Raw genomic sequence first — 54,624 nt, 5'->3', positions numbered from 1 at the left:
TACTCACCCGTCCGCCGCTCGTCATCTTCTAGCAAGCTAGAAATGTTACCGCTCGACTTGCATGTGTTAGGCCTGCCGCCAGCGTTCAATCTGAGCCATGATCAAACTCTTCAATTAAAAGTTTTTTGAAACCGAAGTTTCGTGCTCATTGAATTCTGATTTTGATTCTTTCGAATCGAATTGACTGTGCTGAATAAACTATGTTTATTCCGTTGGTCACTCAGTTCAATTGAGACTCTAAATTTTTGTGCGTCATTCAGTAAAACTGAAATTCGCTGTTAGAACTCAATCTGTACGAGTGCCCACACAGATGATTGCTTCATATTTTTAAAGAACAAAATAACTAACCTTGGTTAGTTACCGCAGCCTTGCTGCGAAGTGGAGCGCCATATTAACCGCTTCACTTTTAAAGTCAACTAGAAAATTTAATTTTTCTTAATTAAGCTTTCCGTTTGGCTTTCCCTTCACTTGGCTCGTTGCTTTTCAGCGTTTTGCCCCGTGTCGGTGGATGCGCATTATAGGGAAATCGAAACTCAGCGCAACCCCTTTTTTGAAGAAAAGTGAGAAAAACAGCGCATTCGGACATTAATTGTACGAAACAGGTGTTTTTTGACATAAAACGCCGCTAAACCGGCCTGATGTCAGGTCCATAAAACGCAAAAAGACCAGTCAGAGCGTTCCGACTGGCCTTTATCAATCTGGTTTTAGGTCGTTTATAGACTTAGAACTTGTATTCGATACCTGCACCCAGGTAGTCTTCTTCTACACCATTGTCTTCATCAACACTTGAATAGAAGGCATAAAGCTTTGCAGCTTTGCTCAGCTTGTGATCGATACCCACAGAAATACCATCAACCTTATCGCCTTTATCAAAGTCGATAACCTGATATTGCAGTTTCAGGGTATTTGCGCCAAAACCGTATGCCGCGTTTACCATGTAACCGTCAGCCTCATCAGAGCCATCCACTTTCTCTTGCATCTGGTACATTGCGCCCAGTTTAAAGTCTGCTACTTTACCCTGTACTGAGAAACGTACTGCATCATAGCCTTTTACTTCGCTGTCAGTCGCAACCGCAGCATAGAAGTTAGTGCTCTTCAATTTTGCATCGCCATAAGTAAGCGCTGCTGAATAACCATTTTCGCCATCTGTGCTGTCTTCAGCGATAAAAGTACCTAGTACTTTAAACCCGTTGAAGCTGGCTGACTTATAAGAGATAGAATCACCAAGACGGTTTTCACCTTTAAACAGGTTCTTGATATCCGCTTCCAGGTCATTGAACAAATCCAGTTTACCTTGTGACTGTTTGAAAGCCGTATCGTTACGGCCAATCACGACCTCACCAAAACCGCCTTTCAGACCTACATACTGGTTACGTGCCGTAATGTTGTCATCATCGCCTTTAGAGTCAGCATCAGATACATCAACCTGGAACTCTAATTTGTAGATAACTTCAAGACCAGAATCTAGCTTCTCTGATCCTTTTAAACCAAAGCGTGATGCGTTGCTTTTCACCTCAGTGAAAGAGCCTTCACCTTCGTCTGAACTCTGTACAGACAAATTCGCTTTACCATATACATCAACATCAGCGTAAGCGCTTGCAGATAAAGCACCGAAAAGAGAAACAAATAATGCTGATTTAGATAATTTCATGTGTATTTCCTCAAGTATCACAACACGTAATTTTTTAGACAGGCGCAGTCTGCCAGCGATAAGTGACAGAAATATTACACACAAAATAAAACTGACATTAAATTGTCAGCTGACCATCATAAATAATTCAATAATCTGTAACCTAATCAGGTAAAGACGCCAACAGGCTGGCAATCGTTTCTATCTGCTCCAGTTGATCATTGTCCTTGTGATAAGCAACATAAATCTCCCGCGCATTCTGCTCTACAGATTCAATATGGAATAGCTGTTTCTTCTCTATTGATTCAACCGCCAGCGCACGTGGGATAAATGCTGAGCCTCCACACTGCATGATAAGGTCCAGCGCAATACGACCGGTACTGGTTCTGAAATAAGGCGGTGTGCTGCCGGTAAACTGTTTTGCATGCCACAATGAAAAGGCCGTTCCCCAGTCTACATAAACATATTGCTTGTCAAAAAAGTCTTCGCTTGTCGTTTGCGCCATTGTACTGACCGGGATGATGGCCAGGTGCTTAATTTGTTTCACCACCAGCTCATCTACCTTGGGCGGATCAAACAACACGGCAATATCGAGCGTGCGCTCCAGCAACAGGCGCGTACTTTCTTGCTGGGCTTTGACTTCGGCCACCAGCGATACCCCAGGCATGGCGGCCACGATATGGTTAATCCCAAACTGTAAAAACGCGTCCCAAATGTTCGGGGTGCCCGCCAGGGACAGCTGTTTATGCATGTTATTAGCCAGTGCCACATCGACTTTGGCACGCTGCATCCCGGTTAAGATCATATTGGCATGGGGTAACAAACGTTCGCCCGGCGCAGTCAGCTGAATATTGTTGCGCTGACGGATAAACAAATTCACGCCAAGGCTTTGTTCTAACTGGCGTATTCGGAAGCTCACAGCGGATTGAGTAATGTATAAATTCTCGGCTGCACGACCAAAGTGACGGGTCTTTACTACTTCGACAAATGTTTTTAATAGATCTAGGTCCACATAGCCCCCTTACGATAAAAAAAACTCGTTTAATTATTTCCGCACTATGGTCCATACTCCTGCCAAACAATGCTGAGGATTTCACCATGAGTCAAAATTTAGCGACCCTGAAAGAAGCTTTTGCTACAACAAAACATTTCTATGATGATATTAACTTTCCCCGGGGGTTTTCACGAAGCGGACACTTTACCCTGCAAGAGTCTGATATTTTGGAAAACCATGGTGCGTTACTTAAGAGCTTATACACTAAAGCCTGTGATCCGCAAAATGAATTTCAGCAACACTTTGTGGAGGTAATGGGGGGATTAGGAAGCCCGGAAAATGCCATGGAAAAGACCTGGGCCAAATACCTTAAACTGACAACCTGCAAAACCAAGTTTCATACTTTGTTTGGCCGCTCTAAGGTCAATGCAAATAAGGAAGAAGTCGAAGCGGTGGCCACAGAGGCAGACGACGATCTGTAAAACATCACAAGGAGCACAGGCAGTGCCTGTGCTTCCACCTTTATCATGCCGCAGCAAGACGGCGCTGCGCTTTACCCGCCCGGTAAGAGTCAAAGCTAAACAGCGCTAACGCTGACCAGATGAACGCGAACGTTAACACCCGCTCTGCACTAAACTCTTCACCATAAAACACCACCGCCAACATAAACATCAGACTGGGGCCAATGTACTGAAAGAATCCCAAAGTAGAATAAGGGATGCGTTTTGCAGCCGCAGTAAAGCACAATAACGGCAAGGTCGTCACCACACCGGCGCTGATCAACAGCAGGTTGGTGAGCCAATCATTCAGCATCATATTGCTGGTGTCGCTGGGTGTTAGCCACCACCAGTAACCTAATGCAATGGGCAGCAGAATAACGGCTTCAATCAGCAAACCGGGTAAGGATTCCACCGCCATGGTCTTGCGCAGCAATCCATAAATTGCAAATGACCCGGCTAAAGAAAAGGCGATCACTGGAAACGAACCAAAGCTCACCAATTGCAGCACCACCCCGACAAGGGCCAGCGCAACAGCAAACTGCTGGCGAGGACGCAAACGCTCGTGTAAAAACAACATACCTAACAGGACATTGAGTAAGGGATTAATATAGTAACCCAGGCTGGCATCCAGCATATGGCCGTTGTTCACTGACCAGATAAACAAACCCCAGTTAAATCCCAGCAATAAAGCCGTAACCGTCAGCATCAGCATCAATTTAGGCTGGCGCAGTACCGCAATGACTTTATGCCAGTTCAGCTTAACCGCGATGATCAAGGCGATAAAGAGCACAGACCAGACAACCCGATGGATAAGAATTTCAAGCGCATCGACCTGATCCAGTGATTTAAAATAGATGGGGGCCAGTCCCCACATCAAAAACGCTAAAACGGCAAAGGTATACCCCTGCTTCGTTTCACTACTCGTTCCCATTCATTTCTCCCAAGCACAACATAAATTGGCCTTCTGATTGTTCCCACAGATGCCAAGCGCGCAGTATACCGCAAACTGTACCGCCAGTATGATTTTCCTGTGATCAAAAACAAAAGACATCTGACGTAAAACCCACTAAAATGCGCTCGATGGAAAATCTTGCAACTCACTCAATCGACACACCGCACGGCGTACTGAAAGAAGTTTTTGGCTACAGTGACTTCCGTGACGGGCAACTCGACGTCATTCAGGCGTGCCTGGACGGGCGCGACAGCTTAGTGTTGCTGCCGACAGGCGGTGGCAAATCTTTGTGTTATCAGGTACCCGCTTTGCTCTTACCCGGCACCTGTATTGTGGTGTCTCCCCTTATCTCTTTGATGCAGGATCAGGTTGCCCAGCTCAAGGCATTAGGGGTCAGCGCGGAGTTCATCAATAACAGCATTGACCGGGCGCAGCAGCAAGCCATTTATCAGCGTCTGCATCAGGGCGAGATCAAGCTATTGTATGTCGCACCAGAGAAAGTCTTGCAGAGTGAGTTTATAGAACGCCTGAGCCATCTGAAGCTGGGGTTATTTGCCATCGACGAAGCCCACTGCGTATCGCACTGGGGACACGACTTCCGACCCCACTACTGCCGCCTGCATGAGTTAAAACAGCGCTTTGCTACGGTGCCTATGATGGCGCTGACGGCAACGGCCGATTTAGCCACCCGCAGTGACATAGTCACCCAGCTTGGTTTGCACACCCCGTTTATCCATACCGGGAGTTTTGACAGACCCAATATTCGTTACACCATAGAAGAAAAGTTCAAACCCCTGTCACAATTAATGCGCTACCTGCGCACACAAAAGGGGCAAAGTGGCATTGTCTATTGCTCCAGCCGTAAGCGCGTTGATGATATCTCGGAAAAGCTGGTTGAGGCCGGCTTTAACGCTGCAGCATATCATGCCGGCATGACCAACGAGCAACGCCAGTTCGTGCAAAATGCCTTTGCCCGCGATGACATTCAAATTGTTGTAGCGACCGTGGCGTTTGGTATGGGGATTAATAAATCGAACGTGCGTTATGTACTGCATTACGACATCCCCAAAAGTATTGAGGCGTATTACCAGGAAACCGGGCGCGCCGGACGTGACGGCCTGGCTGCGGAAGCCATTATGTATTTCGACCCCGCCGACATTGGCCGCGTAAAACGCTTTTTTGAGGACATTGAGGACGAACATCGCCGCAGAGTTGAAGAGCAGCGCTTTAACTCAATGGCCAGCTTTGCCTCGGCACAAACCTGCCGCCGCCAGATCCTGCTCAACTATTTCAGCGAATATCAGCGCGAACCTTGCGGTAACTGCGATATTTGCCTGAACCCACCAAAGCGCTTCGACGGCACTTTGGTCGCTCAGCAAGCATTATCCTGTATTTATCGGGCAGAGCAGCGATTTGGATTGGGCTACATTGTCGATGTCCTGCGCGGTGCCAACACCGCCCGGATCCGGGACAATCAGCATCACACACTGAGCACCTATGGCATAGGCAAAGAACACAGCAACGAATACTGGCTGAGTATCTTGCGACAACTGATCCATCACGGACTGGTCGCACAGGATATCACTCAGGGCGCGGCACTGCGCCTGACCGAAGGTGCCCGCTCGGTACTGCGCGGTGAGTATGCGCTGCAACTGGCACAGCCGCGACTGGAAGCCAAGCACGTTTATCAGGATAAACTGGCACAATTCAATTACGATAAAAAGCTGTTTGCCAAGCTGCGTAGCCTGCGCAAAGAGCTGGCCGATCAGGACGATGTACCGCCCTATGTGGTATTCAGTGATAAAACCCTGGCGGAAATGGCGCAGCTGCTCCCGACCAACGACAGCGAGTTCTTGAAAGTATCCGGGGTTGGCTTTACCAAGCTCAGTAAATATGGTGCGCCCTTTATGCAGCTGATCCGCAATTACCTCGACACCGATTAACCCGATATACCAAGTGGAGTCACTGTGACAACGCACATCGATCACCTGGCAGATCAGGACACGATCCTGATCACCCCCTCAGCACTGCCTGACGCGGATGAATTTGAACTGTGGGGGCAAATTTTCTTGCACCTGGATGGCCTCTCTTTACTGGAGTTTCACCAAGGCGCCGACCGCCATCAGTGGCGATTTACCTGTGCAGGACACCCCTATAACCTCAACTTTGAACACTACAGCGAGAGTATCTGGATCGCGCCGGAAGGCCTTGCTGCAACTGAACATTTGCCGAACCTGGCAACATTATTACGGTTAAATTTACAACAATAATATAGACTTAGTTGAGCAGCTGTGGCTAACATAGGCCATAATAAAAAGTACGTTAACTAACGACGGGCTGTTCTATGGGTTGGGTTGTTCGCGCTTCAATACTGACAATATTCACATCACTCGCTGCCACCTCTGGGTCCGCTGTCGCCAGCACGCCAGTGAGTGCGTCTGAGCAGTGCGGCAACAATCGCGCCAGTGCACCAGAAGACAACAACCTTCATCGTCAGCTCGACAGCGAAGATGCTCTGCCGGAATTACAAAATGCATCCGTGGTCAGTATTGAGCTTAAGCAACTCAATGTCTTTGATACCTCTTTACCGGAGGAAGACAATGCGGTGTTTCGCTTTGCTAACCGGGCCCATATCACAACCAAACCCGAAGTGATCCGCAATTTGCTGCTGTTTACCCAAGGCGGGGAATATGACCCAAAACTGCTGCGAGAGTCTGAGCGACTGCTGCGCCAGCAATCCTATATCTACGATGCTAGGATCTTTGCCGAGCAAACCTGTGATGGAGAAGTCGCTGTCACCGTTGTGACCCGCGATCTCTGGACTTTACTGCCGGATATTAGCTTTAGTCGCAGCGGGGGCGATAACTCCAGCCGCCTTGGTTTTCGCGAGTCTAACCTGCTGGGCTACGGAAAGCGCCTGTCGCTTACCCATATTTCTGACCCCGACCGCAGTGGTTACCTGTTTGTCTATGACGACCCACAAATACTATCAAGCCGTTATCAGGGACGTCTGGAATACGCGGATAACGATGACGGGAAAGTCCACTACGTTGGCGTTGAATACCCGTTTTTTTCGATAGCTACGCCCTTTAGCTATGGCGTCAGTAACTTAAGTAATCGCCGGGTTGAGTCGTTTTACAATTTGGGAGAGGAAATCTCGGAATACGAGCAACTGAGTGAAATCTCCAACCTCTACATTGGCCGCTCTTTTGCACTCAATAACGACTGGACACGCCGACTAATGCTGGGCTATCGAGATGAAAAGCAAGAATTTGCCCGACTGCGAGACACCACCTTGCCCATCGCTGAAGATCGCACACTGCGCTACCCCTACATTCAGGCACAGTGGTTTGAAGATGCATATATTAAAGTACGTAATTTCGATTCCATCTATCGTACAGAAGATTTGAACCTGGGTTGGAATATTAACGCCCTGCTGGGCTACTCCGACGAAGAGCTCAGCGATGACGACAGCCGCTGGGTTATGTCATTTAATGCCAATAAGGCACATTTCACCTCTCAAAACAGTTTGCTGCGTTTTGCCTTCAGCCTGCACGGATACTGGAATAAGCGCCAGAGCGAAGCGGAAAACCTGTTGCTCAGCTCGCGGGTACAATATTACCTCAATACCAGCTTGCGTCAGTCCTGGTATGCTCAGCTTGAAGTGCAATACGGCAAACATCTGAGTGCCGACCAACAGATCACCCTAGGCGGTGAAACCGGCCTAAGAGGCTATCCGAGCAATTACCTGCAGGGCAACCGGCGGATTTTACTTAACCTTGAGAAACGCTATTACTGGGAGTACGATTTATTGCAGCTGTTTAAAGTCGGTGGTGCGGCCTACTTTGATATTGGCCGGGTTGATGGTCGTCCCTTAGCGCCTCCTTTACCCGGTGCCCTTGACGATCCTCATTCACTCACTCCCGAGCAGCAATATGCGCTAACCAACCAGATCCAGGGCCAGTTTTTAAAAAACATCGGTCTGGGGTTACGGCTTGCACCGAGCAGGGCAAACTCCGGATTGGTTTTGCACCTGGATGTTGCTACCCCACTTGATGGCCCCGACAACATCGACTCAGTGCAATGGTTATTCACGGTTAAAAACCGCTTTTAACCCATCAAATTTCCCTGATATCATGCCGTTTTAATTGCATCCCAACGGATAGGCCACATGCCAGATACGCTTACGACCTTTTTACTCGCTGAGTACAAACTGATCGTTACCCTGCTTTTTATTTTCCTGTTTCCTTTGCTGCTTAAACTGGCAATTAAAGTGCTGCATAAGATCACTCGTGGGAAAATCGATCTGCACCGTCAGCAGCGCGCTGAGCTGCTGTTAAAAGGTCTGGTCGGCGCGGTGTTACTGTGCCTGCTGTTGGTATTCTGGGGCATTGAATTGCGCGGTTTACTGGTGCTTGGGTCTTCACTGTTTGCCATGCTGGGCGTGGCCATGTTTGCTGCCTGGTCTTTACTCAGTAACCTGACTGCCTTTTTGATCATGTTTGTACAAAATGACTATCGTCTTGGCAACTGGGTGAGGATCATTGACGGCGCTAACTTCATTGAAGGCTGTATTGTGGAAATGGGGCTGATGAATGTGGTGTTACGGCATGTCGACGGACACAAAGTGGTTTATCCCAACAACCTGTTCGTCACCCGCCCGGTATGGGTGCTCACCGAAGCCCCGGCCAAGCCAAAGCAAATTGCTGAGCGACGAGTGCTTGGCCCTAAAAAATAAACATCCGCGCTGGTTGTCATATTAGGGTGATATGACGCATGATATATAAAAGCTGTTCGCTCTAACGAATTGCATTTTTTGAGGGATTAAATCTGCCACCAGCCGGGGTAACTGTGCTGTCTTCAGAACGAAGCGCAGACGCACTTTTGCCCATATATCGCAAGGCTTTCTCTCCTCAAAGTCCTGCATTTATTATGCGGTAAGTATCACTTTCAAACAGAACAAGGAAGACGCAATGAATACACCGAAATTGTGTGCACTGATTATCGCGAGCGTATTGCTAGTGTCAGGCTGTAAAAGCTTAGTCCAGAAGGGCAACAAGTTATACGAAGCTGGGATGTACGATCAGTCTGCTGAGTTCTATGAACAGGCACTGGCCGAAGACCCGCAGGACGTTGAAGCACGCCAAAGACTCACCTTAGCGCGAAACAAAATCATCGACCGTGGACTGATTGATGTGCGTATGTTGCGTTTGTCTGGTAATCATACCGGTGCCGCCCTCAAACTGGAGGCGTTATTACGTAATCAGGTGAGCTGGCATATTGAACCCGTCGGACCGATGGCCGAAACTCAAAACGAAGAATTGCACTACGCCACCAGCTGGTTGCAACAAGAAGCTTTGTCGCTGTCGCGCTCCGCTTTTCCTGATCCATTTCGTTACTTTGAAATGCGCTATGCCTTTTTGATTGCCAATGCCAGACTAGGCAACACCTTCGCCCAGTATCAGGACCAGTTACAGGAAAATGCCGAGCGCCAGTGCCACAAGCTCAAAGCGTCGCAGGGCCAGGATCGGCTCTTTTTACAACGCTTTTACCGCAAATACTGTCAGGCCTGGAATATCACCAATTCAGCAGGCGCTCAGGTGAGTGACAGAGCACTTTATTCCGGGATCCGCATAGCACCCAAACTGACCGTACAATTGCACGATACCAGCACCCAAAAACAACGCCTGCAAACCGTTTTGTCGCAGCTAAATGAAGCCTTTCGGGACAGCCTGTGGTATCACCCGCAAGGGGAGAAGGAGTTTGCGCTCAACGTTCATGCGACTTTTAAACATACCCGCGATGCAAAACTGGTAAACCGCCAGAAGCACTACACACTGGAACAGGCGCAGCCTAACCCGGCCGAGCCGGGTTCGTTGATGGAAGTCGAGGTGACAAAAACCTACCAATATCCAGTTACAGAGTTTACGGAATACTTCAGCCTGGACATCATGTACCAGGGTCGCCTGGGTCCACAGCAGATAGAGCACAAGGTCGACGATAGTCAGGTGCATTATACGCAAAGCCATTATGCAGACTTTCCGCAATTGGACCTGGCGCCACAAAAAGCACACTTCTTGGACGTCAACACGCGCCTGGACAAACAGCTGTCTGAGCTGCGAGCGCAGTTTAAAGCCGATCTTGATAGCGTCTGGCAACAAACCTACTGTGAAGACAAACTCGGGGCGGCCAGTGGCGAGCATGTATTACGCTGCGCCAAGCTTGCACCACATCACGAGTACGTTAATAACTGGTTCAATCAGCACTTTGGCTTAAGTTATCAGGCCATGTCGAGCCTTTACTCGCTTTAGCCTTTATCAACAGCACTACCAGGCGCAAGCTGTTGTGGCACCACACATGGCTCGCCGCTGATAAAAAACACGGACGGCGAGTTTTTACCGCACAGCTTCCAGGCCAGTAACTTGGCAATCAGGCGCAATACCATCGCCTTGTGTGAGCGTGCGCCCTTGAGTTCATCTGGCACCCGTGCAAGTGCATCACGACAATAGACACTGCCGGTGGTCGGGCCGACCTGCTCATCCAGTGACTCCAGCACAAAGCTGTGTACTATCCCCACCATAGGCCAAAAGGCACTAAAACAATTAGCCACCGGGGTGTTACAGCATTGGGTGTAAAAGCGATAAACACCTCGTTGGGTTAGTTGCAAACAGGCCAGCTGGGCCTGTCCCTGAGAAATAGTGATATGCGCCGGAGGCACCTGATAAATATCAGTACCACCAAACGCATTCAGGTAGTCCGCGCGTTCCAGGTGCTGTAAATAAGCCCGGCAATCCTTGCAATAACAAGTCAGACGGTTTCCTTGCCAATGCGGGTGCGCAGCAATACGCCCGCGCACCTGACCACACCGGCACCCCAGCTTCATCCCTTCAACCATATCTGACTCCTGTTGTTATTTGATATACCTTGTCATTTGCACTGCGCACAGGCTCCTGCACCACCAGACATAATGTGCTGAGCTGGCAGATTGGGAACACAATACTTGGCGAGATCCCTACTTCATGCTAACTTCTCGCACAGTTTAGACTAACAGGAAGCATCTTATGCCTAAAGCCAGTGAAATAAAAAAACACGCCGCGATTGATTACAATGGTCGCGTCATGATCGTCCGAGACATTGAGCGCTCAGTACCGCAAGGCCGTGCTGGCGGCAGTTTATACCGTATGCGTATGTACGACGTCGTGAATGGCGGTAAAGTTGATGAAACCTTTAAAGCCGAAGAAATGCTGCAACTGGCAGACTTAACGCGTCGCCCTGCAATGCTGTCTTACATCGATGGCGAAGAGTATGTATTCATGGATGAGGAAGACTATACTCCTTATCATATTCACAAAGATTCTATTGCTGAGCAGGTGCTGTTCATCAATGAAGAAACCAAAGGTCTGCTGATTGTAGTTGTAGAGGGTACACCGGTTTCACTAGATTTGCCTTCAAGCGTTGAGCTGGTGATCGAAGAAACGGCCCCTTCTATCAAAGGCGCTTCAGCGAGTGCTCGTACTAAGCCGGCAACCTTAACAACCGGTTTAGTAGTACAGGTACCTGAACACATTTCCAGCGGTGATAAAATTAAAATCAACACTGCGGAATCTAAGTTTATGAGCCGTGCAGACAGTTAAGTCACAGACAGTTAAGTCACAGACAGTTAAGTCACAGACAATTAAGTCATAGACAGGTAAGTGCTTGGTGCCCAAGGTATAAACTGATGGGCACCTAATTTGGGTAAACAGAGTCAACCAATTTATGAGATAGCATAGCCGTTTTGCACAAAAATCGGTAATATAAGCCACAATAACACATTAATCGGACACGTTTGTGGTCATACTGGGGTGTTTCACCACCAAGTTGATAGATGGAATTGAACACGGATGAAAACAAGTAAGCTGAGTATCAGGCTGTTATGGTATATCACCCCTCTGGTGATACTGCCATTGTTATTGCTCGGCGGCTTTACACTGACCAATGTCACCAGCTCGACCCAGAAGCAGGCAAAACTCATTGTCAGTCGCTTTGTTGAACAACAACAGCAAAAAATGTTCAACTACATGGAAATCTATCAGTCCACCACTAAATTGCTGTCGACCTCTCCGGTCCTCAGTGACTATTTGAGCTTACCCGATCAAGAAAGCCTTGAAAAAACCCAGCGCTTAGGGGCACTCATGGATGTATTTGCCAGCTACAGCGAAGCCTATCCGGATATCCTGAGTATTAACCTGGTAAATGAACATGGTCAGAGCCATGCATTCTATGCCAGCAACCTCAATCGGGCGCCTCAGTCTTATCCCTTTTTTGCCCAGGTCAGGCAAAGCAACCTGCGCCAGCAGCAGTTTATGCAGGCGTCACAAGACGGCGGCACGCAACTTTATTTTGTCCAGCAGATCTATGGCGTGGATTTCAACCTCAACCGGCCTCAGCGCGAGGGCTACATTATTGTTCAGGTTGCCCCCTCGCTTATCAGTAGCAGTATTCTTGAAGCGCCCTATGACAACACCTTAAATCTGCTGGTGTCGGCATCAGGTGAAGTCCTATTCAGCTCCGACAGCCATTTTAACCAAAGCTTCCTGAGCGTTGAGGAAATGGCACTGGTCAATGCACTGGCGGATAGAGGTAAGCTGGACTCTCTGGTCTTGCCGTCCATTGATAATCTCAGGCGTATGACCTATAGTGCACAGCTCAGTGGCGGTTATTATTATATCTCAACCATTCCGAAGACCATTTTATATCAGTCGGGCAAAGCCATCAGTTTAACCACCGCATTGATCGTGATTTTATCTGTGATCACGCTCCCAATCCTGATTTTCATTGTGGTCAGAAACTTACTATTAACCCCAATCGAGCTACTGGGCGAAGCCAGCCACCGGGTTGGCGATGGTGATTTGTCGGTTGCATTACCAGCACACGATGATGACGAAGTGGGTATCTTGTTTGATGATTTTAATCACATGATCAAACAGATCCGGGATTTCCAAGGGGAGCTGGAAGACTACAAATTACACCTCGAAGAGAAAGTCGAAAACCGTACCCGGGCGCTGGAAGAAATGAATCGCCAGCTGGAAGTGGCCATTGCCGAAGCCGAACAAGCCAGCCAGCTTAAGAGCCGCTTCCTGGCCAATATGAGCCACGAGATCCGCACACCGCTGACCGCCATTATGGGATTTACTGAGCAGATGCTGCATTCTCCCACTGCCACCAATTCAGCCCTGCACTTAGATACTATTTTACGTAACTCCAGACACCTGCTGGAATTGATCAATAACATTCTGGATCTATCTAAAATTGAGGCCGAAAAGCTGGCTGTTGAACAAGACCCCATTGAACTGCTTCATTTACTCAAAGACGTGGAGTCGATCATTGCCCCTATGGCAGAGCAAAAGCAGCTCGGCTTCACCGTGCACTATGCCTTGCCACTGCCTCAGCAACTCTATAGCGATGAAACCCGGCTTAAACAGATCCTCCTTAACATCGCTACCAACGCGGTTAAATTTACTGAAACAGGCAGCATTGAGGTAGGCGCCCGTTATCGCGCAGACACTGCCAGGTTCGAATTTGAAGTCAAAGACAGTGGTATTGGCATGTCACAAGGCGAAATGTCGCGGGTGTTTAAACCCTTCGAGCAGGCAGACTCAACCACCACCCGACGTTTCGGCGGCACTGGCTTAGGTCTTTGTATCTCCAAAAACCTCGCCCAGTTACTGGGAGGTGATGTCAGTGTAGAGAGCGCTCAGGGAGTTGGCAGCCGCTTCACCATTAGCGTCGCAGCGAATCACCCGGCAGCAGAATTTGCCTGGATTGAAGACGAAGCCCAGCTGGCACACGATCATGTGGTATCCACACAACAACTGGACCAAACTCAGCTTGAAGCCGATATTCTGCTTGCTGAAGACAATCCCGACAACCAGGAACTACTGACCTTATTACTCGGTGCCTGGGGACTGCAGCCAGATATTGCCAAAAATGGCGCGCAAGCCGTGGAGATGGCACTGGTTAACGACTACGACCTGATCCTGATGGATATGCAAATGCCGGTCATGGGCGGCCTGGAAGCGACTGAAATGCTTCGTCACGCCGCTTTCGACGGCCCTATCATTGCCCTGACTGCCAATGTGATGAAGCATGACATAGATACCTACCTGGCGGCAGGTTGTGACGCCACACTCGCTAAACCCATTGATCGTGAAAAGCTTGGCGCCGTATTGCTGAAGTATTTACAACTGGAAGAAGACAAGAGCTCGCAATGGAACTCACTGCTGCAAAGTGAAAAGTATTTGCAGATCAGCCGCAACTACGTAGAAAAACTCCCCGATCAGCTCACCCAGCTGGAACAATTCTTTACCGATCAGGAATGGGAGTCACTCAGAGCGCTGGCGCATAGCCTCAAGGGCAGTGCCGGATGTTTTGGCTTTAGCAACATTCACAGCGCGGCCGGCGACTTAGAAACCTGTTTGCGCGAAGATAACCCAAGCAAATGGGAATATGCCATGTTAAGCCTGACACAGGCCATCAGATACACCCTTGAGCAGGAACATGCCAACCTTGAATAACCGGGCTTGGGCAACAGAAATACGCTCAGCGCTTTGCGTCACCGCTCAGTTCAGGATCAAACAACACTTTGCCCATTAACAGGGCATCTTCTTTCCCCTGTGCTGTGGGGTAATAATTCTTACGTACGCCCATCTCTGTGAAGCCCGCCTTACGGTATAAACCTATGGCCGCCTCATTGCTTACCCGCACCTCTAGAAAAATATTTTCGGCCTTGTCTTGCTCACACCTTGCCATAAAGTGCCCCAGCAACTGCCAGGCCAGGCCCTGCCCCTGACACGCAGGCGCAATGCAAATGTCCATCAGGGTAAAGTCCGGGCCTGCCCGCTCACCGACATAAAAGCCAACCAATTGCTCGTCCTGATACAGCGCGGCATTAAAGTAACGTCCGCTTAAACAGGATTGCATGGTCTTGCTGGTCCAGGGATGCGTATGACAGGCCTGCTCAATTTCCATCAGCTGTTGCAATGGCAAGCTTGCCAGATGGTCCGCATGAATAGAGACCGTCATGATTGTCCACGCCAGATCTGTTGCCACAAGGCACGCTTTTGCGTCGCGCTCAGTGATGCATCCGGTATAACCAGATGTGCCTGTTGCGCGCGCTGTGTCAAGCTCAGAGGCTCACCAGCAGCAACGCTGAGTTCGCTGACATTGGCAGCCAGGCAAAGATCCTGTTGTAACTGCGCGCTCAACGTTAGCGCCACCTCTGTGGGTTCAACTGGCTGAGGTGCAGACGCCGTGGGCTGCGGGTTAGGATCAAAAGCAGATTTGAGTTTAAGTGGCATTATACCAAGTAACTGAGCCTGAGCTGCGTGCATGCAAAAAAACCGGAAAAATTAAATGCTGGGGATTCTAGAATATGCGTGCAATGACTGCAATCTGAATTGTATTAAATACAGGAATAATCAGGAAATAAAAAAGGAAGTGGCAGGGGCGGCAGGACTCGAACCCGCAACCATCGGTTTTGGAGACCGCTGTTCTACCAATTGGAACTACGCCCCTGCAATGTCGACGCATTATAATGAGCAATTTGAAAAGGTAAAGAGAAAATATCAACTTTTGGATCGTTTGCTGCTTTTATCAGCAAAAAGGGCGAATAGTTACCCTATTCGCCCTTTTCTTAACCTACATCAGGTTACCTGATGAGTATTTATTCCCACTCAATCGTCGCAGGCGGTTTACCTGAGATGTCGTACACCACGCGAGAAATACCGTCGATTTCGTTGATGATGCGGTTTGACACCTGACCCAGGAACTCATACGGCAGGTGAGACCAGCGTGCTGTCATAAAGTCGATGGTTTCTACACAGCGCAACGACACAACCCAGTCGTACTTACGTGCATCACCCATCACACCTACTGAGCGTACTGGCAGGAATACAGTGAAGGCCTGAGACACTTTGTGGTACAAGTCAGCCTTGTGCAGCTCTTCAATGAAGATGGCGTCGGCACGACGCAGCAGGTCACAGTACTCTTTCTTGATTTCGCCAAGAACTCGCACACCCAGACCAGGACCCGGGAATGGGTGGCGGTATAGCATGTCGTACGGCAGGCCCAGTTCCAGACCAATCTTACGTACTTCGTCTTTAAACAGCTCGCGCAGCGGCTCTACCAGGCCAAGCTCCATGTCTTCCGGCAAGCCACCTACGTTGTGGTGAGACTTGATCACGTGTGCTTTACCTGTGGCTGACGCCGCAGATTCGATCACGTCCGGGTAGATGGTGCCCTGTGCCAGCCATTTAGCGTTAACACGCTTGCCCGCTTCTTCGTCGAATACTTCAATGAAGGTATGGCCAATCGCTTTACGCTTATCTTCCGGGTCATCAATGCCTTTGAGGGCATTCAGGAAGCGGTCTTCCGCATCGACTTTAATGATGTTCAGGCCAAATTTATCGCCGAACATATCCATTACCTGCTGGCCTTCGTTAAGACGCAGCAGACCATTGTCCACGAATACACATGTCAGTTTGTCGCCGATGGCACGGTTGATCAGCATAGCAACGACAGATGAATCAACACCGCCAGACAGGCCCAGGATCACTTCATCGTCACCTACCTGCTCTTTAATACGTGCCACCGCATCTTCAATAATCTGGCTCGGTGTCCACAGTTTTTCACAGCCACAGATATCCGTCGCAAAGCGCTCCAGCAGGCGCAGACCTTGTTGCGTGTGCGTTACTTCCGGGTGGAACTGCACGCCGTAGAAACGTTTCTCTTCCCAAGACATTGCTGCATGCGGACAGGTTTCTGTTTTTGCAGAAGTGATAAACTGCTCAGGGATCTCGATGACCTTGTCGCCGTGGCTCATCCACACATCCAGTTTGCCGATGCCGTCTTCGATGTGATCTTCAATCGCTTCAAACAGGGCACAGTTACCCACTTTTTCAACTTTCGCGTAACCAAACTCTTTCTTATCCGAGCTGTGTACTTTACCACCCAGCTGCGACGCCATGGTTTGCATGCCGTAACAAATACCCAGCACAGGCACACCGGCATTGAACACATATTCAGGCGCGCGCGGACTGCCTTCTAAAGTCGTAGACTCCGGGCCACCTGACAGAATGATACCCTGCGGATTAAATTCGCGGATCTGCTCCTCGGTTACATCCCAGGCCCATAGCTCACAGTAAACGCCGATCTCACGGATCCGGCGGGCGATCAATTGAGTGTATTGAGAACCAAAATCTAAGATCAAAATACGGGAATCATGGATGTCTTTGCTCATTGATAATCTCGTTTGTTAGGAAGCGATAAAACTAGTAAAGCAGAACAACTGAACTTTACCTAAATGACCGGGCAAGTTTGCCTGCCAGGCGCATATTGTTTGTCTCCACCTTGTCTGAAGGCAGACACTAGAATTAAGAAGGGCCGGCAACCGCCAGCCCATTTTTACCCGCCGGGATTAGCCCATGCGGTAGTTAGGAGCTTCTTTGGTGATCTGTACGTCATGGACGTGCGACTCACCCATACCCGCAGAGGTCACGCGGACAAACTGAGGTTTAGTGTTCAGCTCCAAAATGGTGCCGCATCCAGTCAGGCCCATGGCACTGCGGATCCCGCCCACTTGTTGGTGAATGATGGTGGCGATTGGGCCTTTGTAAGCCACGCGGCCTTCAATGCCTTCCGGAACCAGTTTTTCAGCAGCGTTGCTCTTTTGGAAGTAACGATCTGACGAACCTTCTTTTTGGTTCATCGCGCCCAGTGAGCCCATACCACGGTATGACTTGTAGTAACGACCCTGATACAGCTCAACTTCACCCGGTGCTTCTTCAGTACCTGCCAGCATAGAGCCCACCATAACGCAAGATGCACCAGCAACCAGCGCTTTAACGATGTCACCAGAGAAACGAATACCGCCGTCAGCGATGACCGGAATGTCGCGACCTTTCAGGCCATCTACTGCATCTGAAATTGCGGTAATTTGAGGCACACCACAACCGGTTACGATACGTGTGGTACAGATAGAGCCAGGGCCAATACCCACTTTAACCGCATCAACACCAGCGTCTGCCAGTGCAACAGCACCTTCAGCCGTCGCCACGTTACCCGCAACAATTTGCAAGTCCGGGTACGCTTCACGGGTGGCTTTAACTCTGTCAATCACGCCCTGAGAGTGACCGTGTGAAGTATCGATAAGTAATACGTCAACACCCGCAGCAACCAGCGCAGCGATACGCTCGTCGGTACCGGCACCCACACCAACCGCAGCACCTACGCGCAGACGACCTTGCTCATCTTTACACGCGTTTGGTTTTTCCTGTGCTTTTTGGTAATCCTTAACGGTGATCATGCCTTTAAGTTTGAAAGCGTCGTCGACCACAAGGATTTTTTCAATGCGGTGCTCGTGCATCAGACCCAGGATCTCTTCGCGTGATGCGCCTTCTTTTACCGTCACCAGATCCGACTTTTGCGTCATCACAGAAGACACTGGCTTTTCCAGTTTGGTTTCAAAACGCATATCACGGCTGGTGATAATACCTTCAAGCAGGTTATTCTCACCCACGACCGGGAAGCCTGAGAAGCCGTTTTCTTCAGCCAGCGCCAAAGTATCGGCAATGGTTTTGTCTGCGGTTACGGTAACCGGGAAAGACACAATCCCCGCTTCGTACGCTTTTACTTTGCGTACATTGCGCGCTTGTTCTTCAATGGTCATGTTCTTATGGATGAATCCAAGGCCGCCTTCCTGTGCAAGTGCAATTGCAAGGCGTGCTTCAGTGACTGTATCCATAGAGGCAGAAACTAATGGCAAATTAAGTTCAATACCACGAGTCAGGCGGGTTTTTAAGTTCGCAGTGTGTGGTAGAACAGTCGAATGAGCGGGTACTAAAAGTACGTCGTCAAAGGTAAGGGCTTCTTTTGCAATTCTTAACATGTGTGCGGCATCTCTCAAGTGAAACTGAGTATAAGGAATTGCGAGCGCATTTTATCAGCGTTCCATATGCGAGTAAATAAAATTTAGCAAAAATATGCTAGAGTATGCGTGAATTTTTTATGGAGCTGAGTATGTCGTTGCCACAACAAGAAAAAGTTTATTCGGTCTCGCGCCTCAATCGTGAGATCCGCAGTTTGCTGGAACAGGGGTTCGCTTCTTTGCAGCTGACCGGCGAGATCTCCAACTTTGTCGCCCCGGCTTCCGGGCACTGGTATTTTTCTCTTAAAGATGACAAAGCCCAGGTAAAAGCCGCCATGTGGCGTGGCAACAACCGCTACTGCCGCTACCGGCCACAAAATGGTGAGCAGGTGCTGGTTCAGGCCCGGGTATCGGTATATGAACCGCGCGGCGACTACCAGCTTATTGTCGAACAGATGGCACCGGCAGGTGAAGGCCTGTTAAAACAACAGTTCGAAGCACTCAAGCTGCGCCTGGCGGGCGAAGGCTTGTTCAGCAGCCAGCATAAACACCCCCTGCCTGCGCGCATCAACCGGGTGGGCGTTGTCACCTCCCCGACCGGCGCGGCGATCAGAGATATTCTGTCGGTCCTGAAACGCCGGGCACCGCAACTGGAGGTGGTGATCTACCCAACTCAGGTGCAAGGTCAGGAAGCCCACCACCAGATTGCGGCGCAAATTGCTCTGGCAAACAGTCGCAATGAAGTAGATGTGCTGATTGTTGGCCGTGGTGGTGGTTCACTGGAAGATCTGTGGTGCTTTAACGAAGAAGCCGTGGCCAGAGCCCTGTTTGTCAGTCAGCTACCGGTGATCAGCGCCGTCGGCCACGAGATAGATACCACCATCAGTGACTATGTCGCCGACCTGCGCGCACCAACACCTTCTGCCGCAGCAGAGCTGGTCAGCCCCGATGGCGCGGAAATTCTGGCTCAGTTACGCCAGCAAAAACAGCGTCTGGCGGGGGCCATGCAGCGTTATGTATCCCAACAAGGGCAACAACTGCACAATGTACACCAACGCCTGTTACTGCAACATCCACAAACTCAGCTGATGCAGCAGGCACAAAAAGTGGATGAGCTCAGCAGCCGCTTACACCGGGCAATGAACCACCAGCAACATCGGGCACAAAGCCGTGTTGCACTGGCGCAGCAACGCCTGGCACAGTTTCATCCAGAGCAGAAACTACGGTATGCCAGAGCGCATCTTGACAGCCTGAGAGATAAGCTCATTCGCGCGATGCAGACCTCGCAACAACAGCACCAGCAACAACTGGCGTTACTGGCGGCCAGGCTCGACAGTGTCAGTCCGTTGGCCGTTTTGGCACGTGGCTATAGCATTACCAAATCAGCGCAGAAAGTCGTTAAATCAACGCAGGACGTGGCAGTGGGCGATGTGTTAACCACTGAATTGCACGATGGCCGCCTGCAAACGCAAGTGCTGGAGGTCGCGCCACATGCACCGGACAACGAACGTACGACGGACTGTGATTAGTATTCAGTACTCAATTCCCGAATGCTTTTAGTGCTCAGGTGCACTTGCATTCCCTGCGCGGTTTGCTGCGCTGCACTGACCTTGAAGTGCTGGATCCAGGGGGTGTTAAAAAGGCGGTCGTTAAGGCGCTGCCACTGCATCGCATCGACGCCCTGACTACGCGGTACAAAACTCAGCTGACAGACGTGACGCTTGCAGCCATAACTGGCGTAAGCAAAGTAATGACTGAGATCACTGGTATAGAGAAAATCTCCGAGCTGTAATTCCAGCTCATCGGCCCACAGCGGGTCGCGCGATTCGGTTTGAAAGATATCTGCCAGCTGGCGATTTATGTTGCCGGATGCAGTTGAACGCGGCGGCTCTGTTGACGGCTCGGCCCTTGCTGCGGCCTGTGTCTGTGCCAGCTCCCCCTGCAGTTGTTGCACCTGCTGGCGCAACGCAGTGAGCTCTGCAAGCGTGTCTGTTGTTGTCGGTACAGTGGCCTCAACGGCGTCATTCGCCGGGTTAGCGGGAGGCAGCGGCTTGTCGGGATGCGTCTCCATGACTGACGCTGGTGAGTTGACAGGCTGTGCTGCAACCAGCCACCAGGTCAGCGGTGCAGCAACGGCTGCACCCAATAGCATGTAACCTATCTTTTGGCCCAGGTTATCCATCTGCACCGCCTGTGATGTGTTCGATGCTACAGCATGGCGCTGGTATGAGATTCGTTGCGGGCAATCAGATCCTCATCGAGGAAGTTCTGATCCATCGATTCGGCCGGGCAGGCACATGGCGGTTTACCCACCACTTTTGCCGGTACCCCTACCACAGTGGTGTGTGGTTCAACGGCTTTGAGTACCACGGAGCCTGCGCCGATCCGCGCGCCCTCGCCCACTTCAATATTACCCAGTACTTTTGCACCTGCGCCGATCAATACGCCTGCGCGTATTTTCGGGTGACGATCCCCTTGTTCATTACCCGTACCGCCTAAGGTCACCGATTGTAAAATAGAGACATTATTTTCGATTACTGCGGTTTCACCAATGACTATACCAGTCGCATGGTCAAACATAATGCCATGGCCGACTTTACAAGCAGGATGGATATCAACACCAAATACTTCGGATGTACGGCTCTGGATAAAACGTGCGAGCTCTTTTCTGTCTTGTCGCCATAAACAATGGGCGAGTCGGTGTGCTTGTATTGCATGAAAGCCCTTAAGGTTTGAAATAACGTTAAGATAGCTATCGGCAGCCGGGTCACGATCTTTAACCGCTTTTATATCATGGGCGACATGGGTGAGCATGCGGTCGCAATCTACAAACGCCTGATCGAACAATTCACGAATGGTGAACGCAGACACCACGGCGTCTGCCAGCTTGTTCGCCACGATAAAGCTCAATGCCGCACCGAGGCATTCATGATTTAAAATACTTGAGTAAACATGGCTGGCGAGCAGCGGCTCGCGGTCTACTAATTCGGTCGCTTCCTGACGAAGCTTTTGCCAGATCTCGTGTCTCATAAACTGCACTATTTCAATTATTCCAAAGCCTTTGTCTATCTTACCCTGCAACGCGGTAAATTAGCAGTGATAGTCAAATGCTTATTGCATCAATTTGTTATTAATTATAACCCGAAATAGCGAACAGAGGATGGGAAACCAGGCGGATACCAGACCCGCCTGACAAACTCAGAGCCCGGTAGAGGGCTCTGATGGGGCGTTACTTAAAGACCGCTTCTGCGTTCATCACCTCGATGTTAGCAGCCGGAACAGCCAGTTTGTAGTTGGCAATTTGCTTATCTTCATCGATAAGCGCTTGCGGTTTTTCTGCATTGTAATGCATCGGAGATTCAGTCTGATTGACCAGACGCGCTTTCATATCAGCCGCGTCGCCGGTCACAAAGACATAGTGAATGTTGTCACTTTGCAGATTTTCACGGATCACGCGATTGACGTCTTCCACGCTCAACGATGCCAGCTGGTCACGCACATAGGTCACAAACTCATCCGTGTTATAGAACTGGCTGTCCAGCGCATAACCCAGCTGACGGTCCTGACTGGCCACCATCTGCGGCACAAAGTTGCTCAGGAAATTGCGAGTCGCCTCGAAATCGCCTTCCGTCATGCCCTCTTTGATCAGCTTATCCAGCTCAAACTGTGCAACCCGCGTTGCAAAGTGAGCGTCGTTATTAGAACGCAGCGGACGTAACCATACCTGGAAAATTTGCTCAGAGCGGCCCAGGTTGGCATCCGGTTTGGTCTGGAACATACCGCGCGGGAAATACTCAATGTAAGCATAATCACCATAGTTCATACCACGCACCTGACGAATACGCTGGAACAGGTAAGCGTTTGAGTTACGGTGCTCACCAAAGTAAGAGCGCACCAGCCATAAGGCAGTCCAGTCTTTGCTGCTGCGAATGGTATCGATTGGGAAGCCAAACGAGACGGCCGTCGATTTCGCACTTTTCTCAATGATGGTGGCATGACGACCCGTCAGTGCCGGCGCATCCGGAATAGTCAGGCGCACTTCTTCGCCTTTTGGCAACTGACCCAGATCGCTCAGCATACGTGCTTTCAGTTGTTCATCCAGCGCCCCGGTGATCCCCACATTCAGCTTTGCCTGAGTAAACTGGCTGCGGTAGAAAGCTTTGACATCATCGAGCGTCAGCGCTTCGAGATCAGACAAATCGCCCAGGTTATAGCTTTCATACGGATGGCCCTGATACAGCTTGTGGTATAGCACCTCTTTGCCCAGCTCTTCATCGTTAGACGCCTTAAGGCCTGCCTTAATATTGTCGATCAGCTCTTTTTTCAGGCGTTTGAAGTCATCTTCACGAAAGCCCGGGTTAAGTAACTGCTCACTGACTAAGGCATACCACTGAGCGGCATTGTCCTTGTGCACCCGGCCACGCAGAGACAGCATTTCTTTATCAATCTGATAATCGAAGCTGCCGGCAATCGGATACAGGGCTTTTTGGATTTCTTTATAGGATTTGCTCTGCGAGCCACCATTGGCAATCATAGCCGCTGTCAGCGCTGCCACGCCTTTTTTGCCTTGTGGATCGGCCGCAGCCCCGGTGTAGAACAACAAGTTCACATCCACCAGAGGCGATGCATTGGTGTTATCCAGAACGGAGAAATGACGTTGTTTAGGCTCACTGAGCTCAGCAACCAGCTCATCCAGCGCCACTTCTTTGTCAAACCCTGCCACTTCAGGCAAGTCTGACATAGTCACCGTTGTGCGGCCACTGTCGACAAAATAGCGGTTGGCAACATCGCGAATGTCTTCTGCGGTCACAGAGTCGCTGGTCGCATATAAGGTGTTGATCACTTCAGGGTCGCGCTCAAAGTGCATGTACTGTGCGAGCATACTGGCGATCGCCTGTGACGAGTCTAAATCATTGGCAAAGCTGTACTTGAGATTAGACTTCAGCGCCGCCAGTTTGTCGCTGTCGACCAGCTCAGTGCGTGCTGTAGCATAAGTGCGGTTGATGGCGTCACGCACTACGGCCAGGTCACTTTCTTCATTGACCTTCACGAAAACATGCAATAGACCAGGATCTTTGGTCTCGGCATTGTAGGTAAACATCTGACTGGCAATTTGCTTGTCGACCACCAGATCCTGATATAGCTCGGAGTTTTCAGAGAAATACAGTTGCGAGATCAGATCCAAGGCCGCACGGTCTTTCTTCTCAGGCTCCCATGCAGCGCCTTTATAAGAGACCAGTAACCAGTGACCCGGCAGGCCGTCATAGTGTTCATGCACATATCTGGCTTGCTGTTGTTTGGGTTCAACCGGAATATCAGCAACATAGTTGCCGCGCTGCCAGCCGCCCCAGTGTTTTTTCACCATCTCCATGGTTTTTTGCGGATCCACATCACCCACAATCACGATAGAGACGTACTCAGGCTTATAGAAGCGCTCAAAAAAGATCTGACCATATTCCATTTGATCCGGCATGGCTTCAATGTCTTCGAAAAAGCCCATGGTGGTGTGCTTGTAGGTGTGCTTGTCAAAGGCTTCTTTGCGCACCGCACTCAATAACTTGCGGATGGGACTGGCGTTGTTCTTCAGGTACTCGCCTTTCACGGTCAACGCTTCAGTGCGGAACTGAGACTCGCTGTAGCTGAGGTTCTGGAAGATATCTGCTTTGATCTCCAGCACCTTATCCAAATGTTCTTTAGAGAAATTCAAATGATAGTTAGTATAATCGTTGGTGGTGTATGCGCGGTTATCCACCCCTGAGTTTTTCAGAATGTCGGCATAGACATCCTGTGGGAACTTCTCAGAGCCCTTAAACATCATATGCTCAAAGAAGTGCGCAAAGCCAGTGCGGCCAGGCTCCACTTCGTTACGCGAACCAACAGATACCGGGATCTGAAGCGAAACCACATCCGGATAATCGGTTTTTACCACCATCACGCGCAGACCATTGTCCAGCTCTTCGAGTACATAGTCCTGAGCGAATACTTTGTTGTTAGCCTGAGCCTCAACGCTGGTTGGCGCCTGCTGAGTTGATTGCGACGTGGCTGCGCAGCCAGCCAGTGCCAGTGACACAGCCAGGCTGGTTGCCAGTAATTTAAATTTCATATGCTTCCCTAAAATTTGCAGTGATTCTTATTATTGGCCTCTCTACATCAAGGCCCATGGTTGCCAATTATGCCGCAATCCCGCCTTAATTCATCTTTACGCGCCCAATTTATGTAAAAAAATATGAACTGCATGACGCTCGCTAAACTCATCTGCAAAACAAAGGTTTGTTTCCTTGTAGTGAAAACACTATGAAAGAATTTCATCGCCATTGAATTAGTTTCAAGAAAAAAATCTATCTAGACGTCTAAATGGCTGCTATATTAGATCTCAGACACTGAATTTTTGCCGGAACCAAGACCATGGCGTTATCACTACAAGAGAAAATCTTAGACCCGAACCAAGGGGTATATTTGATTGGTACGACTCCGCCCAAATCTGGTACGGAGCAGGAAAAAGTTAAGCGTATTGCCACTAAGCTGCTCGACCGCTTACACGAAATTGAATACGACGGTGTGGTGGTTTACGACATTCAGGATGAAAGCAGTCGCACTAATGTGCCACGCCCTTTTCCGTTTAAGGAAACCGTCGACCCGTGTGAATACAGCCGTCTGGTTAAGTCGTTGTCGCAGCTGGATGTGATCACCTACAAAAGCGTCACGCAGCGTGACAGCGCTGAATTTACCCAGTGGCTTAGCACCACCAAGCAGGAGTTTGGCCTGAACAACCTGGTGCTGGTTGGCTCGCCGTCTTCACAAGGTAAAATCAACTTACCATTACCAGAGGCCTATCAGGCATTCGCTCAGCATGAAGAAAACTTTTTCCTCGGTGGCGTCACCATTGCAGAGCGCCATGCTTCAAAACGTAATGAACATGAACGCTTGATTGAAAAAACCACGCAGGGCTGTGAGTTCTTTATTTCTCAGGCAGTTTACAATGCTCAGGCGACCATAGATTTGATCACCAGCTATGCCCGAACCTGCAAACAGCAAGGCATTGAGCCAAAGCGATTGATCCTGACCTTTACCCCGTGCGGGGGTGAGAAGACGCTGCAATTTATGGAGTGGCTGGGGATCTCAGTGCCCGAAGCAACCAAGTGGCGTATGCTGGATGCGGACAACACGCTGAGCGAATCGATCCGTATTTGCCGTGAGAATCTGGATTCAATTTTACGTAGCTGTGCCCACCTGGATGTGCCGCTGGGGCTGAACATAGAGAGCCTGACCAACCGTAAAGAAGAGATAGACGCCTCGATTAACCTCTATCGCCTGCTCAAGGCTACCATGGAGCTGACTCTGGCGGAGAAGCAGATCGCTTAATAATACCGATTTGGAACCAATAAAAAACCGAGCACACAGGCTCGGTTTTTTTATTCTCAGACATCCGTTTATTCCGACTTTTGCTCTCTGCCAAGCAGGGCCATCGCGGCTTCTTTGACGTCTTTTTGTTGATACAGCACCTGATAGATCTGCTCCGTGATCGGCATCTCGATGCCTGTGCGTTTTGCCAGTAAGTACACTTCTTTGGTGTTGCGATACCCTTCCACCACCTGACCTATGCTCTGCATCGCTTCTTCGACATTTTTGCCCTGGCCCAGTGCCAGACCAAAACGACGGTTACGAGACTGGTTGTCGGTACAGGTGAGGATCAGATCGCCAAGCCCCGCCATACCCATAAAGGTTTCAGAGCGTGCGCCAAGCGACAATCCGAGTCGGCATAACTCCGCCAACCCGCGGGTGATCAAGGCAGTTCTGGCATTCGCGCCAAAACCGAAACCATCGGACATACCTGCACCAATGGCAATCACATTCTTCACCGCACCGCCAAGCTGAATACCAATGAAGTCATCATTGCTGTAAACCCTGAACGAGCGGCCACAATGCAGCAACTTGGCCAGTTCAGCCCGAAATGCTTCGCAGCGAGACGATACCGAAATCGCCGTCGGTAACCCCGCGGCCATTTCTTTAGCAAAGGTCGGCCCGGACAACACGGCTAGCGGCACCTGCTCACCAAGTACGTCCAGCGCCACATCCTGAAGTAAACGACCGGTATCCGGCTCCAGCCCTTTTGTCGCCCAGGCAACTTTTGTACCAGGCAGTAAATGAGGCTTAATGGCCGCCAGAGTCTGTGCGAACGCATGACTGGGCACCACCACTAAAACCAGCTTGCTGGCCTGAACGGCTTGAGTCAGGTCGGCTTCCAATTGCAGTGACTCAGGGAAGTCAATATCCGGTAAATAACGGGTATTCTGACGCGAGCTGGCTAACTGCTCGATAGCAGCACTGTCGCGCCCCCAAAGAGTAACCTGATGACCGTTGCGGGCAAAACAAATAGCAAGGGCGGTGCCATACGACCCCGCCCCCAATACGGTCACAGCTGATTGTGCTGTATTCATCACTTATGCGTCAGCAGGTTGCTCTTGCGCGGCACGTTGCTGCATGTACTGAGCAAATAGCGCGTCAAAGTTAACCGGTGCCAGGTTCAGTTGTGGGAAAGTACCACGGTTAACCAGGCTAGCAACGGCTTCACGAGCGTACGGGAACAGAATGTTCGGGCAGAATGCACCTAACATGTGCGCCATTTGCAGCTCTTCCAGTTCACCGATTGAGAAAATACCCGCTTGTTGAATTTCGCACAGGAATGCGGTCTCTTCGCCTAATGACGCAGTCACAGTCAGTGCCAAAACAACTTCGTATACACCTTCGTCCAGCTTGGCAGAACGTGTATCCATGTCCAGCTTCACTTCAGGGGTCCACTCTTTTTGGAAGATAGCCGGAGAATTCGGCGTTTCGAAAGATACATCTTTGGTATAGATGCGCTGAATGTTAAATTGTGGACCTTGTTGTTCTTCTGCAGCAGCTGCGTTGTTTTGCTCTGTCATTGTTCTTCCTAATTATTCGTCTTTATTTAATGTGGGGCAGCACAGCGGGCCCGTACCCGCTGTGCTAAAAATTACTTCAGTAATGCGTCAAGCTTACCTTGCGCTTCAAGCGCCATCATGTCATCGCAACCGCCGATGTGCTGCTCTTTGATGAAGATCTGCGGCACAGTGTGGCCACCGTTGGCTTTGTTGATCATCTCTTCGCGCAGCTCGGGTTGAGCGCCGATATCATACTCGGTATATGTGACACCTTTGCTATCCAACAGCGCCTTAGCGCGGTGACAGTAAGGACAATAATCCTTTGTATAAATAACAACTTGGTTCATATTTACTCCTATTTACCCGACGCGGTTGGCAGGCCTGCTGTTTGCCAGGCGCCAAAGCCACCCGACAACACATATACTTGCTCAAAGCCGGCTTTGTACATGTTGCTGGCAATGCCAGATGCGGTCATGCCAGTGTTACACACCAGTATAATGGGCTTAGTTTTGAACTTTTCAAGTCCTGCGAAATCATTTTGTTTGGCTTTTTCCACATTCATGTGCTCACTGCCCGCAATGCGTGAGTTGTTGAACTCTTTTTGCGCACGCATGTCAAACACCTGGCCCTCCTGACGGTTTACCAGAATAGTCAGCTGTTGTGGATTGATCTGACGGATCTTGGAAAACATGCCTTTTAACCAGCTTGAAACCAACATAGCCGCCAAAACCAGCCAGATAATGCTGAGAATGGGGTTTCTACCTAAAAAATCGATGTATTGTTCCATATTGTCTTTACCAACCAGGAAAATGAAATTGCTCGCGAGTATACTTTCTTACGCGCGCTGGTACAAACATCTGTGATGTAATGCCTCCCCGGCAAGGCGTAGCACGCGCTCGCTCACAGCAAGCCATGTAGCTCAGCTTAGCGTCCCCCGCGGCTAATATGAATTTTAAAGTGGTTGAGGATAAATCACGCCCAGAGGGCTGAATATTCATATAAAACAAGGTATCCTAGGCCTAGATTTCGTGCACGTTTCAGGAGCCCAAATGACTGCAAAGAAAAAACCTCTGGTATTAATGATCCTAGATGGCTGGGGATACCGCGAAGACGCTGACAGCAATGCAATTCTGGCGGCCAACACCCCGGTATTGGATGAACTTTGGCAAACGCGTCCACGTACGCTGATCTCTGGTTCAGGTTTAGATGTAGGACTACCGGACGGTCAGATGGGTAACTCTGAAGTCGGCCACGTCAACCTTGGTGCTGGCCGTATTGTTTATCAAGACTTTACACGTATTACCAAAGCCATTGATGACGGTGAGTTTGAGCACAACCCGGCACTGGTTGAGAACATCGACAAAGCCGTTGCCGCCGGTAAAGCCGTCCACCTGATGGGACTGTTGAGCCCGGGTGGTGTACACAGCCATGAAGACCATATTGTTGCAGCCATTGAGCTTGCCGCCAAGCGCGGTGCCAAAGCGGTTTTCTTCCACGCCTTCCTCGATGGTCGTGACACACCACCACGCAGTGCCCAGGCTTCAATTGAACGTATTGAAGCAAAGTTCGCAGAGCTCAAGTGTGGCCGCCTGGCGTCAATCGTGGGTCGTTACTATGCTATGGACCGTGATAACCGCTGGGAGCGCGTAGAAGCGGCTTACAACCTAATGGTTTGCGGTCAGGCTGAATACCGTTATGCTGATGGGGTCAGTGCCCTGAACGCAGCGTATGAGCGCGACGAAAACGATGAATTTGTGAAGGCCACCGTGATTGCCGCCCAAGCGCAGGAAGCAGCCACCATTAATGATGGCGATACGTTGATCTTCCTCAACTTCCGTGCTGACCGCGCCCGCCAGATGACCCGCGCGTTTGTGGATGCCGACTTTGACGGTTTCAGCAAACAAAAAGCACCGGCGTTAAGTGGTTTTGTGATGATGACGGAATACGCGGCCGATATTAACGCGCCCATCGCCTTTGCCCCGGAGAAACTCACCAATGTACTGGGTGAATGGCTGGCAAAACACAACAAAACGCAGCTGCGTATTTCCGAGACCGAAAAGTACGCCCACGTGACCTTCTTCTTCAGCGGTGGTCGTGAAGAACTGTTCGACGGCGAAAAACGCGAACTGATCCCGTCGCCTCAGGTAGCCACGTACGACCTGCAGCCAGAAATGAACTCTGCCCTGCTGACCGATAAGCTAGTCGAAGCCATTCACAGCGGTGAGCACGATGTGATCATCTGTAACTATCCAAATGGCGACATGGTTGGCCACTCTGGGGTGTTTGAGGCCGCCGTGAAAGCCTGTGAAGCCGTTGATGCCTGCATTGGCCGTGTTGTAGCGGCACTGGAAGAAGTCGGCGGCGAAGCCCTGATCACCGCAGATCATGGTAATGCAGAGCAGATGGTCAACAACAAAACCGGTCAGGCCCATACTGCGCATACCAGCGAGCCGGTGCCGTTCATCTATGTTGGCCGCGATGCTGAGCCACAAACGGGTAAAACTCTGAGCGATGTCGCCCCGACCATGTTGCACCTGCTGGGTATGCCACAACCCGAGGAAATGACTGGCTCACCTGTCATGCGGCTGAAGTAATCTATGCGCCGTACGCTTGCTGTACTCTCGGTCTGTTTGTTGCTGCCCTTCACCGGGCAGACAAACGAAACCCGCACCAAAGCCGATCTGGCGGCGGTGCAGGCCGAGCTAAAAAAGAGCCAGGCCGCTTATCAGCAACAACAAGCCAGCTTTAGTGCGCTACAGAGCACCCTACAATCCTTTGAGCTGGAAATTGCCAAAAGTGCGAAAGCACTGGCACTGACCGAACAAGGGATCAGCGAAAACAAACAGCAGCAATACACGCTGCAACGCGAAGCCAAGCAGCTCGAGCAGCAAAAAAAACGCCTCCAGCGCCTGCTTGCTGCGCAACTTAAAAGTGCCTATGTCACGGGCAGTCACGATTATTCAAAGATGTTGCTGAACCAACAGCATGCTGCGGCGCTGGAACGCACCATCAGCTACTATGACTACTTTAATCAGGCCCGCATCAATCAGCTTGAAGCGCTTAAGACTGTATTTGCCAAACTTGCTCAAAACAGTGCACAGCTGGAGCGTAAAAAGAAGCAACTGCAAGCGTTACAAGGTCAGCAAAAAGCCCGTCAGGACGAATTGCTGCTGGCGCAAAACGCGCGCAAGACCCACCTGGCAAAGCTCAACGATAAACTCAGTCAGGCCAAAGCCGCGATTGCCTATCTGGAAGAAAACGAGCAAACCTTAATTTCGACCCTGGAGTCCTTAGCCGCCGAGCAGGCCGCCAGCCCCGAGCAATATGTGGCACAGCTGCAAGGGCTGCAAAGATTAAAGGGCAAGCTCGCCTGGCCGCTGGATGGCCGCCTGAAACACAAATTTGGTCAGCGTAAGCACGTTGGCATGAACTGGAAAGGCGTGGTGATCCGAGGTAGCAATGGCACACCGGTCAACAGTGTGGCGCCGGGTCAGGTGGTCTATGCCGACTGGTTGAACGGTTTTGGCTGGGTCATCGTATTAGATCACGGGGAGGGCTTTATGAGCCTGTATGGCCATGCCCAGACCCTGCTTAAAGATGTGGGCGATCAGGTGATGCCGGGCGAACCCATTGCCCTGGTAGGACAAAGCGGCGGACAAACCGATCCTGGTCTATACTTCGAAATACGGCATAAGGGAAGCGCTGTTGATCCAGTAAAATGGTGCAGATCCAGTTAACTGACTAACCGATGCTGCCCCCCAGTGAGGAGCAGCATATGATGACTCCATGTGTTCAACCTATTAAAGATCGCCTGTGGCACTGGCTATTTTTATTCGGCCTGATGCTCAGTTTAGTGTGTCTGCCACTGAGTGCCAGACAGCTTTCCAGCGAGCAAATCGATGAGATCCTCTACCATATTCATACCTATTACGTGGAAGATCTGCCACTGAGCCACGTCAGGAAAGACAACTTTGGCGAATTACTCACTCAGCTTGATGACTATTCAAAGTACCTGGACGAACATGAACTGGAAGCCCTGTTCAGCGCCGCCAATGGCCGCTACACCGGACTGGGTATTGAAGTCGAAGAAGTCGAGGATGGCGTGGTCATTGTTGATACTTTGCCAGGCTCTCCGGCGGAAGCAGCAGGCATTGAAGGCGGTGATAAACTGGTTGCCATCAATACCCATGATGTAAAAAGAAAGACCATTGCAGAAGTCTCTAAACTACTACGTGAAGCCCAGTTCTCGACCATTCAGCTGACCGTTGAGCGCGCCAATGCAGAAGTGACCCTAGCCCTCAGACGGCAACAAATCACACTGCGCAGTGTTTCCAGCCAGCTCTTGCCCGGCGGGATAGGTTACGTGCTGCTGAGCAGCTTCAACAATCACAGTTATCACGACATTGCTCGCCATATCAGCATGCTCAACAGCCATTTGGGCGAGCCACTTAAAGGGCTGATCATTGATTTAAGAGACAACCCGGGCGGCACACTCAACAGTGCAGTGGCTATCTCAGATCTGTTTCTTCAGGGCGGCACCATAGTGTCCACCCGCGGCCGCTTTTATGATGCCAACCAACGCTTTTTTGCCGCACAGGGCGATATACTCAACGGCGCGCCCATGCTGGTACTGATCAATGAACAATCCGCATCGGCAGCCGAAATCCTGGCAGGCGCACTGCAAGACAACAGTCGCGCGTTGATCCTGGGTAATCGCTCCTATGGCAAGGGCTCTGTGCAATCGCTCATCCCTATAGGCAACGGTACCACGGCACTTAAGCTGACCACCGCTCGCTACTTTACCCCCTCGGGGCAGTCCATTGAAGGAATCGGGATCCAGCCCGATGTGGTTTTTAGTAAACAAGTGCTTTTAGAACTGGATAAAGACGCTATAATGGCTGGTGAAAAAAAGGTCAGAAAAACCTTTATTGCCAACCTAGATAAACATTGGCAAAAAGCGGAAAAGCTATTACAAAATCATAATTTACAACAATAATTCAGGATAGTGCGCTTACTTATAACGAGCTTTTTGGTGCTTTTTCTCTGCGCGGCACCAAGCTATGGCAACCAGGTTGCCATCGTCATCGATGACATTGGATATCACGAACGTGACTTAGAACTGCTGGATTTGCCCGGCCAACTTAGCTACGCCATTTTACCGCACACCCCTTTTTCGCAGCGCTTTGCCTATCAGGCAAGCCACAAACGCCGCGAACTACTGCTGCACATTCCCATGCAAGCCCTCGAAGACAAAGATTTGGGACCAGGCGGCCTGACGCTGGATATGCGTAAATGGCAGCTGCAAACCACCCTGGGACACGCACTGGCCACCCTGCCTCAGGTTAAGGGCGTCAACAATCATATGGGCTCGGCATTAACTCAGTACGTTGAGCCGATGAAATGGACCATGGAGCTGCTGAAAAAACGCGGGCTGTACTTTCTTGATAGCCGCACCACAGAGCTCAGCCAGGCTCAGCATGTGGCAAACCTGTATGGCGTTGCCAACGTCGCCCGTCATGTGTTTTTAGACAATCAAACCCATCCGGATGCACTGCGCAAGCAGTTTGAGCAACTCAAAGCTTTGGCCCATCAGCAAGGCTATGCCATCGGGATTGCACACCCCTATCCACAAACCCGGGCGTTTCTTGCCTCGGCACTGAGCGAGCTGGCCAGCGAAGGCATTGAACTGGTACCTTTATCACAATTGGTTGAACATAAATACATCCAACTGGCAGCCGTCAATACCCCGCCACAAACCTCGGAATAAAATCAGACAAAATTGATCTGGCACCACTCACGCGCCGCCCGCGTCGGCTAGACTTAATACAGATTTCATGTTCGTTTTAAGGAAGTGCTTATGTTAACCACAGTTGCCGATTTAATGACCCCAGATCCACTGGCAGTCAGTAAAACCAATAACCTCAACGATGCGCATAACCTGATGCGCGAAAAGAACATTCGCCATATTCCCGTGATTGACGACGATGGCATGCTGGTTGGTATGCTGACACAAAAAATTATGATTGCGAAAGTGATGGGGATCATTGCCACCTATGGCACTAACGCGCTGGAACGAAAAGAAAAACAACAAAAGGTTGCCGAAGTGATGGCCACCGACTTTGCCAGTGTACGGCCACACCAGAGCCTGCAGGAAGTGGTACGCTTTTTTGTTGATAACCGCCATGGCTGTATGCCGGTCACAGACGAGGACGGCAAGTTGCTGGGTATTCTGACCTCTTCAGACTTTGTTCGTCTGGCCGCGGCCCTGCTGTCATAAATAGTTGTCATAAAAAAGCCCCATGATGGGGCTTTTTCATAGCGCTAACTGGCTATCAGGCTTTCGCTTGCAGTGTGCGCGCAACGGTACGCATACCTAAGGTTGTTGCACCCGCTGCCCACTGAGAGCCGGCATTGTTCTGGAACGAGGCCGCCAGGTCGATGTGCACCCAGCCTTGCCCTTCGTTTGGTACAAAGCGAGACAAGAAACCAGCCGCATTCGAAGCACCACCATAACCGCCGCCTTTTTGTGCACGGCTGTTCGCGGTGTCTGCATAGGCAGATGGACAGTTGTTCTGATGCCATTTTTCCAGTGGCAACGGCCAGGCCGCTTCAAACTCTTCCTGCGCATATTGCTGCACATCACCGACCAGCTCTTTGTCCAGACCGAACAAGGCATTGTATTCCTGGCCTACCGCCATCAATGCCGCGCCAGTCAGGGTTGCCGCATCAATGATCAAAGGCGCGCCGGTTTCGCCAGCCGCCATCAGACCATCGGCCAGAACCAGACGCCCTTCAGCATCAGTATTGACGATTTCAACCGTTGTACCGTTTTTATAGGTCAGGATGTCCCCCAACTTGTACGCATGACCTGAGATCAGATTCTCAGCACAACACAGGAACAATTTAATGCGCTTGTCGATGCCACGCTGAATGGCGATCGCCAGACCCGCAGTGACCGTCGCAGCACCGCCCATGTCGCATTTCATGGTCAACATGCCTTCGCTTGGCTTGATTGAGTAACCACCCGAGTCAAAGGTGATCCCTTTACCAACCAGCGCAGCCGCAACGGGTGCGTCTTCATCGCCGGTTGGGTTGAAATCCAACTCCAGTAACACTGGCGGGCGCTCACTGCCACGACCCACTTCATGGATCCCAATCCACTGATGCTCAAGCAGCGCTTTGCCTTTGATGATTTGATAGCTAACATGCTCTGGTGCCAGAGATTGAATAAACTCAGCCGCTTTACCGGCCAGGCTTTCCGGATAAATGTCTTCTGCCGTGCCATTGATCATCTGGCGCGTCCAGATAGCAGCCGTTTTCAACGCTTGTAACTCAGCCAGGTCAGACTGGGCATTGTCACAGAAAGTCACGCCATCTAGCAGCTTCGGGCTGACAAAGCCCTGATAAAATGCCCACTGAGATTCAGTGCACCAGGCATCCCCTTGCAGCTCAACCGCCAGGATCCCTTGCTGTGCCACACTGCGGCCTGCTTTTTGAATGGTCTTCAGTGTCTCCTGCTCACTCAGGTGCACCAGTGCACCGTCCTGATCGTAGGATATAGTCGCATTGCCACCCCAGTGTGCCGCCGGGGCCTGATCCGTCAGTCGAACAATAAATTTATCAGCCATATATGATTTCACTCTTGCGCTTATTAGTAACTTGCAGTGTACACTAGCGAGCAAAATGCCCCAAATGAATGCGATTAATCTATGAAGTTTCACGCCCCCCTGGCTAAAGCCACCCTGCTAAAACGGTATAAACGCTTTTTGGTTGATTTACGCAGTGACACCCAACAGGAATTCACCGTGCACTGCGCTAACACCGGTAAGATGACGGGCTGTGCCGACCCGGGATTCACAGCGTATTATTCCACCAGTGACAACCCAAAACGCAAATATCCTCACTCACTGGAGCTCACTGAAAATCAAGCGGGTGAACTTATTTGTGTCAACACCGCTCTGGCCAATAAGGTCGCCATTGAAGCCATTACGCAGGATATGATCCCACAGCTTAGCGGCTACCAAACCCAGCGCAGCGAGGTAAAATATGGCACGGAGAATAGTCGCATTGATATTCTGCTTCAGGATGAAGACAAGCCCGATTGCTATATAGAGGTAAAATCCGTCACTTTGCTTGATCAAGGGCAAGGCTACTTTCCGGATGCCCAGACACTGCGCGGTCAAAAGCATCTGCGCGAACTTATGCAGATCCGACAACAAGGGATGCGCGCCGTGCTGTTGTTTGTTGTCATGCATAACGGCATCACCAGTGTGAAGCCAGCAGCGCACATTGACAGCCAATATGCCACGCTGATTGAGGAAACACAGGCGCAGGGCGTCGAGATTTATGCCTACCGGGCCCAAGTATCAACGCAAGACATCACGCTGACCGAAGCTCTGCCCTTCGCAATACGTTAAGCGAGTGCCATGCCCGACAGTGATCTGGCGGCATAAATTGTGCAGTATAATGAGTATTAAGCTTGAAAGTGAAAAAATTGCCTCCATATAGCTGCAAATGTCAGTGTGACCCCCATCAGTCGCGCTTTTGTGATTCCGATCATGCCTTCAAACCGGGAGTGGTCTAACAAGCAAAAAGTGTTTGCCAAGGGGTAAAGATTTTGCTATCTATAGCCGCCGGCGTTAGCTGGGGTTGTTTATTAAGGATTTAGGAGAATGCTATGCCAGACCAGAAAAAACTAGGGTTGTTGGCTCAAGCCGGTTTAGAACCTTATCAGGAAAAGCCGGGTGAAGAATATATGAATGACGCACAGCGTGCGCATTTCAAAAAATTACTGGAAGCGTGGCGTAGCGATCTTCGTAACGAAGTTGACCGCACCAAAACGCACATGCAAGATGAAGCGGCAAACTTCCCTGATCCAGTCGATCGTGCGGCACAGGAAGAAGAGTTCTCGCTGGAACTGCGTACACGTGACCGCGAACGTAAGCTGATCAAGAAAATTGAAAAAACACTGCAACTGATCGAAGACGACGACTTCGGTTTTTGTGATTCATGTGGCATTGAAATTGGCATTCGTCGCCTTGAGGCCCGCCCGACAGCGGACCTGTGCGTAGACTGTAAATCAATTGCAGAAATAAAAGAAAAACAACAGGGCCGAGGCTAACGTACGTTTGTCTTAGCTATGCTACCCCAGTTTAATAGCGATTATCTGTCCGGGAGCTATCGAGGTCGATTTGCTCCCTCTCCCTCCGGTGCACTGCACTTCGGCTCTCTGATAGCCGCCCTTGCAAGTTTCCTGGATGCCAAAGTCAATCAGGGCCAATGGTTGGTTCGAATGGAAGACATCGACACGCCTCGCGTGGTTGCCGGTGCTGCCGATGACATTCTTAGGACTCTGGAAGCCTATGGCCTGCACTGGGATGGCGAGGTGGTTTATCAAAGTCAGCGTCACGACTTATACCAGGATGTGCTGGCACAGCTCAGTAAAGCAGCTCTCACCTATCCATGCAGCTGTACTCGCAAGGTGCTTAAGCAACGTGGCGGTACTTATGACAACCACTGTCGGGATCGTCAGTTAACGGCACAAGGCAATGCACTGCGGCTTATTCAGACCCAGCCGGTTTATGCATTTACCGACCTCCTTCAGGGCGAAGTTGAGCTAAATCGTGCACTGGCCGAAGAAGATTATATTGTAAAACGCCGCGATGGCCTGTTTGCCTATCAGCTAGTGGTGGTGGTCGATGACATTGACCAGCAGATCACCCGGGTTGTACGCGGTGCCGATTTGTTAGAGCCCACCGCGCGCCAAATAGGCCTGTTCAGGCAGCTTAGTGGCGCAGCCCCAGACTATGCCCATGTCTCGCTTGCGGTGGCTCAGCCTGGCTTTAAATTATCTAAGCAAAATCATGCACCCGCAATCGATAATACCCAGCCACAGCCTGCCTTGTGCGCTGCTTTAGGGTTTCTGGGCTTACCTGTTCCGGCGGATTTACAACAGCACTCAGTAGCACAGATCTTACGCTGGGCGCAGCAGCATTTTTCACTACAGGCTTTGCCGCGTCATCGCGAGATCCAGGTCTCTTTGCACCAAGACGGCCACTATGATTTTACCGGGTTAACGGCCTGAGCCCAGCGGGCTGATTTGGGCCAAACCTGAAGGCACACGGCTATGTTGGATTTTTAAGCATGAATGCGCCCCCGCTCCTTCAATTTGACCCCATTTGAGTATATGATAGCGGGCCTCGTTAATTCGCCTACACTATACAAACTAAAATAAGTTCTATGGCCGTATGGCGAGTGTGCATGCATGATTGCAGGCATTTTTACACGCATTATTGATTGTTCAGGGTCGTTAGGAGAGTGGTTATTATTTCCAAAATTATTAAGCTTTGCCGTCAGATAGTTAAAGGCAAAGATCCGGTAGGAACCGTGACATGCAGCACTACACCTGTGTTAATTCCACGCAGTGAGCATGCTATCTCGCGCAAACAATTTAGCCCCAATGCAATCAAAGTATTATACCGACTGAAAGACGGAGGCTATGATGCCTACCTGGTCGGTGGTTGTATTCGTGATATTTTGTTAGGGATTGAGCCCAAAGATTTCGACGTAGTGACCAACGCAACACCTGAACAAGTTAAAAAGCTGTTTCGTAACTGTCGCTTGATCGGCCGCCGCTTTCGCCTTGCGCACATTGTTTTCGGCCGTGAGATCATCGAAGTAGCGACCATGCGTGGGCACCACCAGGCTCAGGACAATCCGGATCCGACCAGTCAGTCTAGCGATCAAGGTCAGCTGCTGCGCGATAACGTGTATGGCACCATTGAAGAAGATGCACAACGTCGCGACTTTTCAATTAATGCACTTTACTACTCAATTAACGACTTCAGCATTCGGGACTTTGCCGGTGGTATTGCGGCCATTGAGCATCGTAAAATCGAACTGATCGGCGACCCTGAAACCCGATACCGCGAAGATCCCGTGCGGATGCTACGTGCTGTGCGCTTTGCCACTAAGCTGGATATGACCATTGCCGGTCCGACCGAAGCACCGATCGCTGAATTAGCGCCTTTGCTGGGTAACATTCCTGCGGCGCGCCTGTTTGAAGAAACCCTGAAACTCTTTTTGGGCGGCAAGGCCGATGCCAACTTTTTGATGCTGAGAAAATACGGCTTGTTTAAACAGCTGTTTCCAGCCTTAGATGCGATTTTAGATAACCCGCAGAGCGAATTTGAAACGACCTTTATCCGCAAAATGTTTGCCAATACGGATGAGCGTATCAATGCCGATAAGAAGGTCACGCCAGCCTTTATTTATGCCGCACTGTTGTGGTTCCCGTTGCGCGACCGTTGCAACACGCTCACCGCTGAAGGCATGAATGAATACGACGCCTTTATGCAGGCAATCAGCCAGATTCTGGCCGAAAATGCCCGCCATATCGCCGTACCAAAACGCTTTACACTGGGCGCGCGCGATATCTGGCATATTCAGCAACGACTCGACAAACGCGGCGGTCAGCGAGCCTATCGCCTCAGCTTGCAACCCAGATTTAAAGCGGGTTACGACTTCTTGCTGCTGCGGGTAGAAAGTGGTGAAACGGACCAGCAAGAGTTAGCAAACTGGTGGACCGATTATTTACAACAAGACGTGTCTGGACAAAAAGAGATGGTGAAAAACCTCGGCCAGCGCTCAGGCGGCTCGGAAAGACGCAGACGCCGTCCCAGAAACAAACCACGCAGAAAACCTAATCCGGAATCATGAACACCGTTTATATTGGACTGGGGGCGAATCTCAACGCCCCTGAGGCACAGCTACGTAATGCGCTTGATGCCCTGAGTAAATCACAGGAACTCACATTGGCGCAGGTCTCCAGCTTTTATGCTTCAAAACCTATGGGTCCGCAGGACCAGCCCGACTATGTCAACGCTGTGGCTAAGCTCACGACGCAATTATCCGCCATTGACGTACTCGACTCGCTCCAGCAAATTGAGCTGCAACATGGCCGAGTGCGCAAAGCACAGCGGTGGGGTCCTCGCACCTTAGACTTAGATATTCTGCTGTACAACGATGCACAAATAGCAACGCAACGATTAACCGTGCCACATTATGGATTATGTGAACGTGAATTTGTGGTCTTCCCTCTTTTGGAGATTGCCCCCAAACTCACTTTACCAGGCGGACAGGCACTGGCAGACATCGCGGCGTCTTTACCACGTAACGGACTGACTGCCATTAGTCAGTACGACGAAGCCGCATCGCTTGCATAGCAAAACCTGAGCGACACAGTGTGCTCAGTATTGAATTGATCACAAAGGGGGAAATATGGCTAAAGTAACCGTTTCAACATTGGCCAAGAAAAAACGTGAAGGAACAAAAATCACGGCACTGACCGCATATGATGCCAGCTTTGCCAAACTGTTTTACGACAATGGTGTTGATATTATCCTGGTAGGTGACTCTCTGGGCATGGTATTACAAGGTGGTGAAGATACGCTGGCGGTTACCACCACAGATATCGCTTATCACACCCGTTGTGTTCGTGCCGGTAGTAAAGAGCTGTTTGTGATAGCCGATATGCCCTTTATGAGCTATGCCAACCCGGCGCAAGCGTGCGAAAACGCCGCGACTTTGATGCGCTCAGGGGCCAACATGGTCAAACTGGAAGGCGGCGAATGGCTGCTTGATTCTATTCGCATGCTGACGCAGCAAGGTATTCCGGTATGCGGCCATTTAGGCCTGACCCCGCAATCAGTCAATGTCTTTGGCGGATTTAAAATTCAGGGCCGTGAAGATGCACAGGCAGAAAAAATGATCGCCGACGCCATTGCGCTGGAACAAGCGGGCGCCCAACTGTTAGTGGTAGAGTGTATTCCTTCTGCACTGGCAAAACGGATCAGCGAAGCGCTGAGCATTCCGGTCATTGGGATCGGTGCGGGTAAAGACACCGATGGCCAGATCCTGGTGATGCATGACCTGGTTGGTATCTCGGCAGGCTATATTCCTAAGTTTTCGAAAAACTTCCTCGCCGAGACTGGCAATATGCCAGCAGCGGTCGAAAAGTTCTGCACCGATGTTAAAAGTGGTGCATTTCCCTCTCAGGAACACGAGTTTAACTAATGCAATCAATTACAGAAATAAAATCTCTGCGTAGCCAAATTAAAGCCTGGCGGCAACAAGGACAAAGTATTGCCTTTGTGCCGACCATGGGCAATTTGCACCAGGGGCATTTTTCACTGGTTGAAAGGGCCAAAACCCTGGCAGACAAAGTGGTGGTCAGTATTTTCGTCAATCCGATGCAATTTGGTGCCAACGAAGATCTGGATAACTATCCGCGTACGCTCACTCAGGACAAACAGGGGCTGGCCGAGCTGGACACAGACATCGTCTTTACCCCAAGCGTCGAGGCTATCTATCCAAACGGCCTCGACACACAGAGCTATGTCGATGTGCCAGGTGTATCCGAAGGCTATTGCGGCGGCAGCCGTAGCGGCCACTTCAGAGGCGTTGCAACGGTCGTCACTAAGTTATTTAACCTGGTGCAGCCAGACTTTGCCTGCTTTGGTGAAAAAGACTATCAGCAGCTTCAGGTTATCAAGACCATGGTGCAGGACTTGTCGATGCCGATTGAAATCATTGGTGTCCCTACGCAGCGGGAAATTTCCGGCCTGGCAATGAGCTCACGCAACGGTTACTTGTCAGAGCAACAAAAAGACATGGCGAAAGTACTCTATCAGGTATTGAGTGACACGGCGCAGCAGCTCCAGGATGGCGCGCGCGATTTTGCAGTGCTGGAGCAGACAGCAAAGTCCAGGCTAGAAACCGCAGGTCTCAAACCCGATTACTTCTCGATTGCACAAAGACAGAGCCTAAAACCTGCTACACTGGAAGACAGCGAGTTTGTGATCCTGGCTGCCGCTTACCTGGAAAAGGTGAGACTAATCGACAATATCCAGATCCTCTCCGACGCATAACAATGTAAAGGATCCCGCCGCTTGGCAAAAAAGCGCGATGGGATCCTCACCTTACTTACTCTCTTGCAGGGACTGTCTTATGAAACCACAGATATCGTTTATCGCCTTGCTACTGGCAGCAGGCTGCAGCAATACCAACTCTCCGGAGCTGAACCAGTGCGCACAGCAAAATTATCAGTGTGAGCAAAGCTGTGAGCAACGGGCTAACCCGCAGTCACTGGCCATGCAAGTGTGCAGTGATCAGTGCATCGAATCCTTTAACCAGTGCAAAGCGCAGGCTGAACAGCTCACGCAGCAGTCTCGCAACAGTTCCTTGCATTAATCTGCTTGTTTTAAAATACGCGTTTTAAAAAACAGACATAAAAAAACCGCTCAGTGAGCGGTTTTTTCTTTCCATGCAATGCTTATAGCAGGCCCAGCTTTTTAAGCTCTTTGCTTGCAAGCTGGCTAGAAAGTGGTACATAACCATCTTTCTCTACAATCTTTTGACCTTCTTTCGACAGCACCATTTTCAGGAATTCCGCTTCGATTGGCGACAACGGCTTGTTCGGGTGCTTGTTCACGTATAGGTACAAGAAGCGAGACAGCGGGTATTTGCCCTTAGCAACATTATCCAGTGTTGCATCAACAAAGTTATCGCCTTTCTTCGCCAGAGGTACTGTACGTACACCTGATGTCTTATAACCAATACCTGAGTAACCAATCGCGTTCACAGAGGAAGAGATTGACTGAACCACAGAAGCAGAACCAGGCTGTTCGTTTACGTTGTTACGGAAGTCACCTTTACACAGGGCTTTTTTCTTAAAGTAACCGTAAGTACCAGATACTGAGTTACGTCCGTACAATTGGATATCTTTGCTACCCCAGTCACCAGACAGACCTAAGTCGCTCCAGCGCTCAACCTGCTCAGACGCACCACATTTACGTGTTGATGAGAAGATAGCGTCTACCTGGTCGATACGCAGACCCTGGATTGGGTTATCTTTGTGTACAAATACAGCCAGAGCATCGATAGCAACACGTACTTCAGTCGGCTTGTAACCATAGCGCTTTTCAAACGCTTCGATTTCTTTCGACTTCATCTTACGACTCATAGGGCCGAAGTTTGCCGTTGCTTCTGTCAGAGCCGGTGGCGCTGTAGAAGAACCCGCAGCCTGGATTTGAATGTTTACGTTAGGGTAAATACGTTTGTATTCTTCTGCCCAGAACGTCATCATGTTAGCCAGCGTGTCAGAGCCCACAGATGAAAAGTTACCAGAGATACCGCTGGTTTTGTTGTACTCAGGTAGATTCTTATCAAGTGCAGAGGCTTGAGCAGATACCAGTGTTGTTACAGCCACACCCATTGCGGCAACTAAGCTTTTAAATTTCATTGGGGTCACTCCAAATGTTCTTCCCATTTAATTTCTGAGCACATTGTGCAGAAAACAAATGACAATAAAATTACTCTCAAATGACACTTTTATGACTTTCAGTGTTTGTCATAAAAATACGTTTTTCTTTTTCGAAGGCAAATGAGAAACACGAGCCTTTGCCCAGTGTACTGTCGATTTCCAGATGCGAATCATGGCGCGACAACACGTGCTTGGTGATGGCCAGACCGAGCCCGGAACCACCCGTTTTACGGCTGCGTGCCTTATCAACCCGGTAGAATCGTTCAGTCAGCCGATTAATGTGCTCAGGTGCAATCCCGTCGCCATTATCAATCACAGAAAAGCGCGGTCGCTCGCCGTCTATAAACCAGTTCACGGTAATGTTTCCGCCAGGTTTAGTATAATGAATGGCATTAAACACCAGATTAGAAAAGGCACTGCGTAACTCATCCACACACCCTTTAATATCCAGGTCCGGGTCAACGTTAAATGCAATTTCGTGATCTTTTTCCTGATTCAGCGAATTGGCTTCGGTCTGGATGAGCTTCAGCATTGCAGGCACATTTACGGCCTTGTCGTTGTCCTGATTACGTTGTCCTTCAATGCGCGATAAGGAGAGCAGCTGATTAACCAGGCTGTCCATTCGCTTGCACTGCTCTATCATGGTGTGATGCGCTTTGTTCCACATTGCAGGGGGCGGCATCTGATCGCCTTCCATCATCTCCAGATAACCGGTGACCACAGTGAGTGGGGTACGCAATTCATGAGACACGTTGGCGACAAAGTCTTTGCGCATTTGCTCCAGCTGCTTCAGCCTGGAAATGTCTCGCACCACCATCATAAGCTGCTCGGCATAAGGCATCACACGGAATTCTAATACGCGCTCTCCGCCATGCCCCGATTCCATCTCCAGGGGATCATGAAAGTCATGAGCCTGCATATATTTAACGAACTTAGGATCGCGAATGAGGTTATCAAGACGCTGGCCATGATCGGTTGGCCACTGCAAACCCAGTACCTTTAAAGCAAGCTGGTTACACCAGACGATGCTAAGATCCTGCTGCATCACTATCACTGCATCGGGCACGGCTTCGGCCCCTTCACGAAAACGTCGGATCAATTCAGCCAGCTCATTGCGCTTCTTGCGATTGCGATGCTGTAACTGATAGATCCCTTCAAAGATCTGCTCCCAGGCACCCGATCCTTCCGGCGGGTTAAAACTGCGCTGATTGATCAACCAATCACTTAAGCGGTACAACTGTTGGTAATGCCAGATCAGCAAAACCATGGCACCGATAAAAAGCAAGACAAATGGTGCGCCAAGCAAGATCCCAATCAGGGTTAATGGCAGAAAATACAAAAACAGGCGTTTTAATAACGCCTGTTTATCAATCACCCTATACATACAAAATGATCCTAAAGAGAATGCGCCATGGCTAGCCTACCACAGCGCCAGATGCTTTACAGCTTGCTTGAGAAGCGATAACCAGCACCACGTACTGTTTGTACCAGGCGATCGTGACCGAGCGGTGCAATCGCTTTACGCAGACGACGGATATGAACATCAACAGTACGATCTTCAACATACACATTGGTGCCCCACACATGATCCAGCAGCTGTTCACGGCTGTAGACCCGCTCCGGGTGCGTCATAAAGAAGTGAAGTAATCTGAATTCCGTTGGACCCATTTCCAGCTCGTTACCCGCTGAGGTCACTCGGTGTGAAATTGGGTCAAGGCGTAACCCATGTACTTCAATGGCTTCTTCTAATGACGTCGGAGAAACCCGACGCATAACCGCTTTAATGCGCGCCATCAATTCTTTAGGAGAGAAAGGTTTAGTAACGTAGTCGTCAGCACCCACTTCCAATCCCTTGACCTTATCTTCTTCCTCACCACGTGCTGTCAGCATAATAATGGGGATTTGTCTGGTGTATTCGCTTTGTTTAAATTTCTTGGCAATCTGGATACCGCTGCCGCCTGGCAACATCCAATCCAATAGCACCATATCAGGATAAGGCTCAACCATAGCTGCAATTGCAGAATCATAGTCTTCAGCTTCAATGGCCTGAAAACCATTTTGTTCCAACACAAACACCAACATTTCTCTGATCGGCGCTTCGTCATCAACTACCAGTACTTTACGTGACATTCCCATTTATCTCTTACGTTACCGAAGTGGGTTTCATTATTATGACTAAGTATGACAGTTTTATGAAATGCCAAGTGATAAAAGATGACAATTGGGAAAAAAATAGGGCCAACTTAATGTAAGGCTATGGTACTGAAAAAGCGAAGGTTTCGCTGAAAAGCAACGATAACCCGGCACAAACTCGGGGTAAATCCTTGTTTCGTCAGGTTTGTTTTGCGCCAGGGTTAACAAACAACCTGCTATGGCCGCTGTAAAAAGGCGTAAGGTCAGACATACAGGCCATTTAAGTTCATTTACAAATCCGCGAGGCCAAAGGGCAATAAAGGGCACGGCAATCCCCAGTGAGCAGGCTTTGCACCCGCACTCTGTGCTGCTCAGTTACGCTCACACCGCCAAACTATATACGCAGGTATCGCACCACCTGCGCAATAAAGCAAAAACACTAAAAATCATAGCGCAATGTCAGCGCCATATGATCCTGATCCGGGTCGTTATCGAGGTCTGTCTTGGTATACCACAGGTACATTCTTGCTTGCTTAGATAAGCTCTTTTCGACTCCAATAGACGTTGCGTCTCCTGAGTCTTTGAGCTTGCCCGAGGCCCCATCGGAGTTTTGATATTGCGCCAGCAGCTTATAACCATTGTCTAGCTTCAGCGCGGCGCTGGCCATATAGCTGTCTACAGTATCATTGCTGCCAACCGCTTCACTTTGCTGGTAACTGGCGCCTAAGGTCACCTGAGCTACCTTGCCCTGCACTGTCACGCGGGTAATATCCTGACCAGCAACCTCTTCATCGCGCGCCACACTGGCGTAAACAGCCGTTTTTTTCAGTTTACTATCGCCGTAGCTGGCTGCCATAGACAAGCCACTCTCGCCATTTTGCTTACTGTTGTCCTCACTAATGTAGCTGACCGTAAATTTAAGGTGATTAAGTGAAGGCGTCGTGTATTGCAAAGTATCACCAAGGCGGTTTTCGCCAACGAAGAAATTCTTAATATCGCCGCTGAAATCGTTCATCAGATCCACTTTGCCCTGCGACTTTTTCATTGCCGTGTCATCGCGACCCACCAGCAGCTGACCAAAACGGCCTTTGATCCCCACATACTGAGAGCGTGCTGTGATGTTTTCCTCAGATTTACCATCGTTGTCGTTTTCAGACATTTCAACCTGAAATTCCAACTTGTAAAAGGCAGAGATCCCGGTGTCCAAGTCTGCCGCGCCCTTGATCCCCATTCGCGAGGCGTAGCTTTCAACTGAGGTATCCGAACCACTTCCCGTATCACTGTTTTCGACACCCAGGTGCGCGCGTCCGTAAACTTTGAGTTCTTCGGCCTGCACTTGCACACCAGCCAGCACAGAGCCCCCAAAAAGGGCAGCCAAAAAGCATTTTTTCATACCTTGACCTTAATAAAAACCAATGTGAGCACAATAGAGTACTCTTTAAAGCTAGACGCTCTGTTGGAGAGATCAAGTGACAAACCGCCGGATCAAAGTTTTTCTAAGTTGAGTTGCCTGAGATCAAATTTATACCAAGGGATCCCGCCGGGATCATATTCTTACTAACGATCGTACGCTGAATTCACGCGCGCAGCGAATAGATTGGACTAACTTATTGATTTTAGATCGGTTCCACACAGCACTATGGTCAGATCCAGGACCTGACTTAGTAAGATCTCGATCCCAGACGCTTCTGCTCTGCTGGCAGTTAGTCAAGATCTGATCCCGGCGCTCGCAGGTAGGTAAAAATCTGATCCCATACAGATCAAACACAGATACAAAAATGCCGCAGTATCAAAGCTGCGGCATGTCTCATTGACCCTATTTTACCGGGTTAGTATTTATTTGATCTGAGGATCCAACTCACCAGTCAGATACTTCAGGTGCATGTCATCCAATGAGATAGGCTGAATGCGACCCGCCTGACCTGCGGTGCCAAATGCTTCATAACGTGCAACACAGATCTCTGTCATCGCTTTGGTCGCTTCAGCAAGATACTTACGAGGATCGAAGTTGGCAGGGTTATGTGCCAGGTGACGACGGATAGCGCCCGTCGCAGCCAGACGTAGGTCTGTGTCGATGTTAACTTTACGCACGCCGTGCTTAATGCCTTCAACGATCTGCTCAACAGGCACACCATAGGTCTCTGGGATCTCACCGCCAAATTCGTTGATCACCGCCAGCCACTCCTGAGGTACAGAAGATGAGCCATGCATTACCAGGTGGGTATTCGGAATACGTGCGTGGATCTCTTTAATGCGGTTGATTGCCAGGATGTCGCCTGTTGGTGGACGCGTAAACTTGTACGCACCGTGCGATGTACCACACGCGATTGCCAGCGCATCAACGCCGGTTTTCTTAACGAAATCAGCCGCTTCTTCCGGATCAGTCAGCAGCTGGTCGTGTGACAGCTTACCAACAGCGCCGATGCCATCTTCTTCACCCGCTTCACCCGTTTCCAGTGAACCTAAAACGCCCAGCTCACCCTCAACCGACACACCACAAGCATGTGCCATTTCTACTGTGCGACGTGTCACGTCAACGTTGTATTCGTAGCTTGATGGCGTTTTACCATCTTCCATAAGCGAGCCATCCATCATAACAGATGAAAAGCCAAGCTGGATTGAACGCTGACATACACCCGGAGACGTACCATGATCCTGGTGCATAACAACCGGAATATGTGGCCACTCTTCAACTGCGGCCAAAATCATATGGCGAATAAACGGTGCCCCTGCGTACTTACGTGCGCCTGCCGAACCCTGAACAATCACCGGACTGTTGGTTTTATCTGCCGCTTCCATAATCGCGCGCATTTGCTCTTGGTTATTTACGTTAAAGGCAGGAACGCCGTAACCATGCTCTGCGGCATGATCCAGCAATTGACGCATACTGATTAAAGCCATTGTGCTTTCTCCAATTGTTGATGAGTGAAGCTGATATTTCCAAGATCAGCACTCGTACTCATCGATTTGAACGGGATAAATTTTAAGTGCTACACACTCAATTTGTTTTGAGAATAAATGTGAGAGAGTCTCAAAACCGGACCGAACTTGTCGGCCCAAAAATGTGATGCTGCGACGTATTGCGCAGCATCGTGCCTGAATTACGCTTTCGCTCTTTGTTCAAGCATAGCGACTGCTGGCAGTTTTTTCCCCTCAAGGAACTCTAAAAACGCACCACCGCCAGTCGAGATATATGAAATTTCATCGGCTACGCCATATTTATCGATGGCTGCCAGGGTGTCACCCCCACCCGCGATTGAAAACGCGTTAGATTTGGCAATGGCATTGGCAATTGCTTCAGTACCATTACCGAACTGGTCAAATTCAAACACACCAACAGGGCCATTCCAAACCACAGTGCCTGCGTTGGCAATGATCTTTGCTAACGTGTTCGCAGTATCAGGACCAATATCGAAGATCATGTCAGTGTCGCGCACTTCAGCCACATCTTTAATCTCGGCAACAGCAGACTCAGAGAACTCGTCACCCACAACCACATCGGTTGGAACAGGGATATCACCGTCATTTTCACGGGCCGCTTCGCTGAGTTTATTTGCTTCGTCAATCAGGTCCGGTTCGTACAAAGACTTACCGACCGGGTTACCCGCAGCAGCGATAAAAGTGTTCGCGATACCACCACCTGTGACCAGCTGATCAACCACTTTAGACAGTGAATCAAGCACGGTGAGTTTAGTCGATACTTTAGAGCCGCCTACGATGGCAACCAAAGGGCGTGCCGGATTATCAAGAGCTTTGCCCAGCGCTTCAAGCTCGGCTGCCAGTAGTGGACCGGCACATGCAACCTCAGCAAATAAACCTACGCCATGCGTCGATGCCTGCGCACGGTGCGCGGTACCAAATGCATCCATGACGTACACATCACATAATGCAGCCAGCTTTTTCGACAACGCTTCATCGTTCTTTTTCTCACCGACATTGAAACGCACGTTTTCGAATACCACTACCTCGTTGTCTGCGATATCAACGCCATCCAGGTAGTTATCAACCAGACGCACGTTTTGCTCTAACCCGTCATTCAGGTAATCTACAACCGGCTGTAGTGAATACTGCGCATCGTATTCCCCTTCCGTTGGGCGACCCAGGTGAGACATCACCATGACCTTGGCACCTTTTTCAAGGGCAAGCTTGATGGTCGGTAAAGACGCTCTGATGCGGGCATCTGATGTGACCTTACCTTCTTTCACCGGTACGTTAAGATCTTCACGGATCAGAACGCGTTTGCCGTTTAAATCTAAATCCGCCATCTTAATGACTGACATTGACATCTCCTTCAAGAACGATACTTGGTTGTTAATTAACTTGTGTCATTGCTGCTGCGGTATCGAGCATGCGATTCGCAAATCCCCACTCGTTGTCGCACCACACCAGCAATTTCGCCAACCGCTTCTGGCTGACGCGTGTTTGGGTACCATCTATGATACTGGAATGTGGATCATGATTAAAATCCACTGAGACCAGCGGCTCTTCAGTGTAGTCCAGTATCCCACGTAACGGACCACAGGCGGCCTGTTGTAATGCATTATTCACCTGCTCTATAGTGACATCACTATTGAGGGTCACGCTCAAGTCCATGGCCGTTACGTTGATGGTTGGCACTCGCACTGCAATCGCTTCAAAACAGCCATGAAACTTTGGCAAAATTCGTTCAATACCACGAGCCAGTTTCGTATCCACAGGAATAATAGACTGACTTGCAGCCCGGGTGCGACGCAGATCCGGGTGATACGCATCGATAACCTGTTGATCATGCATAGACGCGTGGATCGTTGTAATGGTGCCGGAGCCAATCCCAAAAGCATCATCCAATACATTTATGACAGGGACAATACAGTTTGTGGTACAGGAGCCATTAGACACTATGGTGTGCTCGCCGCGCAGCTCTTGGTCATTAATGCCGTACACTATGGTGGCATCGACATCCGCGTCGGCAGGATGTGAAAACAGCACTTTCTTAGCGCCTGCGCGTAAGTGCGCCTGAGCATGAAAACGGGAATGAAATACACCGGTACATTCTAAAACAACGTCAACATCCAGGGCATGCCAGGGTAAATGACTGGGATCGGCTTCGCTAAACAGCTGGATTTTATCATCACCTACTGTCAGATAAGGTGCTTCAAGGTGGACGGGAAAAGAAAAACGCCCATGTGAGGTATCGTATTTCAGCAAATGCGCAATGCCCTGCGGATCGGCAAGTTCATTTATCGCGACGATCTGAATGTCTCGCTGGCGACCAGATTCATACAAAGCTCGCACTATGTTGCGACCAATACGACCAAAACCATTTATTGCCAGTTTGATAGTCATTAAAGTGAGGATCCACCACGTTATGAAAAATTGGGCTCAATTGTGCCACACACCCGGTGCATAAGCCGCGTGCGAATAAATTTCCCAAGCTTTCCGTATTAAGATGGCGCTATTGTAATCGACCAAGCACAAATGTGTAAGAGATATGCAAAAATAATTATGTCAGCTGCCTGAGTAACGCTCCCTGTGCCCCGCCAAGCTGACTATTTTGTGCCAATAACAGTTCGGCGGTACTCAGTGCGTCACTGAGCGCATTATGCTCATAAGCTGACGGTAAAGCATAACGCTGACGGCAGGCCGACAATGTCAGGCAATCTGCGCTAAGCGTTTGCCCCTGCCTGAGTAAGCGGTTTCTCTCTATCTGCATGGTATCGAGGATCCGCAAAGGGCGCACCGTCATCTCGTGCTCTGTAAAGGCTCGCTTGAGAAACCCCCAGTCGAGCATGGCGTTATGACAGACTAAAACGCCTTGCTCCAGCACGCCAGTCAGTTGTTGTAATAAGGTGCGCAAACTTAAGCCCTGCGCCAGTGCGTCGTCATCGACCCCATGGATCACCGGGCTTTGCCCCAGTTGACGTACTTCTTTGTTGACGACATGGCGGGCCGTGCTGAGGACAATACGGCCACGGCGAACTTCGACCCAGGCGGCCGAGACGATTTCATCCCGCTTAGGATCCAGCCCGGTCAATTCCAGATCCAACACCACCAGGTTAACATCCGCCAGTCGCAAGTGACGGTCGGCGTGCCAGTTGCGCAATCGGGTTAACCAGCTCACAGACTGCCTCTGGCAAATTTGAAAGCGCAGGCTTGCTGGGCCTGCTTAACCAACTGAAACGCCTCTTTAAGCTGATGACGCTCCAGTGAGCTTAAATGTTCCGGGTTAATACAGTTCTCTGGCAACCCTTCGCGGTCTATCTGCGTTCGTAAACGCAGTTGGGTTAAAAAGCGCCAGCAGTCTTGCAAATTAGCAATGTCCTCGCCGCTAAGTACCTGGTGGCTTTTGAGCGCCCGCAAGCGCTGCAGCGTATTGGCTTTGCTGATCCCCGCTTGCAGTGCATATAAGCGCACCACGTCGTTTATGATCACCACGCCGCGCTTTTTGAGATCCAGATATTTGTGTTTGTGCTTGTCCTGTTGCAACTTAAACTGCTGAAACAAGCCAATAGGCACGGTATTGACGTTGATATCGGCCGCCATCGCAGCATAGAACAATTCATTTTTCGGGATCTCATTGAGGTGATGTAAAAATTGCCCGAACAAAACATCGGATCCGGTGATAAAACGCAGATCAAAATAAATTTTACAGTTAAGCATGGCATGCGGCGTCGGTGCGTGGATCCAGGTGGTGAACCGGTCGCACCATTCACTGAGCGTGCCCCGACACGCCGGGTTGCTTGCCATGATATTCCCCGGACAGGTTCGGATCCCGCACTCATCCAGCTGCTGACAAACAAACGCACCGAGCTGTGCAAAGTAATCTCGTTGCTCATCCGTAACGCCCTCGGGCAACAGCAAACCATTGTCCTGATCGGAGTGCAGGGTTTGCTCTTCACGGGCCTGTGAGCCAAAACAGATCCAGGCAAAGGGCGTGGGCGCAGTGCCATGCTGCTGCTGGTATAAGTCGATCAAACGTCCCGTCAGCGCGTCACTCAGGCCACTCAGCAGCTGACCTATCAAAGAAATGTCTTCTATCTTATTGGCAAAATCACTCAACAGATCGGGGATCTCTTTAGCAAGCTGCTGTACTTCTCCATAACTGCGCGCTTTGTAGATCCGTCCGATCAGCTGCACCGGATCGCTTTTTTGCTGACGCAACAGATCGGTACTGGTGATCATCCCCATGGGGGTGCGATCTTCGTTAAGCACCGGCAAGTGATGAATGTTGTGTTTCAGCATCAGATGCAGTGCCGAAAAGATCCGGTTATTCTCAAAGATGTATTTCGGCCTGACCGTCATGATCTCACGGATCGCCCGTGCGGGATCTAAACCCTCGGCCAGTACCCGATTACGCAGATCGCGATCCGTTACCACACCGGTTAACTGATCGTGTTCAATGACCATGATCGATGAAACCCGATGCTTCTTCATGACTTTGGCCGCTTCCTGAATACTGGCCTGGGGTTGCAGGGTTACCGCAGCCCGGTTCATCAGTTCGCTGACCGGGCGTTCGGACCAGCCGCTTGCCGATTCTTTATAGTGGCTGGACAACAAACGTTTGGCGTGGGCACGGACAAAATACTGCTCAAATGGTTTGTACTCACGGCGCAGATAATCAAACGCATCTTGCGGCAACACATAGACCAGCCCCGCCTGCACGACTTCCAGCTGATTGCTGATCGGCTCGCCCGTCAATAACGAGGGATAACCAAAATAATCGCTTTCGGCCAGCCGGGCGACAAGCTCGCCACGCTCGGAGCGCAAATCAAAATGACCGGAACGCACCAGATACAGCTGTGGCTGTTCGCTTCTAAACCACTGCGCCTGATTTTGTCCGCTGACATAGATGATCTCTAAGTGTTCAACAAAATAATCCGTCGCGCTGTGGGTTAGCTGATCAAATGGCGCCTGTTGCTGCACAAAGGTCAGCACGTCCTGTACTTGAGCCGTCATAACCCCTCCACAAATGACAACTACTCCATAGCTTGCGCCATGGAGTAGTTGGTTTCTTTGTCATCGGACCGAGTCACAATCCGAGGTAATCAGTATTAATGTGCGTGTGCAGCAGATGACCCTTTCGGGTTACGGATCCCATCCACCATTTGTTTTACTTCAAGTGGTGTTTGTGCAGTCAGTTTCATCACAATGGCTGCAATACCAAAGTTAACTAGCATACCGATAATACCAATCCCCTCCGGCGAGATACCAAATAACCAGTTAGCAGGTGTATTCAGTTCCGGGCTGACAAACTTAAAGTAAATAATGTAAGCCGCTGTGAAACCAATACCACATACCATGCCACTGATGGCACCTTCTTTATTCATGCGCTTGGAGAAGATCCCCATGATGATCGCCGGGAAGAAGCTTGCCGCCGCCAGACCAAAGGCAAAGGCCACCACCGACGCCACAAATCCGGGCGGGTTAATACCAAAGTAAGCTGAGATTGCAATGGCCACCATCGCCGACAAACGTGCCGCCAGCAGTTCCTGCTTATCGCTGATATTCGGTTTGAGTGTCCGTTTGAGTAAGTCATGGGAAACGGAGGTCGAGATAACCAGTAGCAGACCCGCAGTCGTTGATAGCGCCGCTGCGATACCACCTGCCGCAACCAGTGCAATCACCCAGGCTGGTAAGTCGGCAATTTCCGGATTCGCCAGTACCATGATGTCACGGTCAATTTTAACTTCATTGCGGCTCGCCGGGTCGTCAATCTTACCTGCTGAGTAGAACATTTTGCCGTCGCCATTCTTATCATTGAATACGATAAGACCCGTTCTTTCCCAGTTTTTCACCCACTGTGGCGCCTCGGCATAGGCCGTACCACTGCCATCTTTACCATTGATCGTATCAATCATATTCACCCGGGCAAAGGATGCAACAGCCGGGGCTGTGGTGTACACAATCGCAATGAACACTAATGTCCATGCCGCTGAAATACGGGTGTCTTTTACTCTGGGTACGGTGAAGAAACGCACGATAACATGTGGCAGACCAGCAGTACCGACCATCAGCGCCGCTGTGATTGCAAACACGTCAATCATACTCTTGGAGCCTTCGGTGTATTGGGCAAAGCCAAGTTCGGTACTGAGCCCGTCGAGTTTATCCAGTAAATAGGTCCCGGAGCCATCCGCCAGGGTGCCACCAAAGCCGGTTTGCGGCAGTAAATGACCTGTCATCATCAAAGAGATAAAGATAGCAGGCACCAGGTAGGCGAAAACCAGCACACAATATTGTGCAACCTGAGTGTAGGTAATGCCTTTCATGCCACCAAGTACGGCGTAGAAGAACACAATGACCATACCG

Annotated in this window: 49 protein-coding genes, 1 tRNA gene and 1 rRNA gene (1 of these 51 running past the window's edge); 23 read left to right on the top strand and 28 right to left on the bottom strand. The window is 50.1% G+C overall.

Annotated elements, in window-relative coordinates; genetic code table 11:
- From L1285_RS11670 to L1285_RS11660, 3 genes are all read right to left on the bottom strand, one after another.
- Window positions 1-117 (bottom strand): 16S ribosomal RNA (locus L1285_RS11670); the annotation flags it as partial.
- A 604-nt stretch (window positions 118-721) separates the two neighbouring features.
- Window positions 722-1,651 (bottom strand): porin, encoded by a 930-nt coding sequence (locus L1285_RS11665; protein WP_235412451.1) that lies wholly within the window; start codon window positions 1,649-1,651, stop codon window positions 722-724.
- A gap of 142 nt (window positions 1,652-1,793) precedes the next feature.
- On the bottom strand, window positions 1,794-2,642 hold the full coding sequence (locus tag L1285_RS11660) for a LysR family transcriptional regulator (RefSeq protein WP_046006163.1): 849 nt from the start codon (window positions 2,640-2,642) through the stop codon (window positions 1,794-1,796).
- A gap of 86 nt (window positions 2,643-2,728) precedes the next feature.
- On the opposite strand from L1285_RS11660, the gene L1285_RS11655 reads away from it, so the two are divergent.
- Complete coding sequence (locus tag L1285_RS11655) at window positions 2,729-3,106, top strand: DUF413 domain-containing protein (protein ID WP_125717175.1); 378 nt, start codon at window positions 2,729-2,731, stop codon at window positions 3,104-3,106.
- A gap of 43 nt (window positions 3,107-3,149) precedes the next feature.
- On the opposite strand, the gene rarD is transcribed toward L1285_RS11655, so the two are convergent.
- Window positions 3,150-4,055 carry an EamA family transporter RarD gene (gene rarD, locus L1285_RS11650; RefSeq protein WP_130246412.1) on the bottom strand — a complete coding sequence of 302 codons (906 nt, stop codon included), beginning with the start codon at window positions 4,053-4,055 and terminating at the stop codon, window positions 3,150-3,152.
- 149 nt (window positions 4,056-4,204) lie between these two features.
- Here rarD and recQ point away from each other — a divergent pair, with 149 nt between their 5' ends.
- The 5 genes from recQ to L1285_RS11625 all read left to right on the top strand — a co-directional run bounded on the left by recQ (window position 4,205) and on the right by L1285_RS11625 (window position 10,387).
- On the top strand, window positions 4,205-6,019 hold the full coding sequence (gene recQ, locus L1285_RS11645; RefSeq protein ID WP_130246411.1) for a DNA helicase RecQ: 1,815 nt from the start codon (window positions 4,205-4,207) through the stop codon (window positions 6,017-6,019).
- 24 nt (window positions 6,020-6,043) lie between these two features.
- Complete coding sequence (locus tag L1285_RS11640) at window positions 6,044-6,346, top strand: DUF3630 family protein (RefSeq protein ID WP_125717172.1); 303 nt, start codon at window positions 6,044-6,046, stop codon at window positions 6,344-6,346.
- A 74-nt stretch (window positions 6,347-6,420) separates the two neighbouring features.
- Complete coding sequence (locus L1285_RS11635) at window positions 6,421-8,190, top strand: ShlB/FhaC/HecB family hemolysin secretion/activation protein (protein WP_235412450.1); 1,770 nt, start codon at window positions 6,421-6,423, stop codon at window positions 8,188-8,190.
- A gap of 57 nt (window positions 8,191-8,247) precedes the next feature.
- Window positions 8,248-8,814 carry a mechanosensitive ion channel domain-containing protein gene (locus tag L1285_RS11630; protein ID WP_235412449.1) on the top strand — a complete coding sequence of 189 codons (567 nt, stop codon included), beginning with the start codon at window positions 8,248-8,250 and terminating at the stop codon, window positions 8,812-8,814.
- A 235-nt stretch (window positions 8,815-9,049) separates the two neighbouring features.
- A complete protein-coding gene (locus L1285_RS11625) occupies window positions 9,050-10,387 on the top strand; it encodes a tetratricopeptide repeat protein (protein WP_235412448.1) in 1,338 nt (445 codons plus the stop codon).
- Here the strand turns inward: L1285_RS11625 and L1285_RS11620 are convergent.
- Window positions 10,384-10,971, bottom strand: a complete 588-nt coding sequence (locus tag L1285_RS11620; protein WP_235412447.1) for a DUF6151 family protein — start codon at window positions 10,969-10,971, stop codon at window positions 10,384-10,386. The two genes, L1285_RS11625 and L1285_RS11620, sit on opposite strands and share 4 nt — an antisense overlap.
- 166 nt (window positions 10,972-11,137) lie before the next feature.
- Between L1285_RS11620 and efpL the strand changes: the two genes are divergently transcribed.
- Both efpL and L1285_RS11610 read left to right on the top strand, forming a co-directional pair.
- Window positions 11,138-11,710: an elongation factor P-like protein EfpL gene (gene efpL / locus L1285_RS11615; protein ID WP_046006170.1), complete on the top strand. Its 573-nt coding sequence runs from the start codon at window positions 11,138-11,140 to the stop codon at window positions 11,708-11,710.
- 249 nt (window positions 11,711-11,959) lie between these two features.
- Window positions 11,960-14,632 carry an ATP-binding protein gene (locus L1285_RS11610; RefSeq protein ID WP_235412446.1) on the top strand — a complete coding sequence of 891 codons (2,673 nt, stop codon included), beginning with the start codon at window positions 11,960-11,962 and terminating at the stop codon, window positions 14,630-14,632.
- A gap of 25 nt (window positions 14,633-14,657) precedes the next feature.
- Here the strand turns inward: L1285_RS11610 and rimI are convergent, their stop codons facing one another.
- The 5 genes from rimI to guaB form a co-directional block, all read right to left on the bottom strand.
- On the bottom strand, window positions 14,658-15,140 hold the full coding sequence (rimI, locus tag L1285_RS11605; protein ID WP_235412464.1) for a ribosomal protein S18-alanine N-acetyltransferase: 483 nt from the start codon (window positions 15,138-15,140) through the stop codon (window positions 14,658-14,660).
- On the bottom strand, window positions 15,137-15,448 hold the full coding sequence (locus tag L1285_RS11600) for a hypothetical protein (RefSeq protein WP_235412445.1): 312 nt from the start codon (window positions 15,446-15,448) through the stop codon (window positions 15,137-15,139). The genes rimI and L1285_RS11600 overlap by 4 nt, the downstream gene beginning before the upstream one ends.
- 107 nt (window positions 15,449-15,555) lie before the next feature.
- A tRNA-Trp gene (locus L1285_RS11595) sits at window positions 15,556-15,632 on the bottom strand.
- A 148-nt stretch (window positions 15,633-15,780) separates the two neighbouring features.
- Complete coding sequence (gene guaA / locus L1285_RS11590) at window positions 15,781-17,355, bottom strand: glutamine-hydrolyzing GMP synthase (protein ID WP_046006173.1); 1,575 nt, start codon at window positions 17,353-17,355, stop codon at window positions 15,781-15,783.
- 177 nt (window positions 17,356-17,532) lie between these two features.
- Window positions 17,533-19,002: an IMP dehydrogenase gene (guaB, locus tag L1285_RS11585; protein WP_235412444.1), complete on the bottom strand. Its 1,470-nt coding sequence runs from the start codon at window positions 19,000-19,002 to the stop codon at window positions 17,533-17,535.
- 131 nt (window positions 19,003-19,133) lie between these two features.
- Here guaB and xseA point away from each other — a divergent pair, with 131 nt between their 5' ends.
- Window positions 19,134-20,510, top strand: a complete 1,377-nt coding sequence (xseA, locus tag L1285_RS11580) for an exodeoxyribonuclease VII large subunit (protein ID WP_235412463.1) — start codon at window positions 19,134-19,136, stop codon at window positions 20,508-20,510.
- Here xseA and L1285_RS11575 read toward each other — a convergent pair.
- From L1285_RS11575 to L1285_RS11565, 3 genes are all read right to left on the bottom strand, one after another.
- The gene (locus L1285_RS11575) at window positions 20,507-21,163 is read right to left on the bottom strand and encodes a hypothetical protein (RefSeq protein ID WP_235412443.1); all 657 of its coding nucleotides are present in this window, start codon (window positions 21,161-21,163) and stop codon (window positions 20,507-20,509) included. The genes xseA and L1285_RS11575 overlap by 4 nt on opposite strands.
- A gap of 26 nt (window positions 21,164-21,189) precedes the next feature.
- Entirely contained in the window at window positions 21,190-22,011 is an 822-nt protein-coding gene (cysE, locus tag L1285_RS11570) for a serine O-acetyltransferase (RefSeq protein ID WP_046006177.1), read from the bottom strand.
- 199 nt (window positions 22,012-22,210) lie between these two features.
- Complete coding sequence (locus tag L1285_RS11565; protein WP_235412442.1) at window positions 22,211-25,084, bottom strand: M16 family metallopeptidase; 2,874 nt, start codon at window positions 25,082-25,084, stop codon at window positions 22,211-22,213.
- 302 nt (window positions 25,085-25,386) lie between these two features.
- On the opposite strand from L1285_RS11565, the gene L1285_RS11560 reads away from it, so the two are divergent.
- The gene (locus L1285_RS11560; RefSeq protein ID WP_235412441.1) at window positions 25,387-26,343 is read left to right on the top strand and encodes a methylenetetrahydrofolate reductase; all 957 of its coding nucleotides are present in this window, start codon (window positions 25,387-25,389) and stop codon (window positions 26,341-26,343) included.
- A gap of 68 nt (window positions 26,344-26,411) precedes the next feature.
- Here the strand turns inward: L1285_RS11560 and gpsA are convergent, their stop codons facing one another.
- The 4 genes from gpsA to L1285_RS11540 all read right to left on the bottom strand — a co-directional run bounded on the left by gpsA (window position 26,412) and on the right by L1285_RS11540 (window position 28,671).
- The gene (gpsA, locus tag L1285_RS11555; RefSeq protein ID WP_235412440.1) at window positions 26,412-27,419 is read right to left on the bottom strand and encodes an NAD(P)H-dependent glycerol-3-phosphate dehydrogenase; all 1,008 of its coding nucleotides are present in this window, start codon (window positions 27,417-27,419) and stop codon (window positions 26,412-26,414) included.
- A gap of 3 nt (window positions 27,420-27,422) precedes the next feature.
- Window positions 27,423-27,905 carry a protein-export chaperone SecB gene (secB, locus tag L1285_RS11550; protein ID WP_046006181.1) on the bottom strand — a complete coding sequence of 161 codons (483 nt, stop codon included), beginning with the start codon at window positions 27,903-27,905 and terminating at the stop codon, window positions 27,423-27,425.
- A gap of 71 nt (window positions 27,906-27,976) precedes the next feature.
- Window positions 27,977-28,231, bottom strand: coding sequence for a glutaredoxin 3 (gene grxC / locus L1285_RS11545; RefSeq protein ID WP_125717158.1), 255 nt, complete (start codon window positions 28,229-28,231; stop codon window positions 27,977-27,979).
- A gap of 8 nt (window positions 28,232-28,239) precedes the next feature.
- The gene (locus L1285_RS11540) at window positions 28,240-28,671 is read right to left on the bottom strand and encodes a rhodanese-like domain-containing protein (RefSeq protein ID WP_235412439.1); all 432 of its coding nucleotides are present in this window, start codon (window positions 28,669-28,671) and stop codon (window positions 28,240-28,242) included.
- Window positions 28,672-28,933: 262 nt separating this feature from the next.
- On the opposite strand from L1285_RS11540, the gene gpmM reads away from it, so the two are divergent.
- From gpmM to L1285_RS11515, 5 genes are all read left to right on the top strand, one after another.
- Entirely contained in the window at window positions 28,934-30,478 is a 1,545-nt protein-coding gene (gene gpmM, locus L1285_RS11535) for a 2,3-bisphosphoglycerate-independent phosphoglycerate mutase (RefSeq protein WP_235412438.1), read from the top strand.
- A gap of 3 nt (window positions 30,479-30,481) precedes the next feature.
- Window positions 30,482-31,621 carry a murein hydrolase activator EnvC family protein gene (locus L1285_RS11530; RefSeq protein WP_235412437.1) on the top strand — a complete coding sequence of 380 codons (1,140 nt, stop codon included), beginning with the start codon at window positions 30,482-30,484 and terminating at the stop codon, window positions 31,619-31,621.
- A gap of 38 nt (window positions 31,622-31,659) precedes the next feature.
- On the top strand, window positions 31,660-32,880 hold the full coding sequence (locus L1285_RS11525) for a S41 family peptidase (protein ID WP_235412436.1): 1,221 nt from the start codon (window positions 31,660-31,662) through the stop codon (window positions 32,878-32,880).
- 36 nt (window positions 32,881-32,916) lie between these two features.
- Window positions 32,917-33,651 (top strand): divergent polysaccharide deacetylase family protein, encoded by a 735-nt coding sequence (locus tag L1285_RS11520; RefSeq protein ID WP_442960493.1) that lies wholly within the window; start codon window positions 32,917-32,919, stop codon window positions 33,649-33,651.
- A 90-nt stretch (window positions 33,652-33,741) separates the two neighbouring features.
- The gene (locus tag L1285_RS11515; protein ID WP_046006187.1) at window positions 33,742-34,161 is read left to right on the top strand and encodes a CBS domain-containing protein; all 420 of its coding nucleotides are present in this window, start codon (window positions 33,742-33,744) and stop codon (window positions 34,159-34,161) included.
- 55 nt (window positions 34,162-34,216) lie between these two features.
- Here L1285_RS11515 and pepB read toward each other — a convergent pair whose 3' ends face one another.
- Window positions 34,217-35,512, bottom strand: a complete 1,296-nt coding sequence (pepB, locus tag L1285_RS11510; RefSeq protein ID WP_235412435.1) for an aminopeptidase PepB — start codon at window positions 35,510-35,512, stop codon at window positions 34,217-34,219.
- Window positions 35,513-35,593: 81 nt separating this feature from the next.
- Between pepB and sfsA the strand changes: the two genes are divergently transcribed.
- The 8 genes from sfsA to L1285_RS11470 all read left to right on the top strand — a co-directional run bounded on the left by sfsA (window position 35,594) and on the right by L1285_RS11470 (window position 42,134).
- Entirely contained in the window at window positions 35,594-36,301 is a 708-nt protein-coding gene (sfsA, locus tag L1285_RS11505) for a DNA/RNA nuclease SfsA (protein ID WP_235412434.1), read from the top strand.
- Between the two features lie 260 nt (window positions 36,302-36,561).
- Window positions 36,562-37,005: an RNA polymerase-binding protein DksA gene (gene dksA, locus L1285_RS11500; protein WP_235412433.1), complete on the top strand. Its 444-nt coding sequence runs from the start codon at window positions 36,562-36,564 to the stop codon at window positions 37,003-37,005.
- 18 nt (window positions 37,006-37,023) lie between these two features.
- Window positions 37,024-37,968: a tRNA glutamyl-Q(34) synthetase GluQRS gene (gene gluQRS, locus L1285_RS11495; RefSeq protein ID WP_235412432.1), complete on the top strand. Its 945-nt coding sequence runs from the start codon at window positions 37,024-37,026 to the stop codon at window positions 37,966-37,968.
- Between the two features lie 272 nt (window positions 37,969-38,240).
- Window positions 38,241-39,602 carry a polynucleotide adenylyltransferase PcnB gene (gene pcnB / locus L1285_RS11490; RefSeq protein ID WP_235412461.1) on the top strand — a complete coding sequence of 454 codons (1,362 nt, stop codon included), beginning with the start codon at window positions 38,241-38,243 and terminating at the stop codon, window positions 39,600-39,602.
- Window positions 39,599-40,108: a 2-amino-4-hydroxy-6-hydroxymethyldihydropteridine diphosphokinase gene (gene folK, locus L1285_RS11485; RefSeq protein WP_235412431.1), complete on the top strand. Its 510-nt coding sequence runs from the start codon at window positions 39,599-39,601 to the stop codon at window positions 40,106-40,108. The genes pcnB and folK overlap by 4 nt, the downstream gene beginning before the upstream one ends.
- A gap of 55 nt (window positions 40,109-40,163) precedes the next feature.
- Window positions 40,164-40,958, top strand: coding sequence for a 3-methyl-2-oxobutanoate hydroxymethyltransferase (gene panB / locus L1285_RS11480; RefSeq protein ID WP_046006193.1), 795 nt, complete (start codon window positions 40,164-40,166; stop codon window positions 40,956-40,958).
- On the top strand, window positions 40,958-41,812 hold the full coding sequence (gene panC, locus L1285_RS11475) for a pantoate--beta-alanine ligase (protein WP_235412430.1): 855 nt from the start codon (window positions 40,958-40,960) through the stop codon (window positions 41,810-41,812). Before panB ends, panC begins: the two co-directional genes overlap by 1 nt.
- 79 nt (window positions 41,813-41,891) lie before the next feature.
- Entirely contained in the window at window positions 41,892-42,134 is a 243-nt protein-coding gene (locus L1285_RS11470) for a hypothetical protein (protein ID WP_235412429.1), read from the top strand.
- A gap of 82 nt (window positions 42,135-42,216) precedes the next feature.
- Here L1285_RS11470 and L1285_RS11465 read toward each other — a convergent pair whose 3' ends face one another.
- From L1285_RS11465 to L1285_RS11420, 10 genes are all read right to left on the bottom strand, one after another.
- The gene (locus tag L1285_RS11465; RefSeq protein ID WP_046006196.1) at window positions 42,217-43,185 is read right to left on the bottom strand and encodes a PstS family phosphate ABC transporter substrate-binding protein; all 969 of its coding nucleotides are present in this window, start codon (window positions 43,183-43,185) and stop codon (window positions 42,217-42,219) included.
- A 76-nt stretch (window positions 43,186-43,261) separates the two neighbouring features.
- Window positions 43,262-44,590: a phosphate regulon sensor histidine kinase PhoR gene (phoR, locus tag L1285_RS11460; RefSeq protein ID WP_235412428.1), complete on the bottom strand. Its 1,329-nt coding sequence runs from the start codon at window positions 44,588-44,590 to the stop codon at window positions 43,262-43,264.
- 56 nt (window positions 44,591-44,646) lie between these two features.
- Window positions 44,647-45,336 (bottom strand): phosphate regulon transcriptional regulator PhoB, encoded by a 690-nt coding sequence (gene phoB / locus L1285_RS11455; RefSeq protein ID WP_010383464.1) that lies wholly within the window; start codon window positions 45,334-45,336, stop codon window positions 44,647-44,649.
- Window positions 45,337-45,778: 442 nt separating this feature from the next.
- Window positions 45,779-46,732 carry a porin gene (locus L1285_RS11450; RefSeq protein WP_235412427.1) on the bottom strand — a complete coding sequence of 318 codons (954 nt, stop codon included), beginning with the start codon at window positions 46,730-46,732 and terminating at the stop codon, window positions 45,779-45,781.
- A 443-nt stretch (window positions 46,733-47,175) separates the two neighbouring features.
- Complete coding sequence (fba, locus tag L1285_RS11445; RefSeq protein WP_046006199.1) at window positions 47,176-48,240, bottom strand: class II fructose-bisphosphate aldolase; 1,065 nt, start codon at window positions 48,238-48,240, stop codon at window positions 47,176-47,178.
- A gap of 200 nt (window positions 48,241-48,440) precedes the next feature.
- Window positions 48,441-49,619 carry a phosphoglycerate kinase gene (locus L1285_RS11440; RefSeq protein ID WP_235412426.1) on the bottom strand — a complete coding sequence of 393 codons (1,179 nt, stop codon included), beginning with the start codon at window positions 49,617-49,619 and terminating at the stop codon, window positions 48,441-48,443.
- Window positions 49,620-49,650: 31 nt separating this feature from the next.
- The gene (epd, locus tag L1285_RS11435; protein WP_046006201.1) at window positions 49,651-50,664 is read right to left on the bottom strand and encodes an erythrose-4-phosphate dehydrogenase; all 1,014 of its coding nucleotides are present in this window, start codon (window positions 50,662-50,664) and stop codon (window positions 49,651-49,653) included.
- 157 nt (window positions 50,665-50,821) lie between these two features.
- On the bottom strand, window positions 50,822-51,439 hold the full coding sequence (locus L1285_RS11430) for a 3'-5' exonuclease (protein WP_235412425.1): 618 nt from the start codon (window positions 51,437-51,439) through the stop codon (window positions 50,822-50,824).
- Window positions 51,436-53,274, bottom strand: a complete 1,839-nt coding sequence (locus tag L1285_RS11425) for a DUF294 nucleotidyltransferase-like domain-containing protein (RefSeq protein ID WP_235412424.1) — start codon at window positions 53,272-53,274, stop codon at window positions 51,436-51,438. Before L1285_RS11425 ends, L1285_RS11430 begins: the two co-directional genes overlap by 4 nt.
- Window positions 53,275-53,369: 95 nt before the next feature.
- A protein-coding gene (locus L1285_RS11420) for a sodium:solute symporter family protein (RefSeq protein WP_235412460.1) crosses the window boundary here: on the bottom strand, window positions 53,370-54,624 show its 3' portion. 470 nt of this gene lie beyond the right edge of the window; 1,255 of the gene's 1,725 nt are visible here — the last part of the coding sequence; its start codon lies beyond the right edge, outside the window; the stop codon is at window positions 53,370-53,372.

Source organism: Pseudoalteromonas sp. DL2-H2.2 (genome assembly GCF_021532535.1).
In the GTDB taxonomy this organism is placed as follows: Bacteria; Pseudomonadota; Gammaproteobacteria; order Enterobacterales; family Alteromonadaceae; genus Pseudoalteromonas; species Pseudoalteromonas rubra_A.
The sequence above is the reverse complement of the archived record's forward strand: the minus strand, read 5'-3'. Positions and strand labels throughout refer to the sequence as shown.

Bases quoted from the DNA above. Each gene is read 5' to 3' on its own strand.
- L1285_RS11665 (WP_235412451.1), bottom strand. From the start codon at position 1,651: ATGAAATTATCTAAATCAGCATTATTTGTTTCTCTTTTCGGTGCTTTA.
- L1285_RS11655 (WP_125717175.1), top strand. From the start codon at position 2,729: ATGAGTCAAAATTTAGCGACCCTGAAAGAAGCTTTTGCTACAACAAAA.
- rarD (WP_130246412.1), bottom strand. From the start codon at position 4,055: ATGGGAACGAGTAGTGAAACGAAGCAGGGGTATACCTTTGCCGTTTTA.
- recQ (WP_130246411.1), top strand. From the start codon at position 4,205: ATGGAAAATCTTGCAACTCACTCAATCGACACACCGCACGGCGTACTG.
- L1285_RS11635 (WP_235412450.1), top strand. From the start codon at position 6,421: ATGGGTTGGGTTGTTCGCGCTTCAATACTGACAATATTCACATCACTC.
- L1285_RS11630 (WP_235412449.1), top strand. From the start codon at position 8,248: ATGCCAGATACGCTTACGACCTTTTTACTCGCTGAGTACAAACTGATC.
- L1285_RS11625 (WP_235412448.1), top strand. From the start codon at position 9,050: ATGAATACACCGAAATTGTGTGCACTGATTATCGCGAGCGTATTGCTA.
- L1285_RS11620 (WP_235412447.1), bottom strand. From the start codon at position 10,971: ATGGTTGAAGGGATGAAGCTGGGGTGCCGGTGTGGTCAGGTGCGCGGG.
- efpL (WP_046006170.1), top strand. From the start codon at position 11,138: ATGCCTAAAGCCAGTGAAATAAAAAAACACGCCGCGATTGATTACAAT.
- L1285_RS11610 (WP_235412446.1), top strand. From the start codon at position 11,960: ATGAAAACAAGTAAGCTGAGTATCAGGCTGTTATGGTATATCACCCCT.
- rimI (WP_235412464.1), bottom strand. From the start codon at position 15,140: ATGACGGTCTCTATTCATGCGGACCATCTGGCAAGCTTGCCATTGCAA.
- L1285_RS11600 (WP_235412445.1), bottom strand. From the start codon at position 15,448: ATGCACGCAGCTCAGGCTCAGTTACTTGGTATAATGCCACTTAAACTC.
- guaA (WP_046006173.1), bottom strand. From the start codon at position 17,355: ATGAGCAAAGACATCCATGATTCCCGTATTTTGATCTTAGATTTTGGT.
- guaB (WP_235412444.1), bottom strand. From the start codon at position 19,002: ATGTTAAGAATTGCAAAAGAAGCCCTTACCTTTGACGACGTACTTTTA.
- xseA (WP_235412463.1), top strand. From the start codon at position 19,134: ATGTCGTTGCCACAACAAGAAAAAGTTTATTCGGTCTCGCGCCTCAAT.
- L1285_RS11575 (WP_235412443.1), bottom strand. From the start codon at position 21,163: ATGGATAACCTGGGCCAAAAGATAGGTTACATGCTATTGGGTGCAGCC.
- cysE (WP_046006177.1), bottom strand. From the start codon at position 22,011: ATGAGACACGAGATCTGGCAAAAGCTTCGTCAGGAAGCGACCGAATTA.
- L1285_RS11565 (WP_235412442.1), bottom strand. From the start codon at position 25,084: ATGAAATTTAAATTACTGGCAACCAGCCTGGCTGTGTCACTGGCACTG.
- L1285_RS11560 (WP_235412441.1), top strand. From the start codon at position 25,387: ATGGCGTTATCACTACAAGAGAAAATCTTAGACCCGAACCAAGGGGTA.
- gpsA (WP_235412440.1), bottom strand. From the start codon at position 27,419: ATGAATACAGCACAATCAGCTGTGACCGTATTGGGGGCGGGGTCGTAT.
- secB (WP_046006181.1), bottom strand. From the start codon at position 27,905: ATGACAGAGCAAAACAACGCAGCTGCTGCAGAAGAACAACAAGGTCCA.
- grxC (WP_125717158.1), bottom strand. From the start codon at position 28,231: ATGAACCAAGTTGTTATTTATACAAAGGATTATTGTCCTTACTGTCAC.
- L1285_RS11540 (WP_235412439.1), bottom strand. From the start codon at position 28,671: ATGGAACAATACATCGATTTTTTAGGTAGAAACCCCATTCTCAGCATT.
- gpmM (WP_235412438.1), top strand. From the start codon at position 28,934: ATGACTGCAAAGAAAAAACCTCTGGTATTAATGATCCTAGATGGCTGG.
- L1285_RS11530 (WP_235412437.1), top strand. From the start codon at position 30,482: ATGCGCCGTACGCTTGCTGTACTCTCGGTCTGTTTGTTGCTGCCCTTC.
- L1285_RS11525 (WP_235412436.1), top strand. From the start codon at position 31,660: ATGATGACTCCATGTGTTCAACCTATTAAAGATCGCCTGTGGCACTGG.
- L1285_RS11515 (WP_046006187.1), top strand. From the start codon at position 33,742: ATGTTAACCACAGTTGCCGATTTAATGACCCCAGATCCACTGGCAGTC.
- pepB (WP_235412435.1), bottom strand. From the start codon at position 35,512: ATGGCTGATAAATTTATTGTTCGACTGACGGATCAGGCCCCGGCGGCA.
- sfsA (WP_235412434.1), top strand. From the start codon at position 35,594: ATGAAGTTTCACGCCCCCCTGGCTAAAGCCACCCTGCTAAAACGGTAT.
- dksA (WP_235412433.1), top strand. From the start codon at position 36,562: ATGCCAGACCAGAAAAAACTAGGGTTGTTGGCTCAAGCCGGTTTAGAA.
- gluQRS (WP_235412432.1), top strand. From the start codon at position 37,024: ATGCTACCCCAGTTTAATAGCGATTATCTGTCCGGGAGCTATCGAGGT.
- folK (WP_235412431.1), top strand. From the start codon at position 39,599: ATGAACACCGTTTATATTGGACTGGGGGCGAATCTCAACGCCCCTGAG.
- panB (WP_046006193.1), top strand. From the start codon at position 40,164: ATGGCTAAAGTAACCGTTTCAACATTGGCCAAGAAAAAACGTGAAGGA.
- panC (WP_235412430.1), top strand. From the start codon at position 40,958: ATGCAATCAATTACAGAAATAAAATCTCTGCGTAGCCAAATTAAAGCC.
- L1285_RS11470 (WP_235412429.1), top strand. From the start codon at position 41,892: ATGAAACCACAGATATCGTTTATCGCCTTGCTACTGGCAGCAGGCTGC.
- L1285_RS11465 (WP_046006196.1), bottom strand. From the start codon at position 43,185: ATGAAATTTAAAAGCTTAGTTGCCGCAATGGGTGTGGCTGTAACAACA.
- phoR (WP_235412428.1), bottom strand. From the start codon at position 44,590: ATGTATAGGGTGATTGATAAACAGGCGTTATTAAAACGCCTGTTTTTG.
- phoB (WP_010383464.1), bottom strand. From the start codon at position 45,336: ATGTCACGTAAAGTACTGGTAGTTGATGACGAAGCGCCGATCAGAGAA.
- L1285_RS11450 (WP_235412427.1), bottom strand. From the start codon at position 46,732: ATGAAAAAATGCTTTTTGGCTGCCCTTTTTGGGGGCTCTGTGCTGGCT.
- fba (WP_046006199.1), bottom strand. From the start codon at position 48,240: ATGGCTTTAATCAGTATGCGTCAATTGCTGGATCATGCCGCAGAGCAT.
- L1285_RS11440 (WP_235412426.1), bottom strand. From the start codon at position 49,619: ATGTCAGTCATTAAGATGGCGGATTTAGATTTAAACGGCAAACGCGTT.
- epd (WP_046006201.1), bottom strand. From the start codon at position 50,664: ATGACTATCAAACTGGCAATAAATGGTTTTGGTCGTATTGGTCGCAAC.
- L1285_RS11425 (WP_235412424.1), bottom strand. From the start codon at position 53,274: ATGACGGCTCAAGTACAGGACGTGCTGACCTTTGTGCAGCAACAGGCG.